Origin of the sequence: Amphritea japonica ATCC BAA-1530 (assembly GCF_016592435.1) — a bacterium.
Taxonomy (GTDB): Bacteria; Pseudomonadota; Gammaproteobacteria; order Pseudomonadales; family Balneatricaceae; genus Amphritea; species Amphritea japonica.
The window spans coordinates 3,685,203-3,742,873 of sequence record NZ_AP014545.1 but is presented as its reverse complement, the minus strand read 5'-3'; the positions used below and the strand labels follow the sequence as shown (position 1 = coordinate 3,742,873).

The 57,671-nt window shown below is 47.8% G+C and carries 50 protein-coding genes (2 of these 50 cut by a window edge); 32 read left to right on the top strand and 18 right to left on the bottom strand.

Annotation, left to right across the window (positions count from 1 at the left end):
• A protein-coding gene (locus tag AMJAP_RS17275) for a bifunctional protein-serine/threonine kinase/phosphatase (protein WP_019622725.1) crosses the window boundary here: on the top strand, positions 1-1,276 show its 3' portion. Its footprint begins 458 nt before the window's first position; 1,276 of the gene's 1,734 nt are visible here — the last part of the coding sequence; its start codon lies off the left edge, out of view; its stop codon occupies positions 1,274-1,276.
• Between the two features lie 29 nt (positions 1,277-1,305).
• The gene (gene cynS / locus AMJAP_RS17270) at positions 1,306-1,755 is read left to right on the top strand and encodes a cyanase (protein ID WP_019622726.1); all 450 of its coding nucleotides are present in this window, start codon (positions 1,306-1,308) and stop codon (positions 1,753-1,755) included.
• Here cynS and AMJAP_RS17265 read toward each other — a convergent pair whose 3' ends face one another.
• The 3 genes from AMJAP_RS17265 to ggt form a co-directional block, all read right to left on the bottom strand.
• Complete coding sequence (locus AMJAP_RS17265) at positions 1,756-2,919, bottom strand: GGDEF domain-containing protein (protein WP_019622727.1); 1,164 nt, start codon at positions 2,917-2,919, stop codon at positions 1,756-1,758.
• 193 nt (positions 2,920-3,112) lie between these two features.
• Positions 3,113-3,883, bottom strand: coding sequence for an enoyl-ACP reductase FabI (fabI, locus tag AMJAP_RS17260; protein ID WP_019622728.1), 771 nt, complete (start codon positions 3,881-3,883; stop codon positions 3,113-3,115).
• Between the two features lie 294 nt (positions 3,884-4,177).
• Complete coding sequence (gene ggt, locus AMJAP_RS17255; RefSeq protein WP_019622729.1) at positions 4,178-5,926, bottom strand: gamma-glutamyltransferase; 1,749 nt, start codon at positions 5,924-5,926, stop codon at positions 4,178-4,180.
• A gap of 310 nt (positions 5,927-6,236) precedes the next feature.
• On the opposite strand from ggt, the gene AMJAP_RS17250 reads away from it, so the two are divergent.
• A complete protein-coding gene (locus AMJAP_RS17250) occupies positions 6,237-7,550 on the top strand; it encodes an HDOD domain-containing protein (RefSeq protein ID WP_019622730.1) in 1,314 nt (437 codons plus the stop codon).
• Positions 7,551-7,598: 48 nt separating this feature from the next.
• Here the strand turns inward: AMJAP_RS17250 and AMJAP_RS17245 are convergent, their stop codons facing one another.
• A complete protein-coding gene (locus tag AMJAP_RS17245; RefSeq protein WP_040404883.1) occupies positions 7,599-9,509 on the bottom strand; it encodes an ATP-binding cassette domain-containing protein in 1,911 nt (636 codons plus the stop codon).
• A 20-nt stretch (positions 9,510-9,529) separates the two neighbouring features.
• On the opposite strand from AMJAP_RS17245, the gene AMJAP_RS17240 reads away from it, so the two are divergent.
• The 6 genes from AMJAP_RS17240 (at position 9,530) to AMJAP_RS17215 (ending at position 15,380) form a co-directional block, all read left to right on the top strand.
• The gene (locus AMJAP_RS17240; RefSeq protein WP_019622732.1) at positions 9,530-10,015 is read left to right on the top strand and encodes a TIGR02444 family protein; all 486 of its coding nucleotides are present in this window, start codon (positions 9,530-9,532) and stop codon (positions 10,013-10,015) included.
• A gap of 65 nt (positions 10,016-10,080) precedes the next feature.
• The gene (locus AMJAP_RS17235) at positions 10,081-10,803 is read left to right on the top strand and encodes an FKBP-type peptidyl-prolyl cis-trans isomerase (RefSeq protein WP_019622733.1); all 723 of its coding nucleotides are present in this window, start codon (positions 10,081-10,083) and stop codon (positions 10,801-10,803) included.
• A gap of 340 nt (positions 10,804-11,143) precedes the next feature.
• A complete protein-coding gene (locus AMJAP_RS17230; RefSeq protein ID WP_019622734.1) occupies positions 11,144-12,157 on the top strand; it encodes an amino acid ABC transporter substrate-binding protein in 1,014 nt (337 codons plus the stop codon).
• A gap of 107 nt (positions 12,158-12,264) precedes the next feature.
• Positions 12,265-13,491, top strand: coding sequence for an amino acid ABC transporter permease (locus AMJAP_RS17225; RefSeq protein WP_019622735.1), 1,227 nt, complete (start codon positions 12,265-12,267; stop codon positions 13,489-13,491).
• Positions 13,492-13,502: 11 nt separating this feature from the next.
• The gene (locus AMJAP_RS17220) at positions 13,503-14,603 is read left to right on the top strand and encodes an amino acid ABC transporter permease (protein ID WP_019622736.1); all 1,101 of its coding nucleotides are present in this window, start codon (positions 13,503-13,505) and stop codon (positions 14,601-14,603) included.
• A gap of 48 nt (positions 14,604-14,651) precedes the next feature.
• Positions 14,652-15,380 carry an amino acid ABC transporter ATP-binding protein gene (locus AMJAP_RS17215; protein WP_156815251.1) on the top strand — a complete coding sequence of 243 codons (729 nt, stop codon included), beginning with the start codon at positions 14,652-14,654 and terminating at the stop codon, positions 15,378-15,380.
• Between the two features lie 126 nt (positions 15,381-15,506).
• Here the strand turns inward: AMJAP_RS17215 and AMJAP_RS17210 are convergent, their stop codons facing one another.
• The gene (locus AMJAP_RS17210) at positions 15,507-15,731 is read right to left on the bottom strand and encodes an EF-hand domain-containing protein (protein ID WP_019622738.1); all 225 of its coding nucleotides are present in this window, start codon (positions 15,729-15,731) and stop codon (positions 15,507-15,509) included.
• Positions 15,732-16,170: 439 nt separating this feature from the next.
• Here AMJAP_RS17210 and AMJAP_RS17205 point away from each other — a divergent pair, with 439 nt between their 5' ends.
• The gene (locus AMJAP_RS17205; protein ID WP_019622739.1) at positions 16,171-17,190 is read left to right on the top strand and encodes a sensor domain-containing diguanylate cyclase; all 1,020 of its coding nucleotides are present in this window, start codon (positions 16,171-16,173) and stop codon (positions 17,188-17,190) included.
• A 278-nt stretch (positions 17,191-17,468) separates the two neighbouring features.
• On the opposite strand, the gene AMJAP_RS17200 is transcribed toward AMJAP_RS17205, so the two are convergent.
• Together AMJAP_RS17200 and AMJAP_RS17195 are read right to left on the bottom strand one after the other, a co-directional pair.
• Entirely contained in the window at positions 17,469-18,449 is a 981-nt protein-coding gene (locus AMJAP_RS17200) for a WD40 repeat domain-containing protein (RefSeq protein WP_019622740.1), read from the bottom strand.
• Between the two features lie 46 nt (positions 18,450-18,495).
• On the bottom strand, positions 18,496-18,978 hold the full coding sequence (locus AMJAP_RS17195; protein ID WP_019622741.1) for an Rsd/AlgQ family anti-sigma factor: 483 nt from the start codon (positions 18,976-18,978) through the stop codon (positions 18,496-18,498).
• A 229-nt stretch (positions 18,979-19,207) separates the two neighbouring features.
• Between AMJAP_RS17195 and AMJAP_RS17190 the strand changes: the two genes are divergently transcribed.
• Positions 19,208-19,615 (top strand): flagellar basal body-associated FliL family protein, encoded by a 408-nt coding sequence (locus AMJAP_RS17190; RefSeq protein ID WP_019622742.1) that lies wholly within the window; start codon positions 19,208-19,210, stop codon positions 19,613-19,615.
• Between the two features lie 60 nt (positions 19,616-19,675).
• On the opposite strand, the gene gshA is transcribed toward AMJAP_RS17190, so the two are convergent.
• Both gshA and pyk read right to left on the bottom strand, forming a co-directional pair.
• On the bottom strand, positions 19,676-21,241 hold the full coding sequence (gene gshA / locus AMJAP_RS17185; protein ID WP_019622743.1) for a glutamate--cysteine ligase: 1,566 nt from the start codon (positions 21,239-21,241) through the stop codon (positions 19,676-19,678).
• Between the two features lie 149 nt (positions 21,242-21,390).
• The gene (pyk, locus tag AMJAP_RS17180) at positions 21,391-22,830 is read right to left on the bottom strand and encodes a pyruvate kinase (RefSeq protein ID WP_019622744.1); all 1,440 of its coding nucleotides are present in this window, start codon (positions 22,828-22,830) and stop codon (positions 21,391-21,393) included.
• Positions 22,831-23,070: 240 nt separating this feature from the next.
• Here pyk and AMJAP_RS17175 point away from each other — a divergent pair, with 240 nt between their 5' ends.
• Entirely contained in the window at positions 23,071-25,314 is a 2,244-nt protein-coding gene (locus AMJAP_RS17175) for an ATP-binding protein (RefSeq protein WP_019622745.1), read from the top strand.
• Positions 25,315-25,344: 30 nt separating this feature from the next.
• Positions 25,345-26,721: a sigma-54-dependent transcriptional regulator gene (locus AMJAP_RS17170; protein ID WP_019622746.1), complete on the top strand. Its 1,377-nt coding sequence runs from the start codon at positions 25,345-25,347 to the stop codon at positions 26,719-26,721.
• 65 nt (positions 26,722-26,786) lie between these two features.
• Here AMJAP_RS17170 and AMJAP_RS17165 read toward each other — a convergent pair whose 3' ends face one another.
• Entirely contained in the window at positions 26,787-28,382 is a 1,596-nt protein-coding gene (locus AMJAP_RS17165; RefSeq protein WP_019622747.1) for a methyl-accepting chemotaxis protein, read from the bottom strand.
• Between the two features lie 377 nt (positions 28,383-28,759).
• Between AMJAP_RS17165 and AMJAP_RS17160 the strand changes: the two genes are divergently transcribed.
• From AMJAP_RS17160 to AMJAP_RS17110, 11 genes are all read left to right on the top strand, one after another.
• Positions 28,760-29,743 carry a TRAP transporter substrate-binding protein gene (locus AMJAP_RS17160; protein ID WP_019622748.1) on the top strand — a complete coding sequence of 328 codons (984 nt, stop codon included), beginning with the start codon at positions 28,760-28,762 and terminating at the stop codon, positions 29,741-29,743.
• A gap of 224 nt (positions 29,744-29,967) precedes the next feature.
• Complete coding sequence (locus AMJAP_RS17155; protein ID WP_019622749.1) at positions 29,968-30,558, top strand: TRAP transporter small permease; 591 nt, start codon at positions 29,968-29,970, stop codon at positions 30,556-30,558.
• Positions 30,555-31,952, top strand: a complete 1,398-nt coding sequence (locus tag AMJAP_RS17150; protein WP_019622750.1) for a TRAP transporter large permease — start codon at positions 30,555-30,557, stop codon at positions 31,950-31,952. The genes AMJAP_RS17155 and AMJAP_RS17150 overlap by 4 nt, the downstream gene beginning before the upstream one ends.
• A gap of 923 nt (positions 31,953-32,875) precedes the next feature.
• A complete protein-coding gene (locus AMJAP_RS17145; protein ID WP_236588732.1) occupies positions 32,876-34,243 on the top strand; it encodes a sigma-54 dependent transcriptional regulator in 1,368 nt (455 codons plus the stop codon).
• A 328-nt stretch (positions 34,244-34,571) separates the two neighbouring features.
• On the top strand, positions 34,572-34,904 hold the full coding sequence (locus AMJAP_RS17140) for a hypothetical protein (RefSeq protein WP_019622752.1): 333 nt from the start codon (positions 34,572-34,574) through the stop codon (positions 34,902-34,904).
• A 2-nt stretch (positions 34,905-34,906) separates the two neighbouring features.
• Positions 34,907-35,545 carry a hypothetical protein gene (locus AMJAP_RS17135; RefSeq protein WP_019622753.1) on the top strand — a complete coding sequence of 213 codons (639 nt, stop codon included), beginning with the start codon at positions 34,907-34,909 and terminating at the stop codon, positions 35,543-35,545.
• A 45-nt stretch (positions 35,546-35,590) separates the two neighbouring features.
• Positions 35,591-36,904: a hypothetical protein gene (locus tag AMJAP_RS17130; protein ID WP_019622754.1), complete on the top strand. Its 1,314-nt coding sequence runs from the start codon at positions 35,591-35,593 to the stop codon at positions 36,902-36,904.
• 87 nt (positions 36,905-36,991) lie between these two features.
• Positions 36,992-37,711, top strand: a complete 720-nt coding sequence (locus tag AMJAP_RS17125) for a C39 family peptidase (protein WP_019622755.1) — start codon at positions 36,992-36,994, stop codon at positions 37,709-37,711.
• Between the two features lie 24 nt (positions 37,712-37,735).
• The gene (locus AMJAP_RS17120) at positions 37,736-38,548 is read left to right on the top strand and encodes a hypothetical protein (RefSeq protein ID WP_019622756.1); all 813 of its coding nucleotides are present in this window, start codon (positions 37,736-37,738) and stop codon (positions 38,546-38,548) included.
• A gap of 96 nt (positions 38,549-38,644) precedes the next feature.
• A complete protein-coding gene (locus AMJAP_RS17115) occupies positions 38,645-39,871 on the top strand; it encodes a transporter (protein ID WP_019622757.1) in 1,227 nt (408 codons plus the stop codon).
• 97 nt (positions 39,872-39,968) lie between these two features.
• Positions 39,969-40,469, top strand: coding sequence for a hypothetical protein (locus AMJAP_RS17110; RefSeq protein WP_040404898.1), 501 nt, complete (start codon positions 39,969-39,971; stop codon positions 40,467-40,469).
• 70 nt (positions 40,470-40,539) lie between these two features.
• Here AMJAP_RS17110 and ilvA read toward each other — a convergent pair whose 3' ends face one another.
• Positions 40,540-42,060: a threonine ammonia-lyase, biosynthetic gene (ilvA, locus tag AMJAP_RS17105; protein ID WP_019622759.1), complete on the bottom strand. Its 1,521-nt coding sequence runs from the start codon at positions 42,058-42,060 to the stop codon at positions 40,540-40,542.
• 155 nt (positions 42,061-42,215) lie between these two features.
• On the opposite strand from ilvA, the gene rpiA reads away from it, so the two are divergent.
• Positions 42,216-42,887 (top strand): ribose-5-phosphate isomerase RpiA, encoded by a 672-nt coding sequence (gene rpiA / locus AMJAP_RS17100; protein WP_019622760.1) that lies wholly within the window; start codon positions 42,216-42,218, stop codon positions 42,885-42,887.
• 71 nt (positions 42,888-42,958) lie between these two features.
• Here rpiA and AMJAP_RS17805 read toward each other — a convergent pair whose 3' ends face one another.
• Positions 42,959-43,084 (bottom strand): hypothetical protein, encoded by a 126-nt coding sequence (locus AMJAP_RS17805; RefSeq protein WP_261872442.1) that lies wholly within the window; start codon positions 43,082-43,084, stop codon positions 42,959-42,961.
• A gap of 267 nt (positions 43,085-43,351) precedes the next feature.
• Between AMJAP_RS17805 and AMJAP_RS17095 the strand changes: the two genes are divergently transcribed.
• On the top strand, positions 43,352-45,973 hold the full coding sequence (locus AMJAP_RS17095; protein WP_019622762.1) for a DUF748 domain-containing protein: 2,622 nt from the start codon (positions 43,352-43,354) through the stop codon (positions 45,971-45,973).
• Positions 45,974-45,992: 19 nt separating this feature from the next.
• Here the strand turns inward: AMJAP_RS17095 and AMJAP_RS17090 are convergent, their stop codons facing one another.
• Together AMJAP_RS17090 and AMJAP_RS17085 are read right to left on the bottom strand one after the other, a co-directional pair.
• Entirely contained in the window at positions 45,993-48,455 is a 2,463-nt protein-coding gene (locus AMJAP_RS17090) for an ABC transporter permease (protein ID WP_019622763.1), read from the bottom strand.
• Position 48,456: 1 nt separating this feature from the next.
• Entirely contained in the window at positions 48,457-49,143 is a 687-nt protein-coding gene (locus tag AMJAP_RS17085) for an ABC transporter ATP-binding protein (RefSeq protein ID WP_019622764.1), read from the bottom strand.
• Between AMJAP_RS17085 and AMJAP_RS17080 the strand changes: the two genes are divergently transcribed.
• Positions 49,142-49,771 carry an arylesterase gene (locus AMJAP_RS17080; protein ID WP_019622765.1) on the top strand — a complete coding sequence of 210 codons (630 nt, stop codon included), beginning with the start codon at positions 49,142-49,144 and terminating at the stop codon, positions 49,769-49,771. The genes AMJAP_RS17085 and AMJAP_RS17080 overlap by 2 nt on opposite strands.
• Here the strand turns inward: AMJAP_RS17080 and AMJAP_RS17075 are convergent.
• A complete protein-coding gene (locus AMJAP_RS17075; protein ID WP_019622766.1) occupies positions 49,674-51,443 on the bottom strand; it encodes an ATP-binding protein in 1,770 nt (589 codons plus the stop codon). The genes AMJAP_RS17080 and AMJAP_RS17075 overlap by 98 nt on opposite strands.
• A 126-nt stretch (positions 51,444-51,569) precedes the next feature.
• Positions 51,570-52,154: a Fe-Mn family superoxide dismutase gene (locus AMJAP_RS17070; RefSeq protein ID WP_019622767.1), complete on the bottom strand. Its 585-nt coding sequence runs from the start codon at positions 52,152-52,154 to the stop codon at positions 51,570-51,572.
• A gap of 281 nt (positions 52,155-52,435) precedes the next feature.
• Here AMJAP_RS17070 and AMJAP_RS17065 point away from each other — a divergent pair, with 281 nt between their 5' ends.
• The gene (locus AMJAP_RS17065) at positions 52,436-52,717 is read left to right on the top strand and encodes a hypothetical protein (protein ID WP_019622769.1); all 282 of its coding nucleotides are present in this window, start codon (positions 52,436-52,438) and stop codon (positions 52,715-52,717) included.
• 16 nt (positions 52,718-52,733) lie between these two features.
• Here the strand turns inward: AMJAP_RS17065 and cysQ are convergent, their stop codons facing one another.
• Positions 52,734-53,552, bottom strand: a complete 819-nt coding sequence (gene cysQ / locus AMJAP_RS17060; protein WP_019622770.1) for a 3'(2'),5'-bisphosphate nucleotidase CysQ — start codon at positions 53,550-53,552, stop codon at positions 52,734-52,736.
• Positions 53,553-53,563: 11 nt separating this feature from the next.
• A complete protein-coding gene (gene nudE, locus AMJAP_RS17055; protein ID WP_019622771.1) occupies positions 53,564-54,112 on the bottom strand; it encodes an ADP compounds hydrolase NudE in 549 nt (182 codons plus the stop codon).
• 84 nt (positions 54,113-54,196) lie between these two features.
• On the opposite strand from nudE, the gene yrfG reads away from it, so the two are divergent.
• From yrfG to AMJAP_RS17035, 4 genes are all read left to right on the top strand, one after another.
• A complete protein-coding gene (gene yrfG / locus AMJAP_RS17050) occupies positions 54,197-54,847 on the top strand; it encodes a GMP/IMP nucleotidase (RefSeq protein WP_019622772.1) in 651 nt (216 codons plus the stop codon).
• Entirely contained in the window at positions 54,848-55,267 is a 420-nt protein-coding gene (gene hslR / locus AMJAP_RS17045) for a ribosome-associated heat shock protein Hsp15 (RefSeq protein WP_019622773.1), read from the top strand. It begins immediately after the preceding gene.
• A 104-nt stretch (positions 55,268-55,371) separates the two neighbouring features.
• The gene (gene hslO, locus AMJAP_RS17040; RefSeq protein WP_019622774.1) at positions 55,372-56,244 is read left to right on the top strand and encodes an Hsp33 family molecular chaperone HslO; all 873 of its coding nucleotides are present in this window, start codon (positions 55,372-55,374) and stop codon (positions 56,242-56,244) included.
• Positions 56,245-56,520: 276 nt separating this feature from the next.
• Positions 56,521-57,671 carry the 5' portion of a phosphoenolpyruvate carboxykinase gene (locus tag AMJAP_RS17035; protein WP_019622775.1) on the top strand. 397 nt of this gene lie beyond the right edge of the window, so only the first 1,151 of its 1,548 coding nucleotides appear in the window; the start codon lies at positions 56,521-56,523; its stop codon lies off the right edge, out of view.

Below are 57,671 nucleotides of genomic sequence, written 5' to 3'. Positions count from 1 at the left end.
GTCTAAAGAGAAAAGTTATCTTAGTCGTGCATTAGGCATCGATATTGAAATGGAACTGGATTATCAGACCTCCACCCTGCATGAAGGTGACATCTATCTCTTATGCACCGATGGTGTATATGAATTTATAGAAACCCCGTTTATTTTTCAAACTCTACAGGACTGCGCTGATGATCTTGATAAGGCCGCAGAGGTCATCGTTAAACAGGCAATGGAAAATGGCAGCGATGATAATCTTACTCTGCAGATTGCCCGCGTAGATCAACTGCCACAACAGCTGGAGAGTGCTTTAAAACATCAGGTAGAGGAGCTGGAACTACCGCCTTTGTTGCAGGCGAGGAAGGCATTTGACGGTTACCAGATTCTGAGAGAGCTGCATGCTAGCAGTCGCAGTCATGTATACCTTGCTGAAGATCCCGGCAGTAACACTCGGGTAGTTATCAAAATCCCTTCCGTTGATTTGAGAGATGATCCCGCCTACCTGGAACGTTTTTTGATGGAAGAATGGGTTGCGCGACGTATCAATAGCGCTCACGTTATGAAAGCGGGCTTACAAAGCCGTGAGCGAAACTATCTCTACACCGTTAATGAATATATTGAAGGTCAGACGCTTGCCCAGTGGCTGATCGATAACCCCAACCCTGATATAGAAGTGGTTCGAAATGTTATCGAACAGATAGCGACAGGCTTGCAGGCGATGCATCGTAAAGAGATCCTGCATCAGGATCTGCGGCCTGAAAATGTGATGATCGATAGTAACGGCACCGTAAAAATTGTTGATTTTGGTGCGGTTCGTGTTGCCGGAATTGTTGAAGCTGAAAATACTCTGGCGCAACTGGATATGCCGGGGACGGCACTGTATATGGCACCGGAGTATTTTGTCGGCGAAGTCATATCAACCCGCTCTGATCTCTTCTCGCTGGCGGTAATTGCTTATCACATGCTATCAGGACGTTTCCCTTATGGGACTCAGGTTGCTAAATGCACCACCTCATCGGCACAACGTAAACTCTTATATCAATCTGTTTTCGATGAGGAAAAAGCGATCCCCAGATGGGTCGACGCAACGCTGCAGAAAGGGCTACAGCCAAACCCGTACAAACGCTACGCAGAGGTATCTGAATTTGTGTACGACCTGCGTAAACCTAATCACAACTATTTGCGCCGCAATCAGCCTCCCCTGATGGAGAGAAACCCTCTGCTGTTCTGGAGATCAGTCTCTTTTCTGTTAACGCTGGTGGTGCTGTTTCTGCTGGTGCAACTGAATAATCAATGATGGATTAAATGAAACCTGAGGAGTGACCTATGATTAGTAATCGGGAAGAAGTCACTGCCGCAATTATGGCAGCGAAAGTTAGCAAAGGGATTAAATGGAGTGACGTGGCCGCCGCGATCGGCCTCTCAAAAGAGTGGACAACGGCTGCATGTCTGGGACAGATGACTCTTGATAAGCAACAGGCGGAGGTTATTGGTGAGATCTTTGGTCTACCAGATGAAGCGGTTGCCTGGTTACAGATTGCGCCTTATAAGGGTTCTCTACCTACCGCGGTGCCTACTGATCCGTTGATCTATCGCTGGTATGAGGTAGTTAATGTCTATGGCAACACGATTAAAGAGCTGATTCATGAAGAGTTCGGTGACGGAATAATGAGTGCTATCGACTTCTCTATGGATATTCAGCGTGAAGCGAACCCTAATGGCGATCGGGTTAACGTAGTGCTTTCGGGTAAGTTTTTGCCTTATAAAACCTATTGATCAGGGGAGAGAGAGGAGGCTCTGTTCATTCAGGTCTGCTGGGCTGATGACTTGGTTTCGCCCGTTTCTCTTGGCAAAGTAGAGGCATCTGTCTGCCTGTTGCATGAGCTTATCTCTGTTCTCAGTAGGTTGTGGTATGCCGCATATCATCCCTACCGAAACAGTGAGGATATCTGCGGTATCACTATCCTTATTTTCTATTGCCAGGGCCGAGATTGAGTCGCAGATGGCTTTTGCAAACAGTAGAGGATCGTTTTCAGTGGTGGTGACTGAAACGATGGCGAATTCCTCACCTCCGAGCCGAAATGCATATTCAGATGGGTGTTGGCAAAGGGACTGTAATTGTTGTGCTACTTGCTGAAGAGCGATATCTCCTTGTTGGTGACCGTATCGGTCATTGAGGCGCTTGAAGAAGTCGATATCCAAAAGGAAGAAATTCAGGGCTGACTGAGTGTGAATAGCACCTTTAAGCTCCACATCCAGCACTTCATCAAAATGTCTTCGGTTGTATAAGCCGGTGAGTTGATCGGTTATCGACAGCTGTGCCAATTTGAGGTTGGCCTGTTTGAGCTCTGATTCTGCGGCTATTCGAGCCTGACGTTCTCGCATGAGGTTCAGGGTGCGAGAGGAAAGGCCATCATACATAGTGAGAACGATGTCGATCAATATATTGATCGAGCTATCCATCTCAAGTTCAGCGTGTTTCTTGGCTTCATCAACGTTGGCGCCTGACTCGAGCGCTTTGACGGCGATGGCTAAGCGTTTGTCATCATCGATGATATGGAATGCCAGCCAGCGGGTCAGAAATCGTAGGATTTTCTCAATGACTTCCGGAAGCGGCTTGCCTTCCTCTTTTTCCTGAATGGCTTTAACCGCGGGAAGGAAGGATGCATGATTATGGCGATGCGACGCTACCCAGTCATCATTTTGTAAGTGCTCGGCCCAAATAGCTTCTTCAGTGACAAAATGAAAATCTGCATACTCAGCCAGTTCGCTAAAGGCGTCATTAATCTCCATTGGTTTGTTATGAATCAGGGTGTTCACGAGTCGGTTTATAAGGACGATCAGTTGTTTATGCTGATCATCAATCGCGGGAATACCTAATTCAAAACCCTTATTCCAGGGGAAAGCTTCAAAGAAATCGAGATCTGGATATGTGTTCATTAAAGATTACGGTCTTTTATATGCGTTCAGCATGTGAGTTTTTGTCTGAATGAGCGTCCCTGATTCCAGCTATTCCTTATCTTACCAGATAATCCCACATAGAAAGCAATGTTATTTGGTCGAGTAACCCGTAGTGTTTCAGCCATAAAAAAACACCGCAGAGCGGTGTTTTTATCTGTTTCAGGCAGGCCTGTTATCCAACGATAGCAACACCATGGTCGACGTAGTGGATGCTACCGGAAGTTCCTTTGGACAGGTCGCTTAGGTAGAACATTGCAGCATCACCAACCTCTTCGATAGTGGGTAGCTGATGGTCGACTGCTTTGTTCTGGTTGTACTCCAGCATGGTGGCAAAATCTTTAATACCACCTGCAGCGCGAGTGGCAATAGTGCCCGGCGATATTGAATTTACACGAATATGGCGCGGGCCAAGGTCTCTTGCCAGATAGCGTGTGGCGGCTTCAAGTGCTGCTTTAGCGCAGCCCATCACATTATAGTCACCGGTTGCCAGAGCGCTGCCGAGGTAGGAGAAGTTGATCATAGATCCGCCATCTTTCATGAGGTCTTTAGCAAAAGAGGCCATGTGGATGAAAGAGAAACACGAAACGTCCATTGCCTGGGTAAAACCCTCGCGGGAGCATTCGGAGATCGGCGCGTGAAGATCTTCCAGTGGACAGAATGCCAGCGAGTGGACTAATCCATCTAAAGACCCCCAGGCTTCTTCTAGCGCTTTAAATAGGTCGATCATCTGCTGCTCTTGAGTCACATCAAGTGGCATGATAATCGATGCCTCAAGTTCTTCTGCAAGAGGGCGAACAAAGCGCTCAGCTTTATCATTTAGATAAGTAATGGCGAGTTCTGCGCCTTGCGCGTGAAGTTTTTTTGCAACGCCGTAAGCGATACTTTTATCGTTGGCAATTCCGACAATAAGAACTTTTTTTCCAGCCATTAGTAAATTAGACATTTCGATACACCATATATTTATAAATCAATAAGTTAAATATAAACTAAACTGATTTCAGAATTATGAAAGGCTGTTTTTATTGGCTCAATCTGGATCGTTAGTAATATTTTGTGCTCTGCACAATTTCTATGTTTATTATATCGACTAAAGTAGAGAAATGTTTACACATTAATTCCCAAAATGGGTATGGGGTTTGTGATAGATGTTAAGAGGGAAGACGAGAGAGGGAGGGCGCTGGGGGAAGCACCCGGGCTCTTTTAAAAAGCGCTCAGGTGCAGATATGGGTCCTGCGGTTTAATCTCCCAGAGCGGTTCCTTCCCTGCGTGGGTCAACGGCACTTTTCCATGCCCCGTCAGCCTGGCGAAAAAAGCCATGCAAGCCACTGTTCAGGTCTCTTATTTTGAGGTCATGACCGATAGCGCTGAGCGGCTGAGCCAGTTGCTCTGCGGTTGTGCCTGCTTCCAGTTCAGTCACGCCGTTACGGTTGACCACATGAGGCGTATTGAATGCTTGTTGCAAAGACATATCAGAACTGAGTTTGAGATAAAGGTTTTTTGCAACGTAGCTAATAATCCGGCTGCCTCCGGGGGAACCGAGTGCGGCAACTAGTTGGTTATTCCGATCAAACACCATAATTGGTGACATGGAGCTGCGAGGGCGCTTACCTGGCTGAACCCGGTTAGCAACAGGTTTTCCTTCTTGCTCGGCGATGAAAGAGAAATCGGTCAGCTGATTATTTAGCAAAAAACCACCGGCCATCAGAGTTGAACCAAAGGCCATCTCGATACTACTGGTCATAGATACCGCGTTACCCCAGCGATCGACAATAACAAAGTGGCTGGTGGACGGTAGTTCAGGAGACCGGTCGTCAGCGCGGCTTAGCCTGTCAGGTAATTCACCGGGACTAGCTTTTCCCATATCTTTCGAGAGATTTATCAGCTTACTACGCTGTCGCAGATAGTTTTCGTTCAGTAGCTGATCCATAGGGACATCGACAAAATCGCTGTCAGCCAGATAACGCGCCCTGTCCGCATAGGCTAAACGGCTTGCCTGAGTAAATAATTGATAGAATTCTATAGAAGTTGGTTGTAGCTGCTTCGGCTCGGCCAGTTCCATCAGCTTAATTATCTGCAGTGTTGTTATACCGCCGGATGTGGGAGGCGGAAAGCCGCAGACCCGATACTCTCTGAATGGGCGACAAATAGCCTGACGCTCGATCGCTTGATAGTTTTTCAGATCACTTTGCTGAAGTTTACCGGGGTTGTCGGTGGCTTGTTTTACCGCATCGATAATCTTTTTCGACAGTTCTCCCTGGTAAAAGGCAGCCGCTCCGCTTTTAGCGATGTGACGCAGTGATTTTGCTAATTCTGGATTGGTTAGCTGGTGGCCTTCGGGTAGTGGCTCTCCCTCTGGGGTAAAGAAATAATTGCGGGCCTGAGGGTACTTTCCCAAACCTGGGTTTATCTTTGAAGAGAGCAGTTGGTGAAGTCTTGGACTCACCTGAAAGCCGCTTTCAGAGGTTTCAATTGCATCTTCAAATAGTGAAGACCATGAACTCTTTCCGTATTGCTTATGGCTTTTTTCTAGCATTGCCAGCACGCCAGGCGTTCCCACTGAGCGGCCGCCAACCATTGCATCCCACCAGCGCATTGGTTTCCCCTCGTTAGTTATAAAGAGGTTTTCATCAGCGGATGCCGGGGCGGTTTCTCTGCCGTCAAAGGCCTTTAATTGTTTACTGGTGTTATCCCAGTAAAGCATGAAGGCGCCACCTCCGATGCCGGATGACTGGGGCTCGACTAAGGTTAGCATTGCCTGGATGGCAACAGCTGCATCTGCGGCGCTCCCCCCTTGTTGTAACACCCTATATCCAGCTTGAGTGGCTAAGGGGTGTGCGGTGACAACCAGTTGATGCTGAGCTTCGATACTTTTCTGTTGTAGGGTTCCGGTGGCCGATTCTGGTGCGAGATCTTCATTAACCGCGAATAAGAGAGTGGGAAGCAGGGTGAGAGTACCCAAAATGACAGAGAGAATAGGCCTGCGCATAGTTAAATTCCTGAGATATATTGCGGAGAACGGGTGTGATTATTGCCCTTATTAAAGCAGAAATTGCAACGATGTGGGCTAGCTGTTTAAAATTTAGCTTTAAAGTCATAGGGTTGAGAGCAGGCGCTTGCTAAGTGATTACCTTTCAGAAATGTGCTTCCCAAAGGTTCACAGAGGACAGCGTCAGGCGCTCGAAATGGGTAGCATCTGTGGTGTCGGTGAGCATTGCTTTAACTATACTGGCACTAGTTAAAGATCAATCCGCTCGGGCCGATAACTTTCCGACGGACAGTGATAATGGAGATGCCTCTTGTCGATAGCAGTCAAATCTTTTTACAGCGCAGACAGTGACACTAAAGAGACCCGAGTGGTGCTACTGAATGACCATGAGGGCAAAGCGCTTGTGATCCTGCCCGCCAACATGTTGTTAAATCTGGTGAGTATTTGGAAACATTCAGGCCGCCACCTGCAACCTGTTCGGGGACGAGATGCGGTTAAGTTTTTTGGTCAGCCAGCGTTGCAGACTAATGCCGGACAGAAGAAGTTATTCCAATTGCCGGTTTATATCGAGCAGTCAATTGCTGATTATGACAAGCTGGGTGTTGTAGAACCTTATACCGGGTTGGCATTTGAAGCCCAAAAGCAATGGTTTCAGGAGCATGTCTCTCTCTGTGCTTTAGGGATGACGACTAACGCGATTAATAAACAACAGCCTGATGGTAATGATGAACAGGTAATTACGCGTGCTGTCGAGCGATTTACCACGTTGCGAATTCAACAACGGTTAGAGGACACGCTAGGGTTGCCCCCATTGCCAGCATCGATGAAAAAGCTGGTTGAGCTGCGCTCTGACCCCGCTGCAGGTATCGATGATCTGGTGCCGCTTGTCCGTGGTGATGCGAGTCTTGCTGCTCAGGTAATGAGTTGGGCGGCCTCTCCTTACTATGCAGCACCTGGTGATGTCCACTCTGTTGAAGATGCAGTGATTCGTGTATTAGGTTTTGATCTGGTGGTGAATTTGGCGCTGGGTGTGGCTATGGGTAAAGCCTTGTCATTACCGGAAGATATGCCACGGGATGCTGTTCCATATTGGCAGCAATCAGTTTTTACTGCCGCTACAGCGGAGCTGCTCTGTAAGAAAATACCGGCGGAGATCAGACCGAAACCCGGTTTGGTTTATCTGGCGGGTTTACTGCAAAATTTCGGCTATCTGGTGCTGGCTCATCTGTTTCCTCCACACTTTTCACTGTTATCACGCTATATCGAAGCTAATCCGCATATGGCTCTGGAATTTGTTGAAAAACAGGTGCTGAATGTGACCCGGGAGCAGGTCGGTGGTTGGTTGTTGGATAACTGGGGATTACCTGAAGTTGTCGTTGAAGCGGTACGCCATCACAACGACTTAGCTTACGAGGGGCTTGCCAGTCATGAAGCTAAGGTACTACATGTAGCGAGTCGTGGCTTACGTGCCCGGGAGATGGCCGACGGGCCGATTGAATTAGTCCCTGACAGGATTCTTGCTGAGCTTCAGCTGACACAGGCCGATGTTGATGCGGTATTGGAAGACGTGCAGGAAAGCCGGGTGGAGTTAGATTCACTGGTGCATACCATCATGCATGCCTAGTCAGGCTTCTCACAGAGGCGCTCGTCGATAGAATAAAACAACGATTGGTCAGATCGTTGTTTCATTTTCCAGTAGCTCTAACTCTTCTAGTTTCTCTAACCAGTCCGTTTCTATTTCGTCAGACTTTTGCTGCAGTTCGCCTTGCTGCTGCAGCAGTAGTTTGAGTTTTTCCTTATTCGCATCTTCGTAAAGACTATTATCTGCCAACTGGCTTTCCAGCTGTTGTAACTGTGTGGTGGTCTTATCCAGCGCCGCTTCCAGTTTATCTACTGAGTTTTTCAGTGGACGAAGGGCTTTGCGGCGCTCAGCTTCAAGGCGTTTTTGTTCTTTTTTGTCTGCAGCACTCAATGAGCGGTTTTCTCGCGGAGCCTCGGTGGCCTGATTTTGTCCCCGCCGCTGACTGGCCAGCCATTGCTGGTAGTCATCCATATCACCGTCAAAAGGTGCAACGCTGCCATGGGCTACCAACATAAACTGGTCAACGGTATTACGCAGTAGGTGACGGTCGTGGGACACTAAAATAAGCGCGCCTTCAAAACTTTGTAACGCCAGTGTCAGTGCATGCCTGACTTCGAGATCCAGGTGGTTAGTTGGCTCATCCAGTAGCAGTAAATTCGGGCGCTGCCAGGCGATAAGCGCTAATGCAACCCGAGCTTTTTCACCGCCGGAGAACAGTTTGACTGGCTCCAGTGCCCGGTCGCCATTGAAGTCAAAGCTACCCAGGTAATTTCTGATCTCTTGATCGCTGGCTTTAGGGGAGATGCGTTGGATATGCAAAGCGGGAGATGCCTCAAGATCCAATGCTTCTAGTTGATGCTGAGCAAAGTAACCTATCTTCAGATGCTCACCCGCTTTATATAGTCCGTTAACCAGCGGTAGATCCTGGGTCAAAGACTTTATCAGGGTCGATTTGCCCGCGCCGTTAGGCCCCAGAAGGCCGATCCGGTCGCCAGGAGAAAGTGTCAGTTTTACGTTGCTGAGTATCGGCTGTTCATAGCCCAATGCGCAATCATCCAGGCTCAACAAGGGGAAGGATATCTTATCCGATGATTGAAACGAGAAGCTGAACGGACTGTCGATATGGGCTGGTGCGATCAGTTCCATCCGCTCAAGTTCTTTAACCCGGCTTTGGGCCTGCTTTGCCTTGGTCGCTTTAGCTTTAAATCGTCTAACAAAATTCTCGATCTCAGCAATTCTGACCTGTTGCTTTTCAAACTGTGACTGTTGTTGAGCCAGTCGCTCGGCTCTGCGCTTTTCAAAATCGCTGTAGCCACCTTTATAGAGCTCTGTTTTCTGCTGAAACATATGCACGATATGTGTGCTCACCGCATCCAGGAAATCCCTGTCGTGGGAAATCAGCAGCAGGGTGCCCTGATAGTTGCGCAACCACTGTTCCAGCCAGATGGTTGCATCCAGATCCAGGTGGTTGGTGGGTTCATCCAACAACAGAATGTCAGAGTGGCTCATGAGCGCCTGGGCCAGATTAAGGCGAATACGCCAACCGCCCGAAAAAGTATTGACCGGTCGCTCTGCATCGGGCGTAGTGAAACTCAGTCCATTGAGTAACTGATGAGCACGGGCTTCGGCGCTGTAACCATTCACCGCATCCAGCTGGGCATGTAGCTCGCCAATACGGTGATGATTTCCGGACTGTTCCGCGTTTTCCAGGGCTTGCTGAATGCTGCGTAGTCGCTGATCACCATCGAGGACATAATCTATGGCGCGTTGATTGCTGTCACCGACCTCTTGAGCCATATGGGCAATGGTCAGATTGCCAGGTAGCTGCAAATCGCCTTCATCGGGCTGCAGTTGTCCTAAGATGAGTTTAAACAAAGAAGATTTGCCAACGCCATTGGCGCCGACAATGCCGACTTTCTGGTTGGCGTGGATCGTTAATTGCGCTCTGTCTAGCAGGCGCATGTGTCCACGTTGTAAGCTAAGCTGGTTTAACTGAATCATGGCGGCGGATTTTAGCATAGATGATTGAAGATAATGAGCTTTGGAGTTATGCCGTAAAGGTTTATTCGGACCGGGAAACAGCCGAACTTTGCCTGACGTTGCAAAATGTCCATCAATTGAGTGTAAACCGTCTACTGTTTGCTCTTTGGTTGGCTGAACAGAGGAGGACTTTACCTGCAGGGCTGGACGATACAGAAGCTAAAAAGTGGCGTTTAGAGCTGCTGGAACCCTTACGGATGTTGCGTTATCAGCTACGGAAGTCAAAGCAGTCAATGGATGAAGATCGCTGTTATCAGCAACTGAAAATAGCCGAACTATCAGCAGAGAAAGTTGAAATTGGGTTACTATTTGCGCTAAAGAGATACTGCCCCAGCGCAGTACAACTGGCAGGCTTAGGCTATCGAAACCTTTGTTCTATAGCGGAAGTTGAGCCAGAGGTGAGCGGAGAGCTACAGACTTTATTAGGTCATTTAAGCGATAAAGCCTCGTCGAACGGTAGTATTTAACGGAACTTTTCAGTTTAATGGATTACTAAACGCTGATAACTGACTCTTGGATTAAAGGAATGACAATGAAAAAGACGCTGGTGGCCGTGGCCGTTGCAAGTATTGTATTGGTTGGCTGTGGAGCTGAAAAAGAACCGGCAGCTCCGGTTGAGAAGCCCTACACCCTCGAGACTGATCAGCAAAAGCTGGGCTATAGCTTGGGTCTCATGCTGGGCGAGCGCCTTAAGGCCGATGTGGAAGAGCTGGATGTAGACGCACTGCGTCGTGCTGTTGAAACGGTATATTCGGGTGCGGAACCACTGCTGAAGCCGGAAGAAGTTGAAGCAACAATGATGGCTTTTCAAAAGAAAAAGGTTGAAGAACAGCAAGCCGCTCTAACCAAGATGGCTGAAGAGAACCTGACTAAAGGTCAGGCGTTTATGGCCGAGAATGGAAAAAAAGAGGGTGTTGTGACCACTGAATCCGGGCTTCAGTATGAAGTGATGACTGCCGGTGAAGGTGCCAGTCCGGCGGCAGAAGATACCGTAAAAGTACATTATCGGGGATCGCTGATCAATGGTACTGATTTTGATAGCTCTTATAGTCGTGGCGAGCCGGTTTCCTTTCCGTTAAATGGCGTTATTCCTGGCTGGACAGAAGGGCTGCAGCTGATGAAAGTGGGTGGTAAGGCGCGTTTAGTACTTCCTGCTGAGTTAGCTTATGGGCCTGGCGGTATGGGTGAGGCTATCGGGCCTAACGAAACCCTGGTATTTGAAGTTGAGTTGCTAGAGATTAATCCAGCGCAGTAACGCGCTGTTGTTGATCAAAAACATCGAAGCCACCCTTTTGGGTGGTTTTTTTTGGTGCGTCGAAAAGTGCCTGACCGAAAACGTCATTAATTTCGGGCGATTTTGACAGTTCATTTATAAAAATATTTCAACATTATTAAAGCGTTACATATCTGATGTTCAGCGACTTTCTGTACAGAATCAAAACAGTTGCTAAACTGAATGACTGAAAGTTAACTCTATGCATTAAAAGAATAAAGAAGTGGAACGCTCTTTGCAGAGCAAAAGCTTATAGCAATGCTGATGAATACAGCCCTGTTTTGAATATTCTTTAATACGTTACAAAGTGAGGAAGCATCCAATGAAGAAAACCCTGATTTCTGCTGCCACCTTGATGGTTGCTATGACAGGTACTGCAATGGCTGGTACTTTAGAAACTGTGAAGGAGCGTGGCGCAGTTCAGTGTGGTGTAACTAGTGGTGTGCCGGGTTTTTCGGTACCTGATGATAAAGGTAACTGGAAAGGGCTGGACGTTGATTTGTGCCGGGCTGTCGCTGCTGCCGTGCTGGGCGATGCATCTAAAGTTAAGTTTGTTCCTTTGAACGCTAAAGAGCGTTTCACCGCACTGGTATCTGGTGAGATTGATGTTCTGTCCCGAGTGACCACCTGGACTCAGACCCGTGATACTCAACTGGGTATTAACTTTGCGGGTGTGAACTATTATGACGGTCAGGGTTTCCTGGTGAAAAATGAGCTGGGCCTGAAAAGTGTTAAAGAATTGGATGGTGCGACCGTATGTGTACAGTCAGGTACGACAACTGAGTTGAACATGGCTGACTATTTCCGTGCTGAGGGTATTAGTTATACTCCGGTAGTATTTGATACTAATGATCAGGCTGCTCAAGCGTTTGACAGTGGTCGTTGTGACTCCTTTACTACTGACCTTTCACAGGCAGCAGGCCTGCGTACCCGAATGCAGGATCCTTCAGCGGTAGGCGCACTGCCAGAAGTTATATCGAAAGAGCCGCTAGGCCCTGTTGTACGTCAGGGTGATGATACCTGGTTTAACATCGTGAAGTGGTCGCACAATGCGATGCTGAATGCTGAGGAATTGGGGATAACCTCTGCTAACGTCGATAAGATGAAAGCTGAAAGCACTAATCCGAACGTTAAACGCCTGATTGGTCTGGATGGGCCTAAAGGTAAAGGTATGGATCTGGCTGATGACTGGGCATACCAGATCGTTAAGCAGGTGGGTAACTACGGTGAAGCTTATGAGCGCAACGTAGGTAAGGGATCTCCACTGGGGCTGGACCGTGGTCTGAATGCATTATGGAACCAGGGCGGTTTGCAGTACGCTCCACCAATGCGCTAAGAGCGCTAATGAACGGCTGGCCCGAAAGGCCGGCCGTTTTTGTTTCTGCAGCTCTTTTCTTTCATGCAGCGGCAGAAGGATCTGTGTACTGATTTCTGGAGTTAACAATGTCCTCAGACATTTCGAATTCAAGTCACAAGCCTGATGGTGGTTCAGCACAACCAAAAGCGCCACCAATGGACAAGCCAAAATTCTGGAACGACCCCAAGAAGCGGTCGTTACTGTTCCAGGTGCTGCTTTTGTCAGCGCTGGGATTCGTGTTTTATACCATCATTGATAATACCCTGACAAACCTCGAACAACGGGGTATAACCACCGGTTTTGACTTCCTGACCAGTGAAGCAGGCTTCGGTATCGCTATGAGCCTTATCGACTATACGGAAGCATCCAGTTACGGGATGACTTTTTTAGTCGGTCTGTTAAATACGATTTTGATTGCAGCAATGGGGGTTTTTGCCGCGACCATTCTGGGCTTTATTCTGGGCGTGGCGCGATTGTCGGATAACTGGTTAATCTCAAAGTTTGCAACCTTTTATATTGAAATTTTCCGCAATATTCCTTTGCTACTACAGATTTTTTTCTGGTACTTCGCTGTACTGCGAACGCTGCCACACCCACGGCAGAGTATTGAGTTTTTTGGTTCTTTTATTAACAACCGGGGCTTTATCTTCCCTGCACCTGTGGCCGAAGATGGATTTGGTCTGGTGGCATTTGGTTTTGTTGCGGCCCTGGTCGGAAGCTGGCTCATTTCCCGTTGGTCAGCTAAGCGCCAGGAGCGCACCGGACAGCAGTTTCCGGTATTTCTAACCAGCATTGGTTTGATTGTCGGCGTGCCGCTGATTCTTTTCCTGTTGAGTGGTATGCCGATGGGATTGGAACACCCAGAGTTGAAAGGCTTTAACTTTAGGGGCGGCATCACGGTTATTCCGGAGTTGATCGCTCTTTGGCTGGCACTGAGTATCTATACTGCAGCCTTTATTGCCGAGACTGTGCGGGCGGGCATTCTCGCCGTGTCCCATGGTCAGACCGAGGCCGCGTCGGCATTGGGTCTTTCAAAAGGGAAAACATTGCGGTTGATTGTTATTCCGCAGGCGATGCGGGTTGTGATCCCTCCTTTAACCAGTCAATACCTTAACCTGACGAAGAACTCTTCGTTAGCGACTGCGATTGGTTATCCGGATCTGGTTAACGTCTTCGCTGGAACCACGCTGAACCAGACCGGTCAGGCGATAGAAGTTATTGCGATGACGATGGCGGTCTATCTGACACTGAGCCTGCTTACGTCTTTCTTTATGAACTGGTATAACGCCAGAATTCAGCTAACGGAACGCTAGGAGGGGATATTATGAAATATGAATTACAACCCGCGATGCCCCCACCGTCTAACCTGATAGGTGTTGTTGGCTGGCTGCGTAAAAATCTGTTTAACGGACCAGTTAATTCAGTTGCAACTATTGTAATTGGATTCTTTCTGATCAGCTTTATGGTGCCGGTGATTCAGTGGATCTTTATCGATTCTGACTGGATAGGTGATAGTCGTGATGACTGTACCAGTGGCGGTGCATGCTGGGTGTTTATTATTAGCCGGTTAGATCAGTTCCTCTATGGGTTTTACCCTGAAGCGGAACTTTGGCGTCTGCAGCTGGCTTTTTTCCTGCTGATCGGTTCGATTGTCTGGCTGGTTATGCCTCAGACGCCTAAAAAGGGACTGGTTGCGGTGTGGCTGTTAGTCATCTACCCGGTGGCCGCTTTTTTCCTTCTGTATGGCAACTCTTTCGGGCTTATACAGGTTGAAACCCATTTATGGGGTGGACTGAGTCTGACGCTGGTATTGGCGGTCGTGGGGATAGTGGCATCGCTGCCTCTGGGCATTGTACTGGCGCTGGGGCGTCAGTCTGAGATGCCTATTGTACGTTCAGTCTGTGTCATTTTTATTGAAATCTGGCGGGGTGTACCGCTGATCACGGTGCTCTTCATGGCGTCGGTTATGTTGCCGCTGTTCTTTCCTGAAGGGATGAGCTTTGACAAGCTGTTGCGGGCACTGATCGGTATCACGCTATTCCAGTCAGCCTATATGGCGGAGGTTATCCGGGGAGGCCTTCAGGCGATCCCTAAGGGACAATATGAGGCGGCTGATGCATTAGGGCTGGGTTACTGGCAGAAGATGATTCTGATAATCATGCCGCAGGCGTTGAAACTGATGATTCCGGGAATTGTTAATACGTTTATTGCCCTGTTTAAGGATACCAGTCTGGTGTTAATTATCGGCCTGTTTGATCTGCTGGCGATCGGCCAGGCAGCGAATCAGGATCCGAAATGGATCGGCTATTCCACAGAGAGTTACCTGTTTGTTGCCCTGATGTTCTGGGTGTTTTGTTTCAGTATGTCGCGCTACTCGCAACAACTGGAGAGAAAATTACACACTGGCCACGGCAACCGAGCCTGATAACAGAGAGATTTAGAGATGAGTCATTCACAAGCGACTGATAAATTGATGGTGGAACTGCGCGACCTGAATAAGTGGTACGGCGAGTTTCATGTTCTGAAGAACATTAACCTGGAAGTTAAGCAGGGCGAAAAGATTGTTATCTGTGGTCCATCGGGCTCCGGTAAATCAACCATGATTCGCTGTATTAATCATCTGGAAGAGCACCAGAAAGGGGATATTATTGTCAGTGATATCCCGCTGAATGAAGATATTAAAAATATCGAAGCGATCCGTAAGGAAGTGGGTATGGTGTTTCAGCACTTTAACCTGTTTCCGCACCTGACTGTATTGGAAAACTGTGTGCTGGCGCCTATTTGGGTGAAAAAAATGCCCCGTAAGGAAGCCGAAGCGCGGGCGATGGAGCTGCTTGAACGGGTAAAAATTCCCGATCAGGCACTGAAGTATCCGGGGCAGTTATCCGGGGGGCAGCAGCAGCGGGTAGCGATAGCCCGTTCACTCTGTATGAATCCCGATGTGATGCTATTTGATGAACCGACCTCCGCTCTCGACCCCGAGATGATCAAAGAGGTGCTGGATGTCATGATTGAGTTGGCAAACGAAGGGATGACAATGCTTTGCGTAACCCACGAGATGGGTTTTGCGAAGACCGTGGCTGACCGGGTTATCTTTATGGATGGTGGGCAGATTGTTGAAGAGAATGAACCCCATGAATTCTTTAACAATCCGCAGCATGAGCGGACTCAGCTGTTTCTGAGTCAGATTCTTCAACACTAACAAGAGCGATAAGACGCTGTTGAATGACTTGTACGGCGATAAAAAGGATGAAAAAAACCGCCCCTTAGGGCGGTTTTTTAATGGCTAAAACGCATCGTATTAGAAAAGCCGACGCGCAGAAACAAATTAGCCGCGAGAAACTTCTTCGTATTCCGCTTCGTTCAGCTGTCCGTCTTTATCAATATCCGCTGTTACAAAAGCGGCTTCAAGACCTTCAACGCTTTTCGCTTCTTCCAGACTGATCGCGCCATCAGCGTTAATATCGACGGTTTGAAAGTCTGGCATCTCACCGGCAAAAGTAGTGGCAGATACAGTTGTCAGGGCGATGGCGCATAGGGTTTTGATGTTCATAGTTGAAGCTCCTTGATTTAAATTAGCAAAGGTTTTGTTATTGATAACTTCTGTAAAGCAGTCTTTATGCCAATGTTGATTAATGTATATATATCAATATGTTAGGGCTATAATTTTTGTTTGTTTAGAAGAAAACTGTCTCTATAGAGTATCGAGATATTTGCAGATAACTGTAACTTATTGATTTTAATCTGTTTTAGTTGTCTTCGCTGAGAGACTTATACAAAATAAAGGCGGAGATGGATTGCTTTATTCTGTGGTTCTAATGGGTATTAGTCTTCTAGTGAAACGTGCTTAGACAGATCTCATTCAGATCTGTGGTAATAGGTCTTGGGGGGCGTTATAAGGGGGTTAATATATTGGATTACAGACAGAGATGTTAGTCTGAGTATGATGTCTTCTGCACAAGAGTGAAGGCGTTACTAAGAAAAGGGAGCTTATGTCAGTTATTGATTTTAAAAAGAGACAAGATCTATTGTGGTTCTCTGAAAAGCAAAGCACAGCATGGATTGAGCACTCCCCAGTATGCACAAAAATAGTGGATTTAGAATTTCATCTACAATATATGAGCTCTGCTGGTATCACGGGTCTTCGTATTGATGACATTACCGAGTATTACGGGAAACCATATCCACTAGAGTTCTATCCTCAACTATTTCGTGATGAAATGACCAAAAGTCTGATAAAGGCACGGGATACTACTGAAATAGTGATTCATGAAGGCTCGGTGGTAGATATTGACGGGAATGTTCTGTGGTTTCATTCGACCATCGTTCCGATCAATGACCATAATGACTATAACGATCAGATCGATTATTTCATGGTTGTATCGGTCGATATTACTGAGCAAAAGCAAGTAAATATTGAAATACAAGAACTGAATCACGAGCTTGAGGCTCGGGTTAAAAGTCGAACCCTTGAGTTAGAAAAAGCAGTTGAAGAGTTGTTGATCATCAGTGAAACAGATAGCTTAACGACCATAGCAAACCGACATGCCTATGAAAGGCGCCTGACAGAGAATGTGGCAACTGCCAAACGAAATAGTGAGTCCCTTTCTTTTTTGATAATCGATGTAGACTGCTTCAAAGAATACAATGATAAGTATGGGCATGATTTTGGTGACGTTGTACTAACGCGTATCGCGCAAACGATAAAGTCCTCTCTGCTGAGAGAAACCGATTTTGCTGCGCGATTTGGTGGTGAGGAATTTGTCGTATTATTACCCTCGACAGAGGGCAGCGCTGCATTAACCGTTGCAGAAAGAATAAGAAAGAATGTCAGGTTATTAGACGTCAAGCATGATGTCTTAGATGCTGCTAGCGCAATCACTGTCAGTATTGGAGTCGCATCGTTGAAAACTGAAGCACTGAATAAAACTGATCTATTCAAACAAGCAGATATAGCACTTTATATCGCTAAGAAAAAAGGTAAGAACTGTTGCCAGATATTCACTGCTTAGTTCTGTAAGCAGGGTGTACAAGTGTATATAAAGCTTGAATTGATATGCAGTGCTTTTGTTCAGAATTGTTACTTTGGCTCAACCCTCTCAGAGGCAGAGATGTTGCCAGATTTTGGCTTTTTGAGGAATACAGAAGAGTTTTAGCGATGTGCGTATCGTTTCTAGGCTGAAAGCGGAAATACTACAGCCACTATCAATAAACCCTATATTGTCGCTTTTCTAGCAAGCGAATTATCATATGATATAGGGCCTGTTAATAACTAAAGCATCTGAACGGGCTACTTAAGCTCATTAATAATTCCGTTAGACCCGATCGCGTAATATACCCCGTTGCCAAAACCAACCGAATACACCCCGGTACTGGTAGGCCCGTACGGGTCGCGTTTATGGACCTCCCAGCTGCGTAACATGGTGCCGCTGCCGGTATCCCATAGCTGGACGGAGCCTGAGGCGGTGCCGGTGAGGAGTCGGCTGCTGTCTGCTGAGAATCGTGCTGAGAGGAAGCTCAGACGTCTGCCGAACAGATCCCGGTTGTCTGATAGGGTATGTAGTACTTCACCGTCCTGGGTGCTCCAGATCAGCGCGCGATCGAGGCTACCAGAGCTAAACGCAAGTTGCTTACTGGGGGAGAGAGCAACGGTGTCAACGATGTTGCCGAGTTTCAGGCTGTGGATAACTTTGTTGCTCTGCACATCCCAGAGCTGCGCGTTGTACTCATCATCGCCGGTTAATGCCAGTAAAGCATCTTCGCTCAGATCGACGGACTTTACCCGTGCATTGTGGCGAAAGGTTTGCATAACACCGCCACGTTTGACGTCAAAATAGACCGCCGTGTGGTCGGCCAGCCCCAGTAGGGCATAATTGCCGTTAGGGGAAAGATCCATCGCCAGAATTTCTGCCGGGGAACTCCAGAACCCCTCCGGCTGACCGTTACTTAGGTTCCACAGTACTAAGTCTTGTTGGTTGGCGGTTGCTGCGTATAGTTCGTCAGGAGAGAATGCACTGGCGGCGATAAGACTATAATCTCCCGCCCGATGGTTCCAGTTATACAACCGTTCATGATCGGCCAGACTCCAAAGACTGCCACCATGATTGAAAGAGCCGATAGCGGCGTAGCGAGCCGAGGGGGAAATCGAGGCTGAATATGCACCTTGCAAGGCATACTCGACATGCTTTGTGGGTTTATCACCTCCACTACAGCCAGTAAGTACTGCGGTGGCTACCAGTGCGCAACCAAAAGCGCCCAGCCTGTTATTCATAACGTTTCCCTGCAATCAATATAGGCGGTTTAGCAACAGTGTTGGATTATGCCTGAGTTTCAGCGAACACTTGCTCACGATGAGCTGTATGCAGAACCTCGATCATCTTGTCCTCGAGGGCAAAGCGTTCCTCCAGTGATTCGCCTAATGAGGACAGCTGACAGGTAAGTTCGTGCATCTCTTGCAACGTTTGTCCTTCAAAGCTTGAATACAGATCATTGAAGTCCAGTGCGGCATCGGTGCTGGTTTGAATGCGGGGAAATAGTTCCTGCGCAGTTTCCAGACTACCGTCATTGAACTCACTGCCCTCTTTCAGCAGTTGTTCATAGACTTCAAAGTGACCGGACGATATATAGTCCATCATCAGCTGAGAGAACTCCTGAATGTGTTCTTTCAGGGCTTCATCGGCGTTCTGTTGTGGTAGCGCGACAAAGGTGCTGATGAGTCTCTGACGTTCTTCGAGCCAGCTATCTATTATATCGCTGACACCTCCCCAGCGTTCCTGGGCGTTTCGGCATTTTTCTAGCATAGCGGGCCTCCTTATTATAAAAACAGTACTCGAGACTGCTTGCTCTCAATACTAATCCTATCGCTGTGAACTAGGCAATAGCTGAAGTCGTTTCCGTTGAGGTTACTCAAACTTAGGGGGTGGGCGCTGATATTTTTGTTCAAAGATGGTACAAATAGAGCTAACTCTATGATTAATTCGTTGTTTTGAGATCGAACGCATCTTTATAACCCGGTTAGGAAGTTGAATAATGTTAAAACGTTTATTGCTGATGGTGTTTCTGGGAGCGCTGATACAGCCTGCCTGGGCTGCAGATGAGCCTGTCGAGGGCGCGGAAGATGATTATGTAAACTATATTGAGTTGAAGCCCTTCGTCTCAAATTTTGTTAGTCCGGGGAAACTGCGATTTTTGAAATGTGAAATTACGATTCAGGTGACTAGCTCAGCAGCCCATCATGCAGTGAACTATCATAAGCCTGAAGTGAGACATGAGATTTTGATGCTGTTGAGTTCGAAAGAGGAGGAGCAGCTCAAAACGGTGGATGCTCAGCACTTACTGGCTCAGGAGGCCCTGGGAAAGGTACAGCAAGTGCTATTGGCTGAAGAAGGCGAAGCTTTTGTAGCGGATCTGTTCTTTACCAGTTTTGTTTTGCAGTGAGCTGATTATAAAAAAACCCGCATAGCGGGTTTTTTTAGCAGTGCATACTTTACGAGTGAGTCATTGAGAAAGATAGTCCGCCAGATAATTATCAAAATTCTGCGTATCACTCATTTCAATCTGAGCCTGTTCTTCTTTTGAACTAACCGTTAATTGGTCAAGATAAGCCTGCTGCTCAGAGCTTATCCCTACATTGATGATGTTATTACGGTGCTTTCGGCTCTGTTGCAGAATAAAGGCTTCATAGTCGAGCCCGGATGTCTGCATCGCTTCAAGAATCTGTGCGGAAGGCGTCAGTTTCGGATCGTTCAATTTTGCTTGTTGTGCAGCGACAGCATCTGAATAGCGGGAATTTCCGGCGATTTCATCCAAAACAACAGCGGTCTGTTGAATGTCCGTCAATAGCTGGTTACCCCATTCAGGTACCGTCAGTTGCTGATCATTTTTAGTCAGTGTCAGGCCTGGCTCACGCCCTCGGTTAACGATCAGACTGTTGTTCTGATCGATTAACTCACATTCCTTATTTGATACTTCGCTGGGGTCTGATAACAGGCAGGTCACCAAAAAGGCATCAAGGAAATCTGACTGCAGCTGATCGATACCCAGGGGAAGCAGAGGGTTGATATCGGTATTGCGCACTTCGATATATTCTACACCGCGCTCATGTAGAGCGTGTATCGGCTTTTCTCCGGACAGGGCTACCCGTTTAGGGCGAATATCGCTGTAGTATTCATTTTCGATTTGCAGAACACAGTTATTCAGCTGCTTATACCCTTCTGCGGTCTTAACACCCAGTTTGTCATACGCAGGGTAAGGGGTGTTAATCGCCTGGGTCAGAGTGTGGATATAGGTGTCGAGGTGATTGAAACAGATATTCAACTCTGCCTGAGCCTTATTGGAATAGCCCAGATCACTCATGCGCAATGATGTTGCATAAGGCCGGTAGAGCGTCTTCTCATCCCAGACATCCAGATCGTGTTTTTGGCCGCACATAAAGCTGGAGGAAAGAGCAGGCGATGCACCAAACAGATAGAGCAGCAACCATGATGAACGGCGGAAGTTCCGAATCAGTTTAAAATAGCCGGACGAGCGAAACTGCTGAAGGCTTTCCTGACTGCCTTGAAGTTCCCGTAGCACTGGCCAGAGGGTTTCCGGTAAAGAAAAGTTATAGTGAATACCTGCAATTGCCTGCATCATTTTTCCATAACGATGCTCAAGCCCCACGCGATAAATATATTTTAGTCGGCCAACATTAGAGCTACCGAAATGAGCGATCTGGATAGCGCTCTCTCCGGCAATATGGCAGGGCATACTGGCACTCCAGAGTTCCTCTTCTCCCAGCTGCTGATAGGTATAGCTATGCAACTGTTGTAGAAAATTGAGGGCGTCCCCAGACTCTTTGAATGCGGGCGTAATAAATTCTAGCAGCGCTTCAGAGTAGTCGGTGGTGATATGGCTGTGAGTCAGGGCAGATCCCAGTGTAGCAGGGTGGTCAGTCTGGCTGATCGAACCTTGAGTATCAACTCGCAGACCTTCTTTCTCGATGCCATGAAGGATACCGTCGAGCGCCAGAATCTGGCCGTTCTCAGTAAGTAATTTCAGATTCTGTTTTAGTGCCTCAGACACGTCAGGATACCTTTACCAGGGAAAAAGAGCGCTATTATAGCGTAGCCTTTGCTCAACGTGATACCTACAGATATGAGGAATCAGGGTTTTCGATAGAAAAGGAGAGGCAGCCGGACAAGAGGCTTATTCGGCTGCGGCTCTGAGAAGGATCAGGGTACTTGCAGTACCTGCATTGAATTGGTGCCATTACCACTGCCGATTATCGCGCCCCGGGTAAGCAGAACCAGATCACCACTGCAAAGTAACTCTTTTGCTTTCAGGCTCTCAAGTACCTGGTTATTGAGTGATTTAACGTCCAGACCTGTACCATCAAACAACATGGGCTCTACCCCACGGTAGAGCGCCATACGCCGCATTGCGCGCTCATTTCTGGTGAGCGCAAATATCGGCAGGCCAGAGCGAATACGTGACATCCAGCGCGGGGTTGAGCCGGATTCAGTCAGGCAGATAATCGCTTTTACCCCCACAAGATGGTTCGCGGTATACATGGCTGAGCGGGCGATAGTTTCGTCAATATGTTCACAACGCTGAGTGATACCTGTGGGTGCTGGTCGTGATAGCTGGTGTTTTTCTGCGCCCTGGCAGATCTTAGTCATCGCCTGAACAACTTCAACAGGGTAGTCTCCCGCGGCTGTCTCTGCGGACAGCATGACGGCATCAGTACCATCAAGAATTGCGTTAGCAACATCGAATACTTCTGCACGGGTTGGCATCGGATTCTGAATCATGGTTTCCATCATCTGAGTAGCGGTAATAATGGTGCGATTCAGTTCCCGTGCTCTTTTGATCATATGTTTCTGCACGCCGATCAGCTCCGCATCGCCGATCTCAACGCCGAGGTCGCCGCGGGCCACCATAACGCCATCGCAGGCCAGAATGATATCGTCCAGCGCTTCATTAGAGCTGACGGTCTCTGCCCGCTCTACCTTGGCAATAATCTCAGCGCTACTGCCTGCTTGATCGAGTAGTTGTCGTGCTTCAATCAGATCGACAGAGCTGCGAGGGAAGGAGACCGCGATATAATCAGCATCAATATCGGCGGCGACCAGTATGTCTTGTTTATCTTTATCGGTCAGCGCTGCTGCTGAAAGTCCGCCTCCTTGACGATTAATACCCTTGTTGTTGGACAGAGGGCCGCCAATGATGACTTCGCAGTTAATCCGGGTAGCCTGAACATTGAGGACTTTAAATTGCACGCGGCCATCATCCAGTAGCAGTATATCGCCAGGGCGGCTATCCCCTGGAAGTGCTTTATAGTCGATGCCGACCTGAGTCTGGTCTCCTGCATGGGTATCCAGTGCGGAGTCGAGTGCAAAGTGATCACCAACCGCCAGCTTGATTTTGATATCATCTTTGAAGCGAGCGATGCGGATCTTTGGGCCCTGCAGATCACCGAGTATTGCGACAGGTATCGCTAATTGTTGAGATAATTTGCGCACTTCTGCAGCGCGTTGGCGGTGATCGTCGGCGCTGCCATGGGAAAAGTTGAGTCGTACCACGTTAACGCCTGAGCGGATCAGCTGATCGAGTACGCCCGGTTTATCTGTTGATGGGCCAAGAGTAGCAACAATTTTTGTGCGTTTTTGCATGATAAGTTTATCCGATGGGCGGTGAAACAGCTTTACCTGTTAGACTTTATTGGTCGTTTCTATTACAACTTACGGGTAGAGCAATCATTTTAATAGCTCTTAATACTCTATTCATAAGCTTAACCAATATTTATGTAAATATATTACAGGAAATGTAGTGTTTTGCCGAATATTAAATGATTTATGAGCTGAAATAGTAAAGCAATCTTAACTTTTTGTAATTGTATTACGGGCTGCTATTTGATAAAAACACGTTTACGTCCACTGCTGGTATTGTTGCTACTAGGGCTCTTTGCGCTGGTCATCTACCAAACGGTCTCAATGAGTCGCTCCCGTGCGGTTGAAGATCTTCAGCAAAGTGCATCTGCAGACTTGAACCGTTATGTTTTGAGTCTTCAACAGGAGCTTGATCGCTATAAAGATCTGCCAAAATTACTGTCGTCCCATTCAGAGCTTGTGAACCTCCTGCTGCTGCCTGAAAGCGACGGGGTGTTTAGGGCAAATTTGTATCTTGAACAAGTGAATCAGACCATTGGAGCGTCAGATACCTATCTGATGGATACCGAAGGTAATACCCTGGCGGCCAGTAACTGGTCACAGGAGAGTACGTTCGTGGGACGTAACTTTTCCTTCCGGCCCTATTTCAGGGATGCACTTGAGGGCAGAGAGGGGCGTTATTTTGCGCTGGGTACAACCTCTAAGAAACGCGGATACTTTTTCTCATATCCAGTGAAATACCGGGAGAATATTCTTGGCGTCATCGTGGTTAAGATCGATCTCAATGATATTGAGACCGACTGGAATGATCCGCAGACAGATATTCTGGTGACCGATGAGGATGGCGTTATCTTTATCAGCACCCGTTCGGAATGGAAGTTTCGGACACTGGAGCCACTCCCTCAGCCGGATTTGCAAAGAATTGTTTCCAGCTTACGTTACGGCGATCATCAACTAACATCGCTGCCTATTCTGGAGCGAAAGCGTCTTCTGAACAGCGAAGTAGTCACCTTGATAGAAGGGGATAGAATTGATAACCGGGCTCTGGATGGGGTCGAAACCCGGCAATATCTGCAACAGGTACGGACGGTGCCTGATGCCGGTTTCAATGTTTCGATTTTGGCGGATCTTAAGTCGGTAGAGCGTCGGGTTATTAATAACGCTTTACTGGCGGGTTTTATTTACAGTGCTCTGGTCTTCCTTGTTCTGTTTTTGATGGCCCGGCGAAGAATTTCCCATGAACGGGCCCGGTTTAAACGTCAGCAGACTCTATCGCTAGAGCGAAGTGAGGCGAGGGTAAGGGCGATAATCGATAATACTCACGCAGGATTGATTACTCTGGATGCTCATGGCTTGATTGAGTCATTTAATCCGACCGCTGAAAAGCTGTTTGGTTACCATGCTGACTTTATCTCGGGGGAGTATTTCAGCAAGCTGGTCGGCCAGGAGGATCGGGCCGTTTGTTGGCAGCATATTTCCCATCAGAACGAGGAGAGCCAGCCTGCTGAGCTGATGGTCGAGGCGTCCGGTGTACGGGCTAATGGTTCAGCATTTCCGATTGAATTAATCATCGGTAGGATGTCCGATAGTAGTGCCAGTCGGTTTGTCGTTACTATCCATGATGTTACCGAACGTAAAGAGAATGAAGAACAGTTGCGAGAAGCCCGGGATCAGCTTGAATACCGGGTGTCGGAGCGCACCCAGGATCTAACCCGGGCGAATGCCCGTCTTCTGCAGGAAGTAGAAGAGCATAAGAATACGCAAAATGAGCTGATTCAAACCGCTAAACTGGCTGTTATCGGGCAGATGTCTGCGGGGATTAACCATGAATTGAATCAGCCACTTACCGCGATTAGGAGTTATACCGATAATGCCCTGTCTTTTTTGGAAATGGGGAAAACGGACCCTATTAACAGTAATCTGCGTGAGATCAGCGGTCTGACTCAGCGGATGGCCAAGATTATCGCGCCGCTAAAAGAGTTCTCCCGAAAAACCACCGGTCAGTCAGCATTAGTTAGTTTGAAAGCAGTGCGAGACGGCGCGATGTCGATCATGTATGGCCGCCTGGATAAGGCTAACGCCAAAATTGAATGGCCGAATAAACTTGATCAGTTTTTTGTGCTTGGAGATACGCTGCGACTCGAACAGGTCGTGGTTAATTTAATTAGTAATGCATTGCAGGCAATGGAGGGGCAGTCAGAAAAATGGATAGAGATTGGGTTAGAGCGACAACCGTCACGACTGCTGATCTCGTTTCGTGACCATGGGCCGGGTATCCCCGAGTCAGAATTGGGGAAGGTTTTTGAACCCTTTTATACCACTAAAAAAGCGGGTCAGGGACTAGGGCTGGGTTTGTCCATTTCACATCGTATTATTGAGTCTATGAATGGCCAGCTGAGTGTTGCAAACCATCCGCTGGGTGGTGCAATTTTCACGATCAGTTTACCGACAACGGATGCGCCGGCATCGTCTATCGGGTTAGAATAATTTGAAACGGTTAAGAATAAAGAGCGATCGATGAATGCTGAAATAACAGCGGAAGAGAAGCAGCCGCATCAAATCTTGTTAGTTGATGATGAGAAACATATCCGGATTGCCGTTGGGCAGACGCTGGAGCTAGCCGGCTATGACGTTGTGGCTGCAGAGAGTGCTGAAAAAGCCTTGAGCCTTCTTGACCGGGACTGGCCCGGGGTTGTGGTCAGTGATATCAATATGCCGGGTATTGATGGGCTTGAATTGATGCAAAGGATCGTCAATATTGATGCGGATTTGCCCGTTATTCTGATAACCGGGCATGGTGATATCTCTATGGCTGTGGGGGCTATGCGAGATGGTGCTTACGACTTTATTGAGAAGCCTTTTTCCTCTGAGTTACTCAATGACGTTGTCCGTCGTGCCGCTGAGAAGCGTCGTCTGACCCTTGAAAACAGACACTTGCGTAAAGCGCTTGAGGCGCAAGGGGGTATAGGCCCCCGGATTATTGGTAATTCTTTACGTATTCAACAGCTTAGGGCGATGATTCAGCACATTGCTGACACGCCTGCGGATATTCTGATTCAGGCTGAAACCGGCTCGGGTAAGGATCTGGTAGCTCGCTATATTCATGAGCACAGTAACCGCCGGGATAAGAACTTTGTGGCGATAAACTGTGGCGCGGTGCCAGAGCATCTGATTGAGAGCGAGCTGTTTGGCCATGAAAAGGGGGCTTTTACTGATGCTAAAAGTCGTCGCATTGGTAAGTTCGAGCATGCCAATGGCGGCACTTTGTTCCTGGATGAGATCGAGAGTATGTCTCCGTCGTTACAGGTTAAACTGTTACGGGTGCTTGAGGAGAGGGCGATAGAGCGATTAGGCTCTAATGAGTTAATCGCGCTGGACCTTCGGGTGGTGGCTGCAACTAAAGTGAACCTGCGCGAGTTGAGTGAGCTGGGCGAATACCGGGAAGATCTGTATTATCGTCTTAACGTTGTGAGTCTTGAGATTCCACCGCTCAGAGAACGGCGGGAAGATATTCCGATGCTGTTTCAGCATTTTGCATTGATCGCATCGGCCCAGTATCAGAAAGAGGTGCCACAGCTGAGCGCCGAAAAGTTGCGGGCGCTGGTTGCTCACCACTGGCCCGGTAATGTCAGGGAGCTTCGGAATATCGCTGAGCGCTATGTGTTGCTGGGGCCGAGTTATGATTTCTCCGTAGGGGAGCAGAACGGTTCTTCGCCAGGTAAGTGCATGACCTTGCCAGAGCAGGTTGAGCAGTTTGAAAAACTGGTCCTGGAAGAGGAGCTGTCCCGCAACAGTGGCTCGTTGAAGCTTACGCAGGAAACTTTGGGGCTTCCCCGTAAGACGCTCTATGACAAAATGAAAAAGTATGAGCTGGATAAGAAAGATTACAAATAAAGGCTGAGTAGCAGATATAAAAACGGCGACCCCAGGGTCGCCGTTTTTCTGAGTAGAAACTGGAATCAGAGCTTAAATTGCTTCGCCCTTTTATCCAGTTCATCCGCCAGGTTATTCAGCTGTACCGCGATTGACGATAAACGTACAACCCGGTCTTTAGCGTGTTCACTGCCCTCATTTATTTCATTAACCGCGCCCTCGATTTCCAGCGTAGCTGCACCGCTCTGCTTCACGGATTCGGAGATGCTATGGTTGGTTTCAGTAATCGCTTCCATCTCTTTTTGAATATTAAAGAGTACCGCTGAGGTTTCTTGAACTTCTTTAACATTCGATTCGGTTTCTTTGCTTGCCTGCCCCATTACCTGGGCGGCGCCCTTCGCATTTTGCTGCAGCGAGCCGATAATACCGTTGATCTCAACCGTGGCGTTCTGAGTCCGTTGAGAAAGGGTTCGAACTTCATCTGCGACGACGGCGAAACCTCGGCCCTGCTCACCTGCACGTGCCGCCTCAATCGCCGCGTTAAGTGCAAGGAGATTGGTTTGCTCGGCGATATCCTGAATCACGCTTAATACAGCATCGATGTTATAGCTTTGCTGTTCGAGTTGAACGATAACCTCGGTTGCGTGCTGGATCTGCTGCTGCAGAGATTCAATCTTCTTCACGGTAGCGGAGGTGATATCAACGCCGCTACGGGTTTCCTGTAACGCTTTATCAGACGCTTTAATGGTGACGTCGGCGGTGGCGGAAACGTTCTGTGTAGCGCCATCCATTGCGATCATTGCATTGGTGACCGCTTCAGCCCGGCTTATCTGTTTTGCTGTGCCGCTGTTAGCCATCTCAGAGATATCATTGATATGACTGCTACACTGGCCCAGCATCTCAATTGACTGGACGACGTGCTGAATACTGTCGTGAAAGGTCCGGAGCATGCTGTTGAATGAAACGGACATCTGGCCAATTTCATCATTAGATTGTATGTCCAGCTGCTGAGTCAGATCTGCATTCTGCTCAATATCCCGAATGGTATCGTTCATTTTATTGATCGGTTTAATGACGATTCGGTGAATCATCCAGCCGACTAAAAACAGCGCGATAATAAACATAGCCAGTTCGACAAGAGCGATGTTTCTGATATTAGTGAAGATATGCTTATCAATTTTCTCAAAGCTATAGGTCACGCGAACAGCACCCAGAATCGCACCTTCCTCAACCGGGTGGCACGTCAGACAGTTGGTACCTTTATAATCTGAGCTGGCTCGCATCGGATGGATAATGGTCATCCGGTGGCCTTTCTCATCATCCAGTTCAACGGCTATGTTCTCGCCCGTCATTGCTCGTCTATCCAGATCATCCTGGATATGTGAATCCGATGTGCCTTCACCGTACATGCTTGTAACTGGATCGCCACGTATGATGCGTGCTTCGATCAGATCCGGGTTCGCAAGGATTTTTGATTGCAGTGCTTGCCGGTTGTTCATCGTGCCGCTCAGCATCATGATGTTGATACTGTCGAAGTAAGCATCGGCAGTGCTTTGCGTATTTTGCAGCGCAATTTCGGATGACAGGCCGGTTTCGCTTCTATAGATCGCAGTGATAGAGGTGATCAGTACAATAAGAAAGACAAAAGCGAGGCTTAAATTTACTTTGGTTTGAATCGCCATAATTAGATATCCGGATGAATTATCAGGCTTTTTAAGTTTGCCACTAATATACCTGTCTGTAGCGTACGGTGCGACTGTCTATGTCAGCATTTTGGGTAATTTCACGGATCAGCCCTTGCGATTGAGTGGAAACCCCTCTTTGTTCTCGTCGTAAATGGGTGGTTTTCCGCCCGTAAGTTAGTTGCCATCTATTTGAGCTTCAACAGAGAGTACTGTCCCAACTTATTGTTTTGACATAGTAAAAAATATTTCTCTAGGCTTTTTTCGATAGTTGGCGCGTACTTTGCTCTAACCAATGTGTAAAAAAAAAGAAATTGAGCGCGGGTTCTGCTGTTAGACCCAAAAGCGCCTGAATAATTACAATATTGGAGAAGCATATGCGTTTACTTACTGCGGCCGTTACGGCAATGGCTCTGACTCTTGGTGCAACATCAGCAATAGCTGCACCGGTTGAAATTAAGTTTTCTCACGTAGTGGCAGAAAATACGCCTAAAGGTCAAATGGCCAACAAGTTTGCTGAACTGGTTGCTGAGCGTCTGGCAGGAAAAGTGGAAGTGAATGTTTTCCCTAGTTCACAGTTGTTTGGCGATAATAAGGTGCTGGAGGCGATGTTGCTGGGTGATGTGCAGATGGCGGCGCCATCCCTGTCTAAGTTCCAGAAATATACTAAGTCTCTACAGTTGTTTGATCTGCCGTTCCTGTTTAAGGATATCGATGCCGTTGAGCGTTTTCAAAGCAGTGCTGATGGCCAGAAAATGCTGACCTCTCTTGAGTCTAAAGGTTTGGTCGGCCTGGGCTACCTGCACAACGGTATGAAGCAGCTATCTGCCAGCGATCCGCTGAAAGTACCTGCCGATGCAAGTGGTAAAAAGTTCCGCATCATGACCTCTGATGTGCTGCAGGCACAGTTTGAAGCGGTGGACGCGGTTCCTTTGAAGAAGCCTTTCTCTGAAGTATTTACACTGCTGCAAACGAAGGCGATTGATGGACAGGAAAATACCTGGTCTAACATCTTCTCCAAGAAGTTTTTCGAAGTACAGCCCTTCATCACTGAGTCAAATCACGGTGTGCTGGATTACATGGTCGTGACTTCTGCTGAATTCTGGGGTGGTCTGGATGCTGATCTGCGTTCTGAAATAAAAGCGGCTTTGGATGAAGCGATCGCGTTTGGTAACGGTATCGCTGCAGATAAAGCGAACAGTGATAAGCAGGCGATTATCGACTCTAAGCGTTCTGAAGTTATCGAGATCTCAGCTGAAGAGCGTGCCCTATGGGTGACAGCTATGAAGCCAGTTTGGGCTCAGTTTGCGGATGAAATCGGTGCTGATCTGATAAAAGCCGCTGAAGCGTCTAACCAGTAAAGCAGGTTTTCCGAAGATCTCTGCGAGATCTTTAGGGTGACTAAGCACGATAGCTGCGACGGGAGTATAGGCCCTGTCGCAGCACCCTCTCTATAGATATTTAACTCTTTGGTTTCACAGGAGAGCCATTCTGGCTCTGTATGGGCTTGTAAGGCTGTCCTGTGAAGCACCTGTTATCACAATGACAAGGTAGGAAGTTCACCGTTGTTATTAAGGGGGCCGTTATGGTTCGTAATCTAATCACAAAGCTGGAAGAGACGTTTCTCTCCCTGCTGCTGGTGGCGATGACGCTACTGGTATTTGCTGAGGTGGTAATGCGCTTTGGCTTTAATTCGGGTATTCACTGGGCGCAGGAGATGACTCTTCTGTTGGCTGCCTGGTTTGTGCTTTATGGTGCTTCGTACGGCATTAAAGTCGGTGCGCATATCGGTGTTGATGTGTTTGTTAAGTTGCTGCCGAAAAATGCACACCGCTTCTTTACGCTGGTCGCGATTGGCCTGTGCCTGGTCTACAGCGGGTTGTTACTTTATGGCTCGTGGATCTATCTGAGCAAGATGAAAATGATCGGCATCGAGCTGGAAGATATGCCAATTCAGAAATGGATGGCGATGAGTATTCTGGTGATCGGTTTTGCAATGCTAATCATTCGCTTCTTAGAGCTGGGCTGGAAAGTACTTAAGCATCAGACTGAGGGCTTTGGTATGCATGATGAAGCCGAAGAAAGCATGGAGATAGCGAAAGAACTGAAAGCGATGGAAGAGCAGGAAAGACTCGAGAAAGAACGTAAGGATTCAGACAGAGGGGATCGCTCATGACTACTGCTGCGCTATTTATTATTCTGTTTGCCTGTATGTTTATGGGCATGCCGATTGCGATCGCTCTGGGTTTGTCCAGCGTGACGACAATTCTTCTGTTCTCAAACGACTCACTGGCTTCAGTGTCATTGAAATTTTTTGAGGCAACGTCTGAGCACTATACGCTGCTGGCGATCCCTTTCTTTATCCTGTCATCGGCCTTCTTATCGACCGGCGGTGTGGCTAAGCGGCTGATTAATTTTGCCGTTGATAGTGTCGGCCATGTGCGTGGTGGACTGGCGATGGCATCGGTTATGGCGTGTATGCTGTTTGCTGCCGTATCGGGCTCTTCGCCTGCGACTGTGGCGGCGATCGGAACTATTGTTATCGCGGGTATGGTACGTTCTGGATACCCAGAGTCATTTGCCGCTGGCGTAATTGCTAATGCCGGTACTCTCGGTATTTTGATTCCGCCTTCGATTGTTATGCTGGTGTATGCTGCTGCGACTGAAGTATCAGCATCGCGTATGTTTATGGCGGGCTTTATTCCGGGTTTGATGATGGGCGGTATTCTGATGATTGCCATCTATATCGCCGCGCGGATAATGAAGCTGCCTGCTGAGCCCTTTCCGGGATTCCGGCATTTAGGTAAGTCTTTCATTATCGCCCTGGGCGGCCTGATGTTGATTATCATCGTATTGGGCTCCATTTATGGCGGTATTGCCAGTCCGACTGAAGCCGCAGCAGTTGCTGCAGTATATGCGTACATGGTCTCAGTGCTTGGCTATCGTGATATTGGTCCAATGAAGGGGATCGCATGGCAGAATGAGGGCGAGTCCGCAGGCTCAGCAACTATCCGTAATATATTGCAGATGCTATGGGCTATTCCTAAGTCAGTTCGTCATCCTGAAGTACGTAAGGTTATTCTGGATGCCACGAAAGTGTCTCTGATGCTGCTGTTTATTATTGCTAATGCGATGCTGTTTGCACATGTATTGACGACTGAGCGTATCCCTCATCAGATTGCTGAAGTGATCGTTAACTGGGGGCTGCCAGCCTGGGGCTTTCTGATTGTAGTGAATATTCTGCTGTTGATAGCGGGTAACTTTATGGAGCCTTCTGCGATCATTCTGATCATGGCTCCTATTCTGTTCCCAATAGCGACTCAGCTGGGTATCGATCCGATTCATCTGGGTATTATCATGGTGGTGAATATGGAAATTGGCATGCTGACACCTCCGGTAGGCTTGAACCTCTTTGTGACCGCAGGTATCACCGGTAAGAATATGATCTGGGTAATAAAAGCCTGCTTGCCTTGGTTATGTTTGCTGTTGTTCTTCCTGATATTGATCACTTATATACCGCAGATCTCGCTGTTCTTGCCGGAATATATCGATCACTTGAATGGTTATTAGTTTGTAATCAGCCGTTCATCCACCCAATCCGGATGAGTAACTGTTTAGGGCCGCATTTTCTTAATGAATCTGCGGCCCTTTTTTTTGTCAAAAATCAGGTGCATCTACCGCTTATGATGACGAATGCACAGAAAATATGTCCAGAAGGCTTTTATCGATGCAGTGGTCTTTCCCATGCTTGTCCCGACGCTTAAGGTTCGTGAGATTATACGAAGTGCTTCAAGGTCTTTCTTATGCAGGTCTCCATTGTTGCTATCGTGATATTGCTTGCCTCAAACCCACCTCAAAGAGGAATCCTCAGTACATAGCGTGAGTTCTTACTGAGTCGGAATACAAAAAATTAATGGTGCCGGCATTTGGCAGTTGATAATGCTGGTTTTACGGCGCTATCAGTAACTTTGCTCATAATGGTATCGATGCCTCTCTCTATTACTTCTCAGCTGGGAGTTGTCCGGCTTGCTTGTGTGTCATTTTGGCAGCGAGCTTGGATCTAGACATGATGATACCTCCAGTTAGTTAAATATACTTGTAGCGAGGGGGTAGCTGATCAGGTTGCTATTAAGGCAATAACCTCTTGTTTATATTGATAGTTCTTGATGCTATTGTCTGCGTGAATTATATATTCTGCTGATTCTATTATGTTTATAAAGATGAGTTAATTGGATGTTGAAAAACTGATGCTTTAGGACATTTGCCCTATAGGTAATTAGGGAAAACGCGTCAAAAGCTACTCGCTTCTCATATTTTCTTAATGAAATATTGTCAAGTTAAATGTCCCCATTCCGGGATGATTTAGTAACCCCTGCTGTTTTTATAAACTATCCTCTTATTTGCGACATAGGCTTGTCGCTTATTGGAGAACGGGCCCTTAGGTGCGGCATCACATGGGTTAGTGATGCAGGATGAGGGAGTAGGGGGTGTGTGTGAATATTCCAATGGTGGAATTACGTCGTCCAGTTTTATATGTACGGACAAATAATAAGATTGACTCTATTAGCAAAGCCACTATCTCTCTGCAGGGCTGGGATATTGAAGAAGTAGAGTGCCTGCAGGAAGCTAGAAGCATTATTGATAATCAAAAGTATAGTGTTGGTTTAATTCAGCTTGTCAGTGTTGAACCCGGTCAGCTTCGCGAAGTAGAGGCTCTTTTGACTGATTATCGCACCATCGAATGGGTGATTATCACTAGTACTGAGTGTTTACATGAGCGAGCTTTTTGTAAATTGATTCGTGAAACTTGTCATGATTATTATACGCTGCCTCTCTCAGAGGTAGACTATATGCGTCTGCTGTCGACACTAGGCCATGCTCATGGAATGGCAAGCCTATGCTTAGATGACTTGGAACAAGGCTACGATGAGTATGAGATGGTGGGGAGTAGTCCATCGATGATTAAATTGTTTGGCTCGATTCGTAAGGTTGCCAGTGTCGATGCGCCTGTTTTGATATATGGAGAAAGCGGAACCGGAAAAGAGCTGATCGCGAGGGCTGTCCATGAGCGCTCCGGCCGTGCAGACAAGCCATTCATTGCTGTTAATTGCGGTGCTATCCCTGAAAATCTCATACAGTCTGAATTATTTGGCTATGAAAAAGGTGCATTTACGGGCGCTAATTCGCAGAAATGTGGCCAGATCGAGGCGGCAGCCGGAGGCACTCTTTTTCTTGATGAAATAGGAGACTTGCCTTTTGATATGCAGGTTAATCTGCTGCGATTCTTGCAGGAAAATGTAATTCAACGGTTGGGTGGCAATACAGAAATTCCTGTGGATGTCAGAGTGGTTGCAGCAACGAATGTTGATCTTGATGCAGCCGTTAAAAGTGGTCGATTTCGTGAGGATCTCTTGTATCGATTGAATGTTCTTCAGTTGCAGCCACCACCGTTGCGAGAAAGAGAAGGTGATACTCAGTTGATGGCCCAGTTCTTCTTTGACCGCTTTGTTTCAGATGGGCAGGCAAAACTTAAAGGTTTCTCTCAGACATCTCTACAGGTGATGGAACGATACAGCTGGCCAGGTAATGTCAGGGAGCTTATTAATCGGATACGCCGGGCAATTGTTATGTGCGATGGGCGGCTGATTAAGCCGGATGACCTGGACCTGCAGAGCTACAGTACAGATGATGATCGGCCAGTTATCTCATTGGAAGAGGCACGAGAAAAGGCGGAGAAAGAGGCGGTTATCAGTGCCATAAGATACTGCCATAATAATATGACACAGACAGCCAAGGTGTTGGGTGTATCCAGAGTGACATTGTATCGAATCATCGAAAAGTATCACTTATCTTTATCGTAATGAATCTCTGCTAATGTCTTGTCTTTTAAGTATAAAAAAACCGCTATTGGCGGTTTTTTTATGTCTGACCGGTACCGAAAAGTGTGCTTGCGTTAAGATTGTAATACTGCCTTTACACTTATGTGTAGCTATATAACTAACTGATACATAAGTCTTTTTTATTGCTGTTGTCAAGTTGGTGTTAACTTCCTGAAACAGTTACAGCCTCTCTCGCTAGTAGAGTATCGTGCCGAAGATGATTAATCCTATGTAAATCAGACAGATAGTTTTTTTGGTTCTGTTCTTGCTGTGTTGTAAGTGAACTTAGTCCACTTATCAGGTGATCAGAATGATCAATTGGTTAACCCCAACCAGTATTAAAAAAGTTTTAGCGGTTAGTTTGCTATCACTTGCTGGATTGTGGTGGGCGCCTGTGCTGATGGCTGATCAAGGGGTGGGGGATCAGTTATTCGCATCTGATTCAGGCATTGCAGTAGCAGTGCTGGACGAGGATCAGCTCGGAGCTGTTCGCGGACAAGGAATTGATCATGCGATTCCGTCGGCCCAGATGGAATTGGGCATTATTCTCTGGGATGAGGGGGGTGTTAAGAAAGGAGCTCAAAGTGCTCAGGGTTACAGCAATTCAGTTGTAACTGTCGAAGTCTATTTGGAGGGGCGCTGATTATGAAAGGCTCTCTCTCTACTCAATCTGTTAATTGTTTATTGATGCTGCTGATGGCCGCTAGTGCTGCTGCCGAAACGCCACTTGCGGTTGAACAATTTGAATACAGTAACCAGGCAGTGATTAGTGATTTTGCTTTGGAAAGTAGTCGCGGAATTATCGGCGTCAATATTGTCGCAGGGGATTCTAATGCTCAGCTTAATGCTCGTGCTCTTGCTGTAAGTATCGGTCAGGGTTTGGGTGCAACGGCACAGATCAAAGCTTCACAACATGTTGGCCTTCCCGGGGGGGGGCTTTATTCAGCTGTCAGTCTGATTGAGGGCAATGCATTTTCCAATGCTTCTGGCCTTATCTCTATTAACCATGCAAGTGGTTCCGGTAATGCACAACTCAATGACGTTGCTATCGGTTTTGCTTTAGGCGGGGTTGCGGTTTCTGAAAGTGAGTTAAGTCTCACGGTAACCGGTCAATCTGCCAGCCAGCTTACCAGTGATAGTAATGGACAACATCGACAAGTATCGATCGGTGAGGGTGCCTTTAATGGAACCAGTGGTGTGGTACAGATCAACCAATTGGCAGGTTCAGGAAATGCAACAAGTAACAGTTTTGGTCTCAGTGTTTCACTGGGATCAAAAAAATAATCGGGAATATACCCCGGTGCTTGAAGAATAAAAAGGAGAAGGACCATGAAACAGGTATTTAAAATGGCGCCGTTGGCCGTCGCAGTTGCTGCACTTAGTTTTTCAGGTTTCGCCCTTGCAGAAGGCAACTCTCGTGGCGGCTCTGGGGCCCACCTAAGTAAGCATGTCCATGTGAAAAAAAGTGTTGAATATTCAGGTGATGTTGCGATCACAGGCCGTATTCGTGTTGATTCTCTGGGTATGGCAGTGGTTGATCAGGAACAGGATAGTGATAATAACCTGACCATAAATGACCGTGTGGATAACTCTGCAACACTTGACGGTAACGCGCTTAAGGGTGCTAAAGGTAATATTGGTGTGAACATCAGTGCCGGTGATCATAACGTACAGAGTAATGCCGCAGCGTTGGCTGCCGCTGATGCAGGGTTTGTATTTGGCTCCGCCGATGCTGAAATCTTTATGGATCAGAATGCGGAAGATAATGTCGCTTTCAACTGGGGGACTATCAATACCGCTGACTTTAGCGGCAATGCGCTAGAGAATGCCCGGGGTAATATCGGAGTAAATATTGCGGCGGGTAGTAGTAACGTCCAGGCAAACTCTTTTGCCGGCTCAGTTGCTTCAGGCTCTATGGGTGAGGCGACGGTATCGGTTGCTCAGGAAACCGAAAATAATCAGGTTCATAACCTGCCTGAAGAAACCCATGAAATAATTACCACTCAGGTCTCTATGAATGGTGCTATGGGCGGTAGTTATAACGGTTCTGGTAACGGAGGTTATAGCGGTACAAATTCAGGTGCTAGCTACAGTGGTGTTAATAGCGCTGCTCGCTACAGTGGTAGTAATGGTCCTGCAACGTATTCAGGCACTTCAAGCCAGAGCAATGATGTTTATCCAGAAGTTTGGATTAATGGTGATGGCCATGAGCAGGGGGGCGGTACCTCTTACTGGGGGCATCTTGATTTTGATAACGATAATGTTTCACCCGGCGGTGATAATGACGATCCAGGTCGCTTTGAATTCACTGAAAGTGGCACTATTTCAGGTTCAGGAGAAAGAGGTGTTGTTTCCGCTCATGGTGAAAGAGGCCGTATTGGTCCGAGCAGAGAGAGAGGCCGTATTGGTTTCTCTGAAGCAGGTACGCAATCTCTTAGTGGAACCTTTACCGGTAGTGTTGAGCACTTGGTTAGCCGTTACGTGCGGCATGAGAACAACGCAGCAATGGGTGATAATGCATTACGTGGTGCGAAGGGTAATATCGGTGTGAATATTACGGCCGGTACCAGTAATCTGCAAAATAATAGTCTGGCTATGACTAAGGTAGACAGTACGTCTATTACGGTTCCTTCGGGTGAATGAAGGTTCTGATAGATAGACTTTTGCTGAGATGATCTGAGCCGGGCTGTTAAATCAGCCTGGCTTTAGACTGTTATAAGTGGGCTTATTATGATGATTAGTAAGATTACTAGCAGTTTCGCCAGGATTCCAGATGCCGTTTTGGTTCTGGTGCTATTTATTAACTTCCCTGTACAGGCCGCTCAGATTGAGTTAGCTAACGTTCTTCCCGGTGGCTCAAACCTGAGTAAGCCGGTCATTAGCATGCGTGAACAACGCTATCAGCATATTATAAAACAGCAGACTGACTTTAGCTGTGGCGCAGCGGCATTGGCTACTGTGCTCAGGTACGGCTACGGCCTGCGAGTGACAGAAGAAGATATGCTGGATGGTCTGTTTGCCGTTAGTGATATTGAACAAGTTCGAGCACAGGGATTTTCGCTACTAAATATTAAACACTATCTGGAGCGCGTGGGTATGCGTGGCCGGGGTTATAAAGTTGAACCTGATACTCTGCAAGGAATAAAGATACCAACCATTGTTCTGCTGGATCTCAAAGGTTATAAGCACTTCGTTGTATTAAAGAAGACCGAAGAGAACCTTGTCTATCTGGCTGATCCGGCTTTGGGTAATAAAATCATGCCTATAGATGATTTTTTATCGAGTTGGAACGGTATTGTCTTTGCTGTCATTGGGCGTGGATTCAATAAGTCATCTGTTTTGATTAATCCACAGCGTCAACTAACCGCCCGGAGCTTAAGCAATACATTCGCACCTCTGAGTGACGCGCAGTTACTGGAACATGGTTTTCGCCATGCCGAACTGTTTTAACTTCCCGAAAGGGAGGAGTAAGTCATGAACAGCTGTCAATGGAATACAAGAATAGGAGTAACAGCAGGATCGGCAATTGTAAGTTTGTTTTTATTGTTGCCAAATAATTCAAATGCGGCCCAACAAACAGGCCCTTTTGGTTTACAAGGAGGAGTAGTAAGTGATGTTGAACTTGCCGCAATGCGAGGACGATTTGTCGATGGTCGCAAAGTAGCATTTTTTGGTATACGTATGCGTACGGACTGGCAACGCCAGGGGGGGCGCGACTTTAATATGGAGATGCGTGTCAATTTTGATTTTGGTCGTGATCGCTACCGCCCGCATATGACGATGTACCGTAGTCGAAATATTGGCTTGTCAGTGCCGTCGGAAGAGGTGCTACAGTCATCTTTAGATAATGTGTCGGACAATGGTGCTCTGGAAAATATCTCCGGGGTAGTGCAGAGCATTCAGGTCGCCGGAGATAGTAATAGTGTCCACAATGCTGTCGATTGGACGGTGACCGATTCTGACATCGTTCCTGATACTGAAGGGTTGATAGAGGTAGGTGATACGGGAACTCACAGTCATCTGAGTGATGAAGGTGTTAATACCCAGGTTTCTGTAGATGCTGAAGGTGTTGGTTATCAGGTTGATATTCCTGATTTTGGTTCGGTGTCGCAGCAAATTACCCGCTCACAGTTTTCCGGCGGAAATATACTCCAGAGCACTCAGCTAAACAGCGATTTAAATCAGGTGCTTAATCGTATCGGTTTGACTGTCGAACTAAGCTCGTCGTTATCGGAGTTTCGTCCCAATGGAGTCCTCCGATCTTTGAATCATCTCAGGGGCTTATAGAGCCGTAGGCTAAATACCTGCTACTTTTAACTATGGGTATGTGCAAAGTGGTCCGTTGGATCGCTTTGCTCTTTTCGGGGGAAAGGGGGAAAACAAATGGATTACAGATCTCATTGGGGCCGGTCAGGGATGGCCGTAAGCCTGTTAAGTCTGGCGGTATGTCAGGTCGTCTTGGCTGAAGAAACCGCGACAGTAAGTGACGGAGAGCAGCTAAAATTCGAAATTAAACAATTAAAACTAATTAATGAACGACAGGCGCAAACACTTAGAGAGATGGAGCAACGGCTCTATTCGCTGGAGAGCGGCAGACAAGCTATACAAGCTGAACCTCAGAAGCAAACAGCTCAGAATGAAGTAGTGAAATCAGCCGCGCCCAGCTCCAGTGTTGATAATATAATGCAAGAGGAGCATGCGCTTTTCAGTAATAGTTTTACCGTAGAGCTGGGAATGAATTATAGCCATTACGATCGTAAGGAACTCGTGCTGGAAGGCTTTTTGGCGCTGGATGCTATCTTCTTGGGTGACATTTCGGTTGATGATATATCAGCAGATATTTATACCTTCGATGCAACGGGACGCTATAACGTCAACGACCGGTGGCAGATTGGTGCCACAGTGCCCTTTGTTTACAGGAATACATCGTTTCAACGCAATGTAAATGGTGTTGGCGCTGAAGCCACTGTGGATGAAGCTGATTTAGGCGATATTACTCTAACGTCTGCGTATAAGCTCTTTAATGAAACGGCTAGCAGGCCAGATATAGTCTGGAACCTGAGTATTAAAGCTCCTACCGGCAGTCATCCTTATGGAACACCAACAGTCACCAAGTCAGTAACCAACGCTAGCGGCACCGATACAGTTACTTATCCCAAAGAGCTGCCTACCGGAAGTGGTTTATGGAGTATCAGCAATAGTCTGTCTTTTGTAAAAACGACGGATCCCGCCATTCTGTTTGCCAATGTGGGTTATACCTATAACCTAGATGGGAGTTTTGATGATATTAGCTCTACTTCAGGGGATCAGCCTGGGGATGTTCGTTTAGGTGACTCTGTTTTCTACGGTCTGGGAATGGCATTTGCGATGAATGAACGGATGAGTATGAGTTTGTCAGTCTCACAGAGAATCAGTCAAAAAAGTGAGACGCGGCTGGAAGGAAGTGAATGGAAAGATATCTTTGGTAGTGATGGTAATGCGGCGACCTTTAATGCCGGCGTTACTTATGCTTTGAGCGATAAGCTATCAATGTCAACCACTCTGGGTATTGGCCTCACCCCCGATGCTCCTGACTTCTCTCTCGGAGTAAAATTCCCCTATCGCTTTTAAATTATGAAATTCTCGGGCCAGAGATGGCCCGGATATTCTTTACTGAGTAAGTATCCACTATAATGGCGGCTTCTCTGGAATTATTGATGGTTTGCCTGTGTTGGGTCGTATTGCAGTTTTATGGGGTTTTGCTGGTATTGCCTTTATTTTTGGCAATGCAATTCTTCGCCTCGGAGTTATCGGATTTGATACTTTCCTGTTCTCGTTAAGCTGGTATCACTGGGCCGCGTTAGTTATTAGCGTTGTGTTTATGGGGTTTGCAGAGGGTTATAAGGGGTTCCAGCGAGGTTACTCTCCCCGGGTCGCTGCCCGGTTGTTATTTCTGCGGGATAATGTCACGCCGGTACGTTTTATTTTCGCACCATTGTTCTGTATGGGTTTTTTCGATATAAAGCGCAAGCGTATGATTGTCAGTTATTGTCTGCTGGTGGGTATTTTACTTCTGGTGCAGCTTGTTCATATGCTCGAGCAGCCCTGGCGCGGGATTGTAGATCTGGGTGTAGTGGTCGGTCTGACCTGGGGTAGCACATCAATTATTTTGTTTACATTGAAAGCGTTTTTAACCGATCGTTTTGAGCACTCCCCCGAGATGCCTTAACACAGCCGACTTGATATTAAGTGCAAAAAAAACCGCCATCAGGCGGTTTTTTTTATTGAGACGATAGTGCTTATGATCCAAGAAATAGCTTATAGGCGGGGTTTTCTGTCTCTTCCCAGTAGTTGTAACCGATATCATCGAGGAACTCGGAGACCTGAGGGTGTTCTTCTGCTGGCACTTGCAGACCTACCAGAACACGACCATAGGCGGCGCCATGGTTGCGATAATGGAACATCGAGATGTTCCAGCGCCCCCCCAGTTTTTTGAGGAAGTTCATTAGCGCACCCGGGCGTTCCGGGAACTCAAAACGATAGAGAATTTCATTGGTGACTGACTCCGGCGCACGACCGCCTACCATGTAGCGCACATGGAGTTTAGCCATCTCGTTATCGGACAGATCGATGACTTTGTAGGACTCATGCTTGAGATCTTCGATCAGCTCTCTACGGCCATCACCGCCATTGCGCAGTTGTACGCCGACAAAGATCTGTGCATCCTCATCATCAGCATAACGGTAGTTAAACTCGGTAATATTACGGTTACCCAGGTCGTTACAGAACTGCTTAAAACTGCCCGGTTTTTCTGGGATTTTAACGGCGATAATTGCTTCGCGGTTTTCACCTAATTCAGAACGCTCAGCAATATGCCGTAACCGATCGAAGTTAACATTTGCACCGCTATCGATTGCGATCAGCGTCGCGTCTTCAACCTCATCCCGAGCGACGTACTTTTTCATGCCTGCGACGGCTAGTGCTCCGGCCGGCTCTGTTATTGAACGGGTGTCTTCAAAAATATCCTTGATGGCCGCACAGATCTCATCGGTATTCACGGTGATGACTTCATCGACATACTGGCGACAGAGATCGAAAGTATTTTCTCCGATCTGAGCGACAGCGACACCGTCTGCAAAGATACCCACCTGTGGCAGGATAACCCGCTCACCGGCTTCAAGGGCTGCTTTAAGGCAAGCGGAGTCTTCCGATTCAACACCGATCACCTTGGTTTCCGGGCGCAGGTATTTAATATACACGGCAATCCCGGAAATCAGTCCGCCACCACCGACCGGTACAAATACCGCATCGATATGACCGCTTTCCTGGCGCAGTAGCTCCATTGCGATGGTACCCTGACCGGCGATCACATCGACATCATCATAGGGATGAACGTAAGTCAGACCGCGTTCTTTAACCAGTTTCATGGAGTGAGCTGCTGCTTCATCAAAGGCCGCACCATGCAACACAACTGTGGCCCCCAGAGCCCGGACATTGTTAATCTTTATGTCCGGCGTGGTCTTAGGCATGACGATAGTGGCGTCGACACCCAGAATTTTGGCAGACAGTGCCAGTCCCTGAGCATGATTGCCGGCGGATGCGGCAATAACTCCGCGCTGACGTTCTTCTTCAGACAGTTGGGCCATTTTATTGTAGGCGCCACGGAGCTTGAAGGAGAACACCGGTTGCAGATCTTCCCGCTTCAGCAGCACTCGGTTACCCAGCCGCTTGCTGAGACTCATCGCCTCATCCAGTGGGGTTTCGATTGCGGCATCATAGACGCGGGCATCAAGAATTTTCTTTATATATCGGTGTGCCATCGGGTGCTTTCAGTTAGTTGCTGTGATCCGAAATGGAGCTCAGTATGAATTTAGCCTTAAATGGTAATCTTTGAGGCGGTTTTCGTCTATAAGATATCGCCTAATCCGCGTATAATCACCGCCAGATATCGACATTTATACGGGTTTCCCACACTATGACACAGGATGAGATGAAACTGGCAGTTGCTCAGGCTGCCGTTGCTTATATCCAGCCAAAACTCAGCCGTGATTCGATCGTTGGCGTTGGCACCGGTTCCACCGCGAATTTTTTTATTGATGAACTGGCAAAAATTAAATCGTTGTTTGAAGCGGCAGTCGCCAGCTCTGAAGCGACGGCTGAACGCCTGCGAAGCCACGGTATCGAAGTTTATGATATGAACTCTGTTGATCAAATGGAGGTATATGTTGATGGTGCTGATGAATTTGATGGTCGACTGAATCTGATTAAAGGCGGTGGTGCTGCTCTTACCCGTGAGAAGATTGTTGCTGATGTGGCTAAAGAGTTTGTCTGTATCGTTGATGAGACTAAAAAGGTTGATCTGTTAGGCGGTTTTCCGTTACCGGTTGAAGTCATCCCGATGGCGCGTTCACAGGTTGCGCGTGAACTGGTTAAACTGGATTGCATGCCGGTTTACCGGGATGGCGTTGTAACTGATAACGGTAACGTTATTCTTGATCTGCATGGACTTGAGATTGAACAGCCCGAAGCGCTGGAAACTCAGATTAATAACATCGTCGGTGTGGTGACTAATGGACTGTTTGCCCGTCGAGGCGCGAATGTTGTGCTGATGGGTACGCCTGAAGGTGTTGAGACTTTAACCTGTTAATTCAGTGTTAACGTTCAGAAAATAAAAAAGGCCTTCATATGAAGGCCTTTTTTATTTTAAACCGTAGCAGCTTACCACTGGACAATTTGAGTCCAGCCGATGATTGCTGGCATGCAGATCCATGCCAGGGCACCGGTATTGATCAGGAACCAGATTGGGCCTGAGCTGTCACGGAAGCTTTCGTCATGGTTTGCCATGATACGTCACCCGTAAGTCGTTGATAGAACTGTTTTGAATCGAACTGCTCCGTACCTTAAGGTATCTTTATAAGCAATTCGGCCGCGATTCTACCAGTCTGAGGCGCTGCTGAGTAGTTATAACTTGGTCTTAGTTCATTTGATCTGGCAAATCCCCGAAGTGTTCAACTCTCCTGAAAGGTTCTGCTCCGTTATGTCAGATTTCCTCTGGCGATGAATAAGCTGCTAATATCATAGAACAATGTTAGATGAATAGATGGGCTGACTATGAGTGTTAAGGGTTTCTTACAGGGCAGTATTATCACCCTATTGGCGTTTTTTTTGTTACTTCATACTTCTATTCAATTGGGCAGAGACTTTGCTGTTCAATGGTTGCTTGATCAGGGGGCGAGTAGTGCCCGTATTCACTCTTTATCGGTGAACTGGTTTACCGGCCGCGTCACTCTGCAAGGGGTCTCAGTGATTACCCCAGATCAGCCCGAGCTAAAGCTGGGCCGGTTGATCGTCGATCTGGATTATTCATCATTGTTGGAACAACGCATTCTGATTAGTGACCTGATACTTGAAGAGGGACGTATTGATCTGCGTGAAGAGGTGCTCGCAGAGTCCAGCCGCTTCTATATAGGTCCGATCGCTCTACCAGCCCCAGCCGCTGAAGAGTCCTCAGAACCGGATGAGCCTTCTTCTCTGTTATTTGGTTTAAATCGTCTCAGCATTGCTGACTTTAGCTGGCAGGCCCGGCTGAAAGAGGGCGATTATCAGCTGTCAATCGACAACGGTAACCTGGATACCTTCTATATGTGGCAGGAAGAGGCGATCACTAATCTCTCTCTTAACGGTGCGATTAATGGTGCTCCTTTTAGCCTGGACACAAAGGCTCAGCCGCTGACAGCAGCGAAGCGTTCCGAGTTGCATATCAAACTCGATCAACTGCCAATCCATTCCTTTTCTGCGCCCTTTGTGCCTGAGTTGCGAGCGACGCTCACTACCGATCTGAAATTAACGGCGATGATGGGAGAGAGCATTACAATTGCTCAAAGTGGCAGTTTTCGGGTAGATAACTTTAGCTGGAATCAGACTGACCTTGATGTTAGTCAGCAGTTACTTACATGGAAGGGAACGACTGACGTGGTTCTTCGCTCAGGAAAACCGGAGTCAGTCGCGCTGGATGGGGCGTTGAAACTGGCAGGGCTCGAGCTTTCTGCCGAGGCGATGTCGGTAAATGTGAAAGCGGGTAACTGGCAGGGCTCAACAGGATTGGCTTTTAATGAGTCTGGTCTGGATAAAGTCGATGTTAAGGGGCAGCTGACGGCGGATGAGTTGATCTATCAACAGCCAGAACGGATGCAGGCAAGTGTTGCGAATACCGATTGGCAAGGTGCGGTTTCACTGTTGCTACAGGAACAGCCTCTGGTTATTAACAGCGATGAAGGTGAGCTCTCTCTCTCGCAGGTGCAGGTTAAGGCGTTAAAGGATGATCAGGTATTGCTGACGTTAGCTGACGCCCGGCTGAAAGCTATCAAACTGGCTCTGCCAAAAGAAGTCAGCGTTGCTGGCCTCAAAGGGAGCGGGCTGAAGGTTGCTCCAGCAGCGGATAATACTCTGGCGCAGCTGAACATGGATATTACGAACACTCGTTTTCAGTTAGGTAAGGCGTTGATGATTGAACGGGTTTCGCTGCAGAACTTGCTGGTTCAGGAACAACTGAGCGGAGATAAGAAACCGGTTAATGTTGAGCGTTTGCAGGCCGGGTTAAACAGCTTGAGTGAAACAGAGGTCGTTAGATCGCCTGGCGATGAATCTGAACCATCATCAGAATCTGCTCTGCGAATACAGGTGAGCGAGTTACTGGTGAATGGTGAGAGTAAGGTAATGTTTACTGATAACAGCACCGAGCCTGCTTTTAACAGTGAAGTTCAAATCATTAAAGCTCAGTTGCTAGGGTTGGATAGCGGCAGTAAAACTCCCGCAAAATTTGACCTGGGCCTCAAATTGAATGGTTTTACGACGCTTGATCTGACGGGGGATACTAATCTGGCCGGTGGTGGAGAGAAAGCCAGTTGGAAAGGTCAGCTTAAACAGCTTGAGTTGCCTCGATTGAGCCCCTATAGCATCCAGTACACGGGTTATTATTTGCAGAATGGGCAGATGGCATTAAATAGCTCGGGTGAGTTGAGTGCTGGCAAGATTAAGGGCACTAACGAGATTAAGATACATCGACTGGAAGTTGAACCCGCTGATCAGGAACAGATGGCCAAGTTCAGTAAAAAGCTTTCAATGCCGCTGGGTACGGCTATCTCTGTTCTACAGGACGGTGATGATAATATCGATCTGGACGTACCTATTAGCGGGTCTTTAGAAGACCCCAATTTTGGATTGCAAAGTGTGGTACAGCGGTTAGCAGGAAAAGGACTTAAAAAGGCAGCATTCAGTATTCTGACAAAGTCGCTAGAGCCATACAGTACGCTAATTAGTCTGGTGGTTGATGCCGCGACCGACGGTAGTTTTATTCGTTTGGATCCAGTCTCTTTTGCCCCAGGCAGTGCTGAACTTGATGCTCACGGGCGGGGGTATCTGACTAAAATTGAGTCAATGCTGACAGAACGTAAAGGGATGCGCCTGAATATCTGTGGCCAGGCGGTACAACAAGATCAGCTGCTGCTTAAAGTGCAACTGGAAGAACAAAACAAGAAGCGTGAAAAACCACTGTCGGTTGAAAAACTGCTAGAGCAGGAGAGGGCGAGCCTGATCGAACTTGCACAACAGCGCGCTGATCGCGTGAAGCAGCAACTGATAAAGAAAGTAAAAGGCGAGCGCCTTTTTACCTGCTTTCCAGTTCCTTCATTGGCTGATCCTAAGGCGCTACCGAGTGTATCACTGGGTTTATAGTTGCAAGGAAGAGGCTACTTTAGCTTTGTTGTAGTTGTTGGTAACCACTGCGACGCCGACTGATCAGCGTCCCCAGTGTAAATATTGCGCAGCCTGTCAGAGGGAGCAGCACCCAGATGACAGGATGTAATATGAGAGGCAGTTCCAGTAACTGGAAACTGATTAATCCCGTCATTATCTCGGCCAGTACTGCGGCCATCGCGCCACTGGCAAAGCCTAGCAAAGCAAATTCCAGCAGATCTAATTGTCTTGTCTGCCGCGGAGTGCTGCCTAATACCTGTAGCAAAGCGTTCTCATGACGCCGTTGTTCTAGCTCCTGATAGAGCAGCAGTTGTACCAGAAGTAAGCCAGCACAGAGAGTGAGCCCCAATACCAGTGTCGAGGCTTGAATCAGACGGGTAATGAGTTCACTGGCCTGGTCGATCCACTGGCTGACATCGATCAGGGTGAGTGCGGGGAACTGTTTAAGCAGTTCACGACTGAGTGCGGCCTGTTCTCCGGTCAGCTTGAAGCTGGTGATATAGGTTTGTGGATACTGCGCCATCGCTTTAGGGCTAAAGATGACATAGAAATTGGGTCGGAATGAGCGCCACTCTACCTGCCGTATATTACGCACGGTTGCATTGAGTTTTTGTCCTGCTATTTCAAAACCGACTGTATCACCCAGTTTCAATCCGAGGCTTTCTGCGAGCTCCTGTTCAATTGAAATTAGGTTGTCCGGAGTCTCCGGATGCCACCATGTCCCGGCAATTACCTGATTATGCTGTGGTGCCTCAGCTGCCCAGCTGAGGTTCAGCTCTCGTTTCAGGGAGTTATGCTGCAACTGTTCCGGGGTTAAAACCTCGGCGGGTAGCTGGTCGTTAATTCGGGTGATGCGACCGCGAATCATAGGATAAAGGTTGGGTGACAGACCGGCTTGCTGGAGGAAATCACTCAGAGGCTCCAGCTCCCAGGGTTGAATATTGATCACAAACTGGTTTGGAGTGTCTTTTGGAATCTGTTCGCGCCAGCGGTCTACCAGTTCTGTCTGACTTAGAAGCAGGCTACTTAACAGTGCCAGTAACAGGCTCATAATTCCCAGTTGAATACGATGCCATTGTCGTTGTTGGCGTATACGAAAGCCCAGTAAGCGGCCTAAGCGTGAATAGCGGGCAAAGAAACGTCCGGCCGGGGGGAGAAACAAGCTGGCAAAAAGGCCCGCCACGAGAATAGTGGCAACGGTTAACAGAATAGCGACCAGTGCATTGATGATCGATCCGAGATAAAGCGCGATGACCACACCGGTCAGAAATAGAATAACCAGACGGGCAGGCCAGCTAAGCCCCTGGTGGCTAAGCTGATCTCGACGTAGTAGGCCCATAACCGGTATTCGACTGATCTGTAATAATGGTGAAAAACCAATCACTAATAACAGGGCCAGACTGAGTAATGGGCCGATCAGGGCCAATCGGTAATCCGGAGCGGGCAACCCAGCAGGCAGGATAGTTTGCAGCAGAGACCCCGTTAGCTGTAACAGAATGATACTGATAAGTGAGCCTAGTATTGCTGCCAGACTCCATCCAAAGATGAGTTTGATGAGGTAGAGGTGCAGTACCTGCTTTGGCTTTAGCCCCAAGCATTTTAATAACGCGCTTCGGCGGTATTGAACACTGCTATAGCGGCGCAGACTCAGGGTGATCAGCAGACCGCATAACAGCAAGCCAAACAGCGAGGTCATCCGTAAAAAGTTTGACGCATTTTTTAATGCACCCGCTGCCATTGGCTGATCTGCATATACGGACCAAAGGCGTTGCTGGGGCGTTAGAGCCTTGTTGAGCTGATCAGCGTACTTTCTTATCTGTGATTCAGTACCGCTGAAGAGGGTACGATAACCAATTCGACTGCCGGGTTGAACGACTTTGGTTGCCTCCAGATCCTGGCGGTTGATTAGCAGTTGCGGACTAAAGCTGCGGAACCCGTTGCCCCGATCCGGTGAACTAATAATCGCAGCGGTGATTTTGAAACTGGAGTATCCAAGACTGATAGTAGTGCCAACCTCTACCCCCATACGCTGTAATAGTTGTTGTTCGGCCCAGGCGGTGCCCGGTAAAGGCACCGGCGTTGCTTGTGGAGGATCGGTTCGCAGCTCTCCACGCAGCGGATAGGGAGCTTCCACCGCTCTGATTGAGCTGAGTAATATCTGTTCCTCGGTACTCAGCATAGAGGAGAATTGGATAACATGGGTGTATTGCAGATTGAGGGCGTCAGCTATAAAGAGTTGATCTTCTGAAACGGGTTTACTGTCGCTAAGGCTTAAGTCTGCTCCCAGTACCGAAGCGCTCTGTCGGCTGAGTCCTTGCTCTAATTGATTACCAAGTAATGTGAGGAAAGTGGCGAGCGTGGTTGCCAGTAGCAGGGCCAGTAGTAAAGCGCGCCATTCGAAGGTTCGTAAATCTGATCGGCTTTGCTTCAGGGCCAGACTGACGAGTTGCTTAGACCTCATCTTATAGCTCCAGTAACTGACCGTTGTGAAGTTGCAGGCGGCGCTGGCAACGTTGAGCCAGAGACGCGTCATGGGTGATCAGGATTAGCGTAGTGTTGAGTTGTTGATTGAGTTCAAAGAGCTGGTCGATGATTTCAGTGCCGGTCTTATCATCTAAATTGCCGGTCGGTTCGTCAGCAAAGAGCAGGCTCGGCTCAGTGGCAAAAGCCCGTGCGATAGCCACCCGTTGTTGTTCTCCGCCAGACATTTGTGCCGGCGTATGATGATGGCGCTGTTCCAGCCCAACACGGTTAAGCCAGTACCCGGCCTGTTTCAAAGGTTCGGAATGCCCCTGAATCTCCAGTGCGAGCTGCACATTATCCAGCGCGCTCAGTTCTGGTAAAAGCTGGAATGACTGAAACACAAAGCTGATGTGATTTGAACGGAGTTCCGCGCGTGATTCTTCATCCAGTCCGGACAGCGACTTGCCTAACAGCACTACATTGCCCTGACTGGGCTCATCCAACCCCGCGAGTATACTCAGCAGAGTCGATTTTCCTGCCCCGGAAGAGCCGAGGATCGCGATACTCTCGCCCGCATCGGCGCGGATACTGATATTATTAAAGATATTCAGCCCACCGTTGTCACCGGGAAAGGTTTTATTCAAGTCGGTGGCCATAAGCACAGCATTGGATTCAGGAGTCTGCATGTCGAATATACTTGGGGTCTGGTTATTACTTCTGTCTAGCTTAGCATGGAGCAGTTCCATTTTAGTGATGGGTGACAGTCTTTCTGCCGCTTATGGGATGCCTCAACAGCAGGGCTGGGTTGCACTGCTGGATCAGAAGTTAGAAAAAAATGGTTTTAGTTATGAGGTCATCAACGCCAGTATTAGCGGTGAAACGACTCATGGAGGTCTTACGCGTTTACCCAGGGCTTTGGATCAACATAAGCCTGAGCTGGTGGTGCTGGAACTCGGTGCTAACGATGGTTTGCGTGGTGCGCCGCTGGCGTTAATAGAGCGTAATCTTACTCGTCTTATTGAGCAGGCCCGTGCAGCCGGAGCTCAGGTGTTACTGCTGGAAATGCGGATTCCACCTAATTACGGTCCCCGGTACAGTGATGGTTTTTCGGCGTTATTTGAGACGGTAGCGCAACAGCAGGAAGTGCCGATGATTCCTTTTTTTATGGCCCCAGTCGTTTTACAGCCTGAATTAATGCAAGCGGATGGCTTACATCCTAATGCAAAAGCCCAACCGGTGTTGCTGGACCAGCTATGGCTGCCTCTGATCGGGTTGCTTCAATCTCCCTCTCAGGTCCGGCAAGAAGGGGGATGATAGCGATGATTCGAGTGCCGCGATCGTGGTTGTGGCGGATTTGAAATACTCCATCTAACGCTCTGACCCGTTCGCGCATTCCTATGAGGCCAAAGCCCTTCTTGAATGCCTCGGTTTCAATGTCGAAGCCGATGCCGTCATCACTGATCATTATCTCTAGTCGGTCGCCGTTGATCTCTTTGCGATTACCTTTGGATACTCTATGGATATCAATCCAGACATTACGGGCTTTGGCATATTTGATAATGTTACTGAATGCTTCCTGGGTCAGTCTGAACAGAGTGATATTGTAGTCTTCTGACATCTCATTCAGTGCCCCCCTAAAGTCAGTATGCAGTGCTATTCCATGTTCATTAAAACGGGTGGAAATAATGCACTCCTGAAGGGCGTCAACCAGTCCCAGATCATCCAGTGCAGAGGGGCGCAGTGTGCGCATCATGCCGTAAGTGACGTCGTATATATTCTGTGCAATCGCATCGATCGATTCCGCCGTCTGATTCACAATGCTGCTCTCTTCGGGGTGGATACGTTTGAGTATTTTAGCATCGGTCCGAATGGCGGTTAGAGACTGCCCCAGTTCATCATGGAGTTCTCTGGACAGGTTACGGCGTTCACGCTCTTGTACGGCGAGGACCTGATGTGTCAGGCGACGATTTTCTATCAACTGCTCCCTGAGCTCACGGGTACGGGTATGAATACGGGTTTCAAGCTGCTGTCGTTCAGTATTAAGCGTGGCGTAGAGCGTCGAATGCTCTATCGCTGTTTGAACTTTCTGACGCAGGTAGGCCATTAACAGGATATATACCGCAAGTGAGCAGCAGAGAAGAATCATTAACGTACTCAGGTTGATGTTTTTTAGTCCAAACTGGTGGGAAATCTGTAGCTGGAAGGATTGCCCGAAGCGGTTAATGGTGCGCTGTTCCTCTAATTGCGGCAGCCAGGACGTTGGCTGGATGTCCTGATCTGACAGATGCTGGTCAAGTATCAGGCCGCTCTCATCCATTAACTTAATACTGCTGTGCTTTGAGAGGAAATTTGTATTGGGAAGCATTCCCTCAATATTAATCACTAATGATGCGATATATAGGTTGAGGCCTGAGGGAGGAGTATTACGCTCAAAGAATGCTAAGAAAAGCCCATAAGCATTCTGTTGCTCGTCCAGTTTGAACGAGGGAGAGGTAATGGGTTGATGGTATTTTCGGGCAAAACGTATGGTGTTCGCGAAAACGGGATCGGACAACAGGTCTTTCTTTAGCAGGTAGCGGGTATCGGGGTTTAAAGGCTCTATAAATGTAATAGGGAAACGCGCATTGAACTCATCGCTGGTGGGGTCTAAATTATACTCTGTGGCCTTGCCGTAGCTGGTAGTGAAGGGCACTTGCTGTTGCTGTATCTGTAGTCGTTCTATATGCGGATACCGCTTGCGCATTTCGTTGGCAAAGCTGCGGATCGCTTCATGATCGTTGGGTAATGAGGAGACCAGAACGCTGAAACTTTGTAGTAGTACTTCGTTTATATAGGCTTTTTCATAAACGGATGCGTAGACGAATTGTGCATCGTTGCTGACACTTTTCTTCAGATTAGTGTAATCGGCGTAAAGGCTTAGCCCAACCATAATTAAGGTAAGCAGGAGCCAGCCGGTTGTAATAAACGGGAAAAAATTTCGTTGCATGATCTATTTTAAGTTCCGTAACCGGTTTTATGAAATCCATATCATCTGCCTAGTGTAAACTATTTTGTTCCGGAGCAAAAAAAAAGACACCCTAAGGTGTCTTTTTCAGTCTGATGTTATCAGTCATTAAGCAGCAAGGTTCTGGTTAACAAAGTCCCAGTTAACCAGTGCCCAGAAACCTTTCAGGTAGTCGGGGCGAACGTTACGATAATCGATATAGTAAGCGTGTTCCCACAGATCGACTGTCATTAGAGCAGTCTGACCGTTAGTCATCGGAGTACCGGCATTGCTGGTGTTAACGATTTCCAGTGAGCCATCAGCATTTTTAACCAACCAGGTCCAGCTTGAACCGAAGTTGTTTACAGCTTTGTCGTTCAGTTCTTCCTGGAATGCTGCGAATGAACCCCATTTAGCGTTGATTGCATCAGCAACCGCGCCTGTTGGCTCGCCGCCACCATTTGGTGACAGGCAGTTCCAGTAGAAAGTGTGGTTCCAGATCTGAGCTGCGTTATTGAATACGCCGCCAGCTGGCGCTGACATGATGATCTCTTCAAGAGATTTATTTTCGTATTCAGTTCCTGGTACCAGTCCATTCAGCTTAACAACATATGTGTTGTGGTGTTTGCCGTGGTGGAAGTCCAGAGTTTCCGCAGAGATGTGAGGTTCCAGTGCATCTTTGGCGAATGGCAGTGCTGGTAGTTCAAAGCTCATAAGTAGTTACCTTTTAGTGTCAGGTTCAGCATAGATAGTGAATCTGTAATATAAATTGGGTCATTGTTGTAATATTTCAAGCGCTGCAGACCTCCCAAGGCCTGTTTGTGCAGAATCATAGCATCCTTAAAAGACGTTTTCATTGCCCGTAAAACCCCTTATTTCAAATGGAGAAATCCAGGGTGGGTCTATTTATATCAGACTAAAGTTTGCTGACAGATGTATTAGAGCTGTTAGAATCGATCTCCCGATCATAATTAGACAGCAGGCGACTAGCGGCTATGGGTAAAGTTTTTCTTTGGATTGCAGCTGTATTGCTGGTGGTGTTTACGGTAAAAACTCAATATCTGACGTCAACAACCTGGACGCCATTTAAAGAGGGGTGCATGGCGGGAGGAACCGCAACCGAAGCGCAGTGCAGCTGTCTGTCGGATTATGTGCATAAGAATTTCAGTGATAAAGATGTCGAACGTATTATGCAGGGTACTATTACTGACCCAGCGGTACAGCGAAAAGTTGAAGAGACGGTTCGTGTCGGCGCGCGGGCGTGTAAAGCGCCATAGTCCTGAGCTAGCGGGTTCAGGTGGAGGGCTTTGCTCCCAGCAGTTGCCGGGGGAAGCCCGGATCACCCAGAGCAAAGAAATCAGGGTTCAGCAGACTGGGCTTATTGTATCTCAGCGGCTGAAGATCATCGCCACTCAGCATCATCCCTCCGGCGGCTTCCAGAATTGCCTGCGCGGCCGCAGTATCCCATTCACAGGTAGGGTATAGGCGAGGGTATAGGTCAGCTGAGCCTTCTGCGATAACGCACATTTTCAGTGAGCTGCCGTAGTTGTCAATCTGAAGCGGACCAAACTGCTGAGCTACTTTTTCCAGAAAAGGCAGGTCCCGATCGTTTTTATGGCGTCGGCTGGCCAGTACTTTGACGGGTTGCTGCAGCGGCCGACATTGAAGTGGCTGAGAAGGCTGCCCTGGAATCAGTTTAACGGGCGCCATCTGCTGACCTCCAATGTAGCAGATGCCGGACACTGGCAGACAGATCACGCCGAAGACTGGGTGGCCGTTATGAATCAGAGCGATGTTAACGGTGAACTCATCGTTGCGGCGGATAAACTCCTTAGTCCCGTCCAATGGATCAATCATCCAGAAGCTTTCCCAATGCTGCCTGCTTGAGTACGGAACCTCAGTATCCTCTTCGCTGAGTTGTGGGAGCTTGGGGGTTAATTGTGCCAGACCCTTTTTAATTATTTCATGAGCCGCAAGGTCGGCCTCTGTGAGGGGGGACTTATCAGCTTTTTCCTGAATTCCGTGATCGTCCCGGCGGTAAACCTGCATAATAGCTTCGCCCGCCTGCCGGGCTACGCCCAGAACGGCGTTATAGAGAGTCTGCTGATTCATCGAGAGGGCCTTTATTCGTTTTTCTGGAGCTGTTCTCTGACCATGTAGAGGGCAGCAATTGCTCTGGCTTCGGAAAAATCATCCCGGCGAAACAGCTCATCCAGCTGGCTAATGGGCCAGCGAACCACTTCCATCTCTTCAGGTTCGTCGCCTTGTAAACGACAAGGGAACAGTCCTTGCGCGAGTACTGTCGTGATTTTGTGTCCCATGTAATTGGGGGCAGACGTCATCTGCTTGATGAACGTGAGATGCTCGGCGCCGAAACCAGCTTCCTCCTTCAGCTCTCTGTTAGCCGCTTGAAAGGCGTCTTCGCCAGGATCGATCAGGCCCTTAGGCAGAGTGAGCAGATAGTCTTCAAGGCCTACAGCGTACTCCTTAATCAGTAGTACGTTTTGTGCTTCATCGATGGCTGCGATCATGACTGCGCCTCGGCCCTTATTGGCCAGGCGTTCGTAGGTACGCTCCACACCGTTAGAAAAGCGCAACTCGATCTGTTCAACCTGAAAGAGTCGGCTTTTAGTGGCGGGTGTTATCTTCAAAATATCCGGTTTTACAGGCATACTGATCCGTTCCTCGGCATTCAATGTCGTTAAGGAGTCTGCGAGCAGGCTCCTTAATCTTAACCTGAGGCGCTGGCTTTTTATATGGATTGGCAAAATATTGATACGGTGCTTCTGGATATGGATGGCACCCTTTTAGACCTGCACTTTGATACGTTTTTCTGGCTTGAGCATCTGCCTGTTCGCTATGCCGAGCTACACAGTATTGACAGGGTAGAGGCGACTCAGTGGTTGCATGAGCGGATTATGCAGGAGCAGGGAACTCTGAACTGGTACTGCCTGGACTACTGGTCCCGTGAACTTAATGTAGATATTAAAGCACTGAAAACTGAGATTCGGGAACGGATCGCTTTTCGCCCCCATGTTCACGATTTTCTGGAGCACCTGAAGGGAGAAGGCATCCGACGGGTTATTGTGACCAATGCGCATCGGGATAGTCTGACACTGAAATTAGAAGAGACAGGGCTGGATCAGCTGGTTGATCGGATTATTAGTTCTCATGATTATCAGGTAGCGAAAGAGCATCAGGGTTTCTGGCACCGGCTTCAGGAAGAGGAGCCTTTTGATCCGAGTCGAACGTTATTGGTCGATGATAGCCTGGCCGTTTTGGCTTCCGCCCGGCAATACGGTATCGCATATTTATTGAGTATTATTCAACCCGATAGTCAAAAACCTGGGCGGGATATCAGTGATTTCAACGCGATAGAACACTTTAATGAGATAATTAAAAAGTAGATGAATAAGCCTAAGCAAGAACATCATCAGGACAAGCCAAAAGCGGAAAAGAAGGTTCGGCTGGATAAATGGCTTTGGGCGGCCCGGTTTTTTAAAACCCGGGGGGCGGCTAAACAGGCGGTTGAAGGTGGCAAAGTCCATTATGAAGGTCAGCGGGGTAAGTGTAGCCGGCATGTTGAAATTGGTGCCACGCTGATTATTCGGCAGGGCTATGATGAGAAAGTCGTGGTAATTCAGGCCGTGTCTGACCAGCGGCGCGGAGCCCCCGAGGCACAGCTGCTGTATCAGGAAACAGAGGAGAGTATCAAACAGCGGGAAGAGGCTACCGCACAGCGTAAAGTGATGCGTGGGAATTTAGGCCCCGAGCATCGCCCCAACAAGAAAGATCGGCGGAAGATTATGCAGTTTAAGGATCGCTAGCCCGACAAGCGTTGTGATAAAATTTCAGTTTTTCCGGGGGCTCAGTTATTGCAACGAGTTATCGCACCGGATCGCCATTCAAAGACAGAGTTTCAGAGATCGATATGAGTAGTTCTGACCAGCTTCAAAGAGTTCTTTTCGAACAAGCAGATATCCGCAGTGTACTGACCGGATTGGAGCAGAGCTATCAACAAGCGATAGAGCATCACCAGTATCCTGCCCTGATTAATAAGTTACTGGGTGAGATGATGGCGGCAGTTAGTCTGCTGAGTGCCACGCTAAAGTTTGATGGCCGGTTATTACTCCAGGCGCAGAGTGAAAATCAGGTGAAAGTGTTGATGGCAGAGTGTAATCATCAGCGGGATTTGCGAGCGATTGCCCGCTTTGACGGAGAGCTGCCTGAGCAAGCTGAGTTCTGTGAACTGTTACGGGGTGGGCAGTTGGTCATTACGATAGAGCCAGACCAGGGTAAACGTTATCAGGGGGTGGTCCCTCTGGAAGGTGAGCAGCTGAGCGATTGTCTAGAAGCTTATTTTAGTCGTTCCGAACAATTGCCAACCCAGATTCATTTGGTTGCGGATGAGCAGCGTGCCGCGGGTTTCCTGTTACAGGTGATGCCGGCTAAAGGTGATTCTCAGACAGATTGGGAGCATTTTAGCTTTCTCGCGTCCACGCTGACCGATGAAGAGTTGCTGGAACTGGATAATGCAACAATATTGCACCGCTTGTTTCATGAAGAAGATTGTCGTCTGTATGATCCGGAAGCGTTGCAATTCAACTGTGATTGTTCCCGTAAGCGTACTGCAGATGCTCTGCGCTACCTAACACAGGATGAACTTGAAGAAATTGTCCGGGAAGAGGGTAGCATCGATGTTAATTGTCAGTTCTGTAATGAACGATATAGCTTTGATCAGGCTGATATCACCCTGATGTTCTCTGATAGTGCCAATATCAAAGGGTCAGATCAGCTACATTAAGGCAAAATTAAATTAGTAACTTAGTCTGAAGGCTTGATTGAAGGCAGATAACCAAAGAGATCTAAGCGCTTAATATTAGAACGTTTTTTTAGTATTTTTGAGCTAGTTAGGAAAGGTTCTCAATTGATGGTGTTTTGCTCGCTTTTTTGACATAATACGCCTCCTTATAACAACGGCCCCGTTGGCTTTCCGGCAGGAATTCCAAAAAAAACAGGGGTCAGGCTGCATAAATCAGGTAAATAATTTTTTTTGGCTAGACGCCAAGGGAATCAAGCAATGAGCAAAGAAACCGTGAACACTGTACACGTAAATTTGAGCCCGGCTCAACTAGTTGAAAAAGCCATTCAGCGTGGTGAAGGAACTCTGGCTGATACTGGTGCACTGGTTGTTATAACCGGTAAGCGTACAGGCCGTTCTCCTATGGACCGTTTTATCGTTGACGAAGCCAGTACCTCAGATGCGATTCACTGGGGCCCCATCAACCGTCCGTTTGATGCTGATAAGTTTGATGCACTCTGGGCTCGGGTTGAAGAGTATCTGGCTGCTCGCGAGCATTTCGTATCTCATGTTCATGTTGGTTCTGACACTAATCAATACCTGCCGGTAGAGATGGCAACAGAAACTGCATGGCAGAATCTGTTTGGCCAGAACCTGTTTATTCGTCCGGAAGAGTTTAATCCTAAGGCGAAAGAAGAGTGGCAGATTTTTAACGCTGCAGGCTTTGAATGTGAGCCTGAGCGTGATGGTACTAACAGCGATGGCTGTGTGATCATCAACTTTGCTAAGCGCAAAGTACTGCTGGCAGGCATGCGTTATGCCGGTGAAATGAAAAAAGCGATGTTCTCTGTTCAGAACTTCCTGCTGCCCGAGAAAGATGTTCTGCCGATGCACTGCTCGGCTAACGTTGGCGAGGATGGCGATACTACGTTGTTCTTCGGCCTGTCTGGTACCGGTAAAACGACTTTGTCTGCTGATCCGGATCGTTACCTGATCGGTGATGATGAGCACGGTTGGGGTAAAGGTGTTGTCTTTAACCTGGAAGGTGGTTGCTATGCCAAGACCATCGACCTGAGTCAGAAGAACGAACCTATTATCTGGGATGCTATCCGTTTCGGTGCGATCGTAGAGAACGTTACGCTGAATGACGCGCGTACTGCTGATTACTGCGATACTACGCTGACTGAAAACGGACGTTGCGCATACCCTCTGGAGCACGTTGAAAAGCGTACTGAAGAGAACAAAGGCGGTGAGCCTAAAGCAATTGTCTTCCTGACATGCGATCTGACAGGTGTATTACCACCAGTGTCTATCCTGTCTAAAGAAGCAGCGGCATATCACTTCTTGTCTGGTTACACTGCGTTGGTTGGCTCTACGGAGATGGGTTCAGGCGGTGGTATTAAATCTACCTTCTCTACTTGTTTTGGCGC

Coding starts and splice junctions, on each gene's coding strand:
- AMJAP_RS17235 (WP_019622733.1), top strand. CDS start 10,081: ATGAAAAAGACGCTGGTGGCCGTGGCCGTTGCAAGTATTGTATTGGTT.
- AMJAP_RS17245 (WP_040404883.1), bottom strand. CDS start 9,509: ATGATTCAGTTAAACCAGCTTAGCTTACAACGTGGACACATGCGCCTG.
- ilvA (WP_019622759.1), bottom strand. CDS start 42,060: ATGGCACACCGATATATAAAGAAAATTCTTGATGCCCGCGTCTATGAT.
- pyk (WP_019622744.1), bottom strand. CDS start 22,830: ATGCAAAAACGCACAAAAATTGTTGCTACTCTTGGCCCATCAACAGAT.
- AMJAP_RS17200 (WP_019622740.1), bottom strand. CDS start 18,449: ATGAATAACAGGCTGGGCGCTTTTGGTTGCGCACTGGTAGCCACCGCA.
- hslR (WP_019622773.1), top strand. CDS start 54,848: ATGAATAAGCCTAAGCAAGAACATCATCAGGACAAGCCAAAAGCGGAA.
- AMJAP_RS17165 (WP_019622747.1), bottom strand. CDS start 28,382: ATGGCGATTCAAACCAAAGTAAATTTAAGCCTCGCTTTTGTCTTTCTT.
- AMJAP_RS17265 (WP_019622727.1), bottom strand. CDS start 2,919: ATGAACACATATCCAGATCTCGATTTCTTTGAAGCTTTCCCCTGGAAT.
- AMJAP_RS17080 (WP_019622765.1), top strand. CDS start 49,142: ATGTCGAATATACTTGGGGTCTGGTTATTACTTCTGTCTAGCTTAGCA.
- AMJAP_RS17150 (WP_019622750.1), top strand. CDS start 30,555: ATGACTACTGCTGCGCTATTTATTATTCTGTTTGCCTGTATGTTTATG.
- AMJAP_RS17160 (WP_019622748.1), top strand. CDS start 28,760: ATGCGTTTACTTACTGCGGCCGTTACGGCAATGGCTCTGACTCTTGGT.
- hslO (WP_019622774.1), top strand. CDS start 55,372: ATGAGTAGTTCTGACCAGCTTCAAAGAGTTCTTTTCGAACAAGCAGAT.
- AMJAP_RS17155 (WP_019622749.1), top strand. CDS start 29,968: ATGGTTCGTAATCTAATCACAAAGCTGGAAGAGACGTTTCTCTCCCTG.
- AMJAP_RS17125 (WP_019622755.1), top strand. CDS start 36,992: ATGATGATTAGTAAGATTACTAGCAGTTTCGCCAGGATTCCAGATGCC.
- ggt (WP_019622729.1), bottom strand. CDS start 5,926: ATGCGCAGGCCTATTCTCTCTGTCATTTTGGGTACTCTCACCCTGCTT.
- AMJAP_RS17170 (WP_019622746.1), top strand. CDS start 25,345: ATGAATGCTGAAATAACAGCGGAAGAGAAGCAGCCGCATCAAATCTTG.
- AMJAP_RS17130 (WP_019622754.1), top strand. CDS start 35,591: ATGAAACAGGTATTTAAAATGGCGCCGTTGGCCGTCGCAGTTGCTGCA.
- AMJAP_RS17805 (WP_261872442.1), bottom strand. CDS start 43,084: ATGGCAAACCATGACGAAAGCTTCCGTGACAGCTCAGGCCCAATCTGG.
- AMJAP_RS17070 (WP_019622767.1), bottom strand. CDS start 52,154: ATGAGCTTTGAACTACCAGCACTGCCATTCGCCAAAGATGCACTGGAA.
- AMJAP_RS17065 (WP_019622769.1), top strand. CDS start 52,436: ATGGGTAAAGTTTTTCTTTGGATTGCAGCTGTATTGCTGGTGGTGTTT.
- AMJAP_RS17230 (WP_019622734.1), top strand. CDS start 11,144: ATGAAGAAAACCCTGATTTCTGCTGCCACCTTGATGGTTGCTATGACA.
- AMJAP_RS17085 (WP_019622764.1), bottom strand. CDS start 49,143: ATGCAGACTCCTGAATCCAATGCTGTGCTTATGGCCACCGACTTGAAT.
- nudE (WP_019622771.1), bottom strand. CDS start 54,112: ATGCCTGTAAAACCGGATATTTTGAAGATAACACCCGCCACTAAAAGC.
- AMJAP_RS17195 (WP_019622741.1), bottom strand. CDS start 18,978: ATGCTAGAAAAATGCCGAAACGCCCAGGAACGCTGGGGAGGTGTCAGC.
- fabI (WP_019622728.1), bottom strand. CDS start 3,883: ATGTCTAATTTACTAATGGCTGGAAAAAAAGTTCTTATTGTCGGAATT.
- AMJAP_RS17205 (WP_019622739.1), top strand. CDS start 16,171: ATGTCAGTTATTGATTTTAAAAAGAGACAAGATCTATTGTGGTTCTCT.
- rpiA (WP_019622760.1), top strand. CDS start 42,216: ATGACACAGGATGAGATGAAACTGGCAGTTGCTCAGGCTGCCGTTGCT.
- yrfG (WP_019622772.1), top strand. CDS start 54,197: ATGGATTGGCAAAATATTGATACGGTGCTTCTGGATATGGATGGCACC.
- AMJAP_RS17090 (WP_019622763.1), bottom strand. CDS start 48,455: ATGAGGTCTAAGCAACTCGTCAGTCTGGCCCTGAAGCAAAGCCGATCA.
- AMJAP_RS17190 (WP_019622742.1), top strand. CDS start 19,208: ATGTTAAAACGTTTATTGCTGATGGTGTTTCTGGGAGCGCTGATACAG.
- cynS (WP_019622726.1), top strand. CDS start 1,306: ATGATTAGTAATCGGGAAGAAGTCACTGCCGCAATTATGGCAGCGAAA.
- AMJAP_RS17120 (WP_019622756.1), top strand. CDS start 37,736: ATGAACAGCTGTCAATGGAATACAAGAATAGGAGTAACAGCAGGATCG.
- AMJAP_RS17135 (WP_019622753.1), top strand. CDS start 34,907: ATGAAAGGCTCTCTCTCTACTCAATCTGTTAATTGTTTATTGATGCTG.
- AMJAP_RS17240 (WP_019622732.1), top strand. CDS start 9,530: ATGATTGAAGATAATGAGCTTTGGAGTTATGCCGTAAAGGTTTATTCG.
- AMJAP_RS17115 (WP_019622757.1), top strand. CDS start 38,645: ATGGATTACAGATCTCATTGGGGCCGGTCAGGGATGGCCGTAAGCCTG.
- AMJAP_RS17220 (WP_019622736.1), top strand. CDS start 13,503: ATGAAATATGAATTACAACCCGCGATGCCCCCACCGTCTAACCTGATA.
- AMJAP_RS17140 (WP_019622752.1), top strand. CDS start 34,572: ATGATCAATTGGTTAACCCCAACCAGTATTAAAAAAGTTTTAGCGGTT.
- AMJAP_RS17075 (WP_019622766.1), bottom strand. CDS start 51,443: ATGCAACGAAATTTTTTCCCGTTTATTACAACCGGCTGGCTCCTGCTT.
- AMJAP_RS17210 (WP_019622738.1), bottom strand. CDS start 15,731: ATGAACATCAAAACCCTATGCGCCATCGCCCTGACAACTGTATCTGCC.
- AMJAP_RS17215 (WP_156815251.1), top strand. CDS start 14,652: ATGGTGGAACTGCGCGACCTGAATAAGTGGTACGGCGAGTTTCATGTT.
- cysQ (WP_019622770.1), bottom strand. CDS start 53,552: ATGAATCAGCAGACTCTCTATAACGCCGTTCTGGGCGTAGCCCGGCAG.
- AMJAP_RS17095 (WP_019622762.1), top strand. CDS start 43,352: ATGAGTGTTAAGGGTTTCTTACAGGGCAGTATTATCACCCTATTGGCG.
- AMJAP_RS17225 (WP_019622735.1), top strand. CDS start 12,265: ATGTCCTCAGACATTTCGAATTCAAGTCACAAGCCTGATGGTGGTTCA.